The 57671-nt window shown below is 57.1% G+C and carries 45 protein-coding genes and 1 tRNA gene (1 of these 46 running past the window's edge); 16 read left to right on the top strand and 30 right to left on the bottom strand.

Annotated features, from left to right (window positions below):
• The 4 genes in view from CLV41_RS07165 to CLV41_RS07150 are tightly spaced (at most 53 nt apart) and all read right to left on the bottom strand, a layout consistent with a single transcriptional unit that may run on beyond the window.
• Positions 1-433, bottom strand: partial view of a DUF58 domain-containing protein gene (locus CLV41_RS07165; protein WP_103221647.1) — the beginning only. 809 nt of this gene lie to the left of the window's left edge; 433 of the gene's 1242 nt are visible here — the first part of the coding sequence; its start codon is at positions 431-433; its stop codon lies off the left edge, out of view.
• A gap of 53 nt (positions 434-486) precedes the next feature.
• Positions 487-1443, bottom strand: coding sequence for an AAA family ATPase (locus CLV41_RS07160; RefSeq protein ID WP_103221646.1), 957 nt, complete (start codon positions 1441-1443; stop codon positions 487-489).
• Positions 1433-2755 (bottom strand): hypothetical protein, encoded by a 1323-nt coding sequence (locus tag CLV41_RS07155; RefSeq protein WP_103221645.1) that lies wholly within the window; start codon positions 2753-2755, stop codon positions 1433-1435. The genes CLV41_RS07160 and CLV41_RS07155 overlap by 11 nt, the downstream gene beginning before the upstream one ends.
• Positions 2752-3462 (bottom strand): DUF4129 domain-containing protein, encoded by a 711-nt coding sequence (locus CLV41_RS07150; protein WP_103221644.1) that lies wholly within the window; start codon positions 3460-3462, stop codon positions 2752-2754. Before CLV41_RS07150 ends, CLV41_RS07155 begins: the two co-directional genes overlap by 4 nt.
• Between CLV41_RS07150 and CLV41_RS27490 the strand changes: the two genes are divergently transcribed.
• Positions 3461-3697 (top strand): hypothetical protein, encoded by a 237-nt coding sequence (locus CLV41_RS27490; protein ID WP_146048531.1) that lies wholly within the window; start codon positions 3461-3463, stop codon positions 3695-3697. The two genes, CLV41_RS07150 and CLV41_RS27490, sit on opposite strands and share 2 nt — an antisense overlap.
• Here the strand turns inward: CLV41_RS27490 and CLV41_RS07145 are convergent.
• Positions 3639-6431: a bifunctional aconitate hydratase 2/2-methylisocitrate dehydratase gene (locus CLV41_RS07145; protein WP_103221995.1), complete on the bottom strand. Its 2793-nt coding sequence runs from the start codon at positions 6429-6431 to the stop codon at positions 3639-3641. The two genes, CLV41_RS27490 and CLV41_RS07145, sit on opposite strands and share 59 nt — an antisense overlap.
• A gap of 511 nt (positions 6432-6942) precedes the next feature.
• On the opposite strand from CLV41_RS07145, the gene acnA reads away from it, so the two are divergent.
• The 4 genes from acnA to CLV41_RS07125 all read left to right on the top strand — a co-directional run bounded on the left by acnA (position 6943) and on the right by CLV41_RS07125 (position 13438).
• Positions 6943-9618 (top strand): aconitate hydratase AcnA, encoded by a 2676-nt coding sequence (gene acnA, locus CLV41_RS07140; protein WP_103221643.1) that lies wholly within the window; start codon positions 6943-6945, stop codon positions 9616-9618.
• Positions 9619-9742: 124 nt separating this feature from the next.
• The gene (locus CLV41_RS27485; protein ID WP_146048530.1) at positions 9743-10792 is read left to right on the top strand and encodes a peptidoglycan-binding domain-containing protein; all 1050 of its coding nucleotides are present in this window, start codon (positions 9743-9745) and stop codon (positions 10790-10792) included.
• A gap of 392 nt (positions 10793-11184) precedes the next feature.
• Positions 11185-11781 (top strand): hypothetical protein, encoded by a 597-nt coding sequence (locus tag CLV41_RS07130; RefSeq protein WP_103221641.1) that lies wholly within the window; start codon positions 11185-11187, stop codon positions 11779-11781.
• 109 nt (positions 11782-11890) lie between these two features.
• Positions 11891-13438, top strand: a complete 1548-nt coding sequence (locus CLV41_RS07125) for a DUF2235 domain-containing protein (RefSeq protein ID WP_103221640.1) — start codon at positions 11891-11893, stop codon at positions 13436-13438.
• Positions 13439-13500: 62 nt separating this feature from the next.
• Here the strand turns inward: CLV41_RS07125 and CLV41_RS07120 are convergent, their stop codons facing one another.
• The gene (locus tag CLV41_RS07120; protein WP_103221639.1) at positions 13501-13701 is read right to left on the bottom strand and encodes a hypothetical protein; all 201 of its coding nucleotides are present in this window, start codon (positions 13699-13701) and stop codon (positions 13501-13503) included.
• Positions 13702-13726: 25 nt separating this feature from the next.
• On the opposite strand from CLV41_RS07120, the gene CLV41_RS07115 reads away from it, so the two are divergent.
• A complete protein-coding gene (locus CLV41_RS07115; protein WP_146048529.1) occupies positions 13727-14005 on the top strand; it encodes a hypothetical protein in 279 nt (92 codons plus the stop codon).
• A 96-nt stretch (positions 14006-14101) separates the two neighbouring features.
• On the opposite strand, the gene CLV41_RS07110 is transcribed toward CLV41_RS07115, so the two are convergent.
• From CLV41_RS07110 to ispG, 5 genes are all read right to left on the bottom strand, one after another.
• Positions 14102-14593 (bottom strand): DUF6515 family protein, encoded by a 492-nt coding sequence (locus tag CLV41_RS07110; RefSeq protein ID WP_103221637.1) that lies wholly within the window; start codon positions 14591-14593, stop codon positions 14102-14104.
• Between the two features lie 19 nt (positions 14594-14612).
• The gene (locus CLV41_RS07105) at positions 14613-15386 is read right to left on the bottom strand and encodes a DUF2092 domain-containing protein (protein WP_103221636.1); all 774 of its coding nucleotides are present in this window, start codon (positions 15384-15386) and stop codon (positions 14613-14615) included.
• A gap of 331 nt (positions 15387-15717) precedes the next feature.
• On the bottom strand, positions 15718-16455 hold the full coding sequence (locus CLV41_RS07100) for a DUF429 domain-containing protein (protein WP_103221635.1): 738 nt from the start codon (positions 16453-16455) through the stop codon (positions 15718-15720).
• Positions 16448-17350 carry a pyridoxal kinase gene (gene pdxY, locus CLV41_RS07095; protein ID WP_103221634.1) on the bottom strand — a complete coding sequence of 301 codons (903 nt, stop codon included), beginning with the start codon at positions 17348-17350 and terminating at the stop codon, positions 16448-16450. Before pdxY ends, CLV41_RS07100 begins: the two co-directional genes overlap by 8 nt.
• A gap of 21 nt (positions 17351-17371) precedes the next feature.
• Positions 17372-18631 carry a flavodoxin-dependent (E)-4-hydroxy-3-methylbut-2-enyl-diphosphate synthase gene (ispG, locus tag CLV41_RS07090; protein WP_103221633.1) on the bottom strand — a complete coding sequence of 420 codons (1260 nt, stop codon included), beginning with the start codon at positions 18629-18631 and terminating at the stop codon, positions 17372-17374.
• A gap of 268 nt (positions 18632-18899) precedes the next feature.
• Here ispG and CLV41_RS07085 point away from each other — a divergent pair, with 268 nt between their 5' ends.
• The 4 genes from CLV41_RS07085 to CLV41_RS07070 all read left to right on the top strand — a co-directional run bounded on the left by CLV41_RS07085 (position 18900) and on the right by CLV41_RS07070 (position 23170).
• Positions 18900-19787, top strand: a complete 888-nt coding sequence (locus tag CLV41_RS07085) for a 4-hydroxy-3-methylbut-2-en-1-yl diphosphate synthase (protein ID WP_103221632.1) — start codon at positions 18900-18902, stop codon at positions 19785-19787.
• A 136-nt stretch (positions 19788-19923) separates the two neighbouring features.
• The gene (locus tag CLV41_RS07080) at positions 19924-20706 is read left to right on the top strand and encodes a 3-hydroxybutyrate dehydrogenase (protein WP_103221631.1); all 783 of its coding nucleotides are present in this window, start codon (positions 19924-19926) and stop codon (positions 20704-20706) included.
• A gap of 50 nt (positions 20707-20756) precedes the next feature.
• Positions 20757-21770, top strand: coding sequence for a patatin-like phospholipase family protein (locus tag CLV41_RS07075; protein ID WP_103221630.1), 1014 nt, complete (start codon positions 20757-20759; stop codon positions 21768-21770).
• A 554-nt stretch (positions 21771-22324) separates the two neighbouring features.
• The gene (locus tag CLV41_RS07070; protein ID WP_103221629.1) at positions 22325-23170 is read left to right on the top strand and encodes a pentapeptide repeat-containing protein; all 846 of its coding nucleotides are present in this window, start codon (positions 22325-22327) and stop codon (positions 23168-23170) included.
• Positions 23171-23490: 320 nt separating this feature from the next.
• Here the strand turns inward: CLV41_RS07070 and CLV41_RS07065 are convergent, their stop codons facing one another.
• The gene (locus CLV41_RS07065; RefSeq protein WP_208987358.1) at positions 23491-24306 is read right to left on the bottom strand and encodes a MipA/OmpV family protein; all 816 of its coding nucleotides are present in this window, start codon (positions 24304-24306) and stop codon (positions 23491-23493) included.
• Between the two features lie 216 nt (positions 24307-24522).
• On the opposite strand from CLV41_RS07065, the gene CLV41_RS07060 reads away from it, so the two are divergent.
• Positions 24523-24819 carry a YggT family protein gene (locus tag CLV41_RS07060; RefSeq protein WP_103221628.1) on the top strand — a complete coding sequence of 99 codons (297 nt, stop codon included), beginning with the start codon at positions 24523-24525 and terminating at the stop codon, positions 24817-24819.
• 77 nt (positions 24820-24896) lie between these two features.
• Here the strand turns inward: CLV41_RS07060 and CLV41_RS07055 are convergent, their stop codons facing one another.
• The 4 genes from CLV41_RS07055 to CLV41_RS07040 all read right to left on the bottom strand — a co-directional run bounded on the left by CLV41_RS07055 (position 24897) and on the right by CLV41_RS07040 (position 27591).
• Entirely contained in the window at positions 24897-25088 is a 192-nt protein-coding gene (locus CLV41_RS07055) for a Trm112 family protein (RefSeq protein WP_068408002.1), read from the bottom strand.
• A 79-nt stretch (positions 25089-25167) separates the two neighbouring features.
• Complete coding sequence (locus CLV41_RS07050) at positions 25168-25845, bottom strand: LON peptidase substrate-binding domain-containing protein (RefSeq protein ID WP_103221627.1); 678 nt, start codon at positions 25843-25845, stop codon at positions 25168-25170.
• 100 nt (positions 25846-25945) lie between these two features.
• A complete protein-coding gene (trxA, locus tag CLV41_RS07045; RefSeq protein WP_103221626.1) occupies positions 25946-26941 on the bottom strand; it encodes a thioredoxin in 996 nt (331 codons plus the stop codon).
• Between the two features lie 128 nt (positions 26942-27069).
• A complete protein-coding gene (locus tag CLV41_RS07040; protein ID WP_103221625.1) occupies positions 27070-27591 on the bottom strand; it encodes a prolyl-tRNA synthetase associated domain-containing protein in 522 nt (173 codons plus the stop codon).
• A 393-nt stretch (positions 27592-27984) separates the two neighbouring features.
• On the opposite strand from CLV41_RS07040, the gene CLV41_RS07035 reads away from it, so the two are divergent.
• The 5 genes from CLV41_RS07035 (at position 27985) to CLV41_RS07015 (ending at position 41119) form a co-directional block, all read left to right on the top strand.
• Positions 27985-28059, top strand: a tRNA-Gly gene (locus CLV41_RS07035).
• Between the two features lie 361 nt (positions 28060-28420).
• Positions 28421-29599: a Fic family protein gene (locus CLV41_RS07030; protein WP_103221624.1), complete on the top strand. Its 1179-nt coding sequence runs from the start codon at positions 28421-28423 to the stop codon at positions 29597-29599.
• A 178-nt stretch (positions 29600-29777) separates the two neighbouring features.
• Positions 29778-32024, top strand: coding sequence for a hypothetical protein (locus CLV41_RS07025; protein ID WP_208987357.1), 2247 nt, complete (start codon positions 29778-29780; stop codon positions 32022-32024).
• Positions 32025-32447: 423 nt separating this feature from the next.
• On the top strand, positions 32448-34763 hold the full coding sequence (locus CLV41_RS07020; protein WP_146048528.1) for a hypothetical protein: 2316 nt from the start codon (positions 32448-32450) through the stop codon (positions 34761-34763).
• 2 nt (positions 34764-34765) lie between these two features.
• Entirely contained in the window at positions 34766-41119 is a 6354-nt protein-coding gene (locus CLV41_RS07015; protein ID WP_103221621.1) for an AAA domain-containing protein, read from the top strand.
• Here CLV41_RS07015 and CLV41_RS07010 read toward each other — a convergent pair whose 3' ends face one another.
• The 14 genes from CLV41_RS07010 to CLV41_RS27475 form a co-directional block, all read right to left on the bottom strand.
• Positions 41120-41818 carry a hypothetical protein gene (locus tag CLV41_RS07010; RefSeq protein ID WP_103221620.1) on the bottom strand — a complete coding sequence of 233 codons (699 nt, stop codon included), beginning with the start codon at positions 41816-41818 and terminating at the stop codon, positions 41120-41122.
• On the bottom strand, positions 41815-45075 hold the full coding sequence (locus CLV41_RS07005; protein ID WP_146048527.1) for a hypothetical protein: 3261 nt from the start codon (positions 45073-45075) through the stop codon (positions 41815-41817). Before CLV41_RS07005 ends, CLV41_RS07010 begins: the two co-directional genes overlap by 4 nt.
• Positions 45075-45968: a hypothetical protein gene (locus CLV41_RS06995; RefSeq protein WP_146048526.1), complete on the bottom strand. Its 894-nt coding sequence runs from the start codon at positions 45966-45968 to the stop codon at positions 45075-45077. The genes CLV41_RS07005 and CLV41_RS06995 overlap by 1 nt, the downstream gene beginning before the upstream one ends.
• Complete coding sequence (locus CLV41_RS06990) at positions 45965-48448, bottom strand: DEAD/DEAH box helicase (RefSeq protein WP_170107134.1); 2484 nt, start codon at positions 48446-48448, stop codon at positions 45965-45967. The genes CLV41_RS06995 and CLV41_RS06990 overlap by 4 nt, the downstream gene beginning before the upstream one ends.
• 221 nt (positions 48449-48669) lie before the next feature.
• A complete protein-coding gene (locus CLV41_RS06985; RefSeq protein WP_103221615.1) occupies positions 48670-49431 on the bottom strand; it encodes an HAD family hydrolase in 762 nt (253 codons plus the stop codon).
• Positions 49428-50384 carry a hypothetical protein gene (locus tag CLV41_RS27480; protein ID WP_146048525.1) on the bottom strand — a complete coding sequence of 319 codons (957 nt, stop codon included), beginning with the start codon at positions 50382-50384 and terminating at the stop codon, positions 49428-49430. Before CLV41_RS27480 ends, CLV41_RS06985 begins: the two co-directional genes overlap by 4 nt.
• A gap of 97 nt (positions 50385-50481) precedes the next feature.
• The gene (locus tag CLV41_RS06980; RefSeq protein ID WP_103221614.1) at positions 50482-51048 is read right to left on the bottom strand and encodes a VUT family protein; all 567 of its coding nucleotides are present in this window, start codon (positions 51046-51048) and stop codon (positions 50482-50484) included.
• The gene (gene queC, locus CLV41_RS06975; protein WP_103221613.1) at positions 51045-51767 is read right to left on the bottom strand and encodes a 7-cyano-7-deazaguanine synthase QueC; all 723 of its coding nucleotides are present in this window, start codon (positions 51765-51767) and stop codon (positions 51045-51047) included. Before queC ends, CLV41_RS06980 begins: the two co-directional genes overlap by 4 nt.
• Before the next feature lie 12 nt (positions 51768-51779).
• Positions 51780-52133 (bottom strand): 6-carboxytetrahydropterin synthase QueD, encoded by a 354-nt coding sequence (queD, locus tag CLV41_RS06970; protein ID WP_103221612.1) that lies wholly within the window; start codon positions 52131-52133, stop codon positions 51780-51782.
• Positions 52130-52765 carry a 7-carboxy-7-deazaguanine synthase gene (gene queE / locus CLV41_RS06965; RefSeq protein WP_103221611.1) on the bottom strand — a complete coding sequence of 212 codons (636 nt, stop codon included), beginning with the start codon at positions 52763-52765 and terminating at the stop codon, positions 52130-52132. The genes queD and queE overlap by 4 nt, the downstream gene beginning before the upstream one ends.
• 4 nt (positions 52766-52769) lie before the next feature.
• The gene (gene dbpB / locus CLV41_RS06960) at positions 52770-53855 is read right to left on the bottom strand and encodes a DGQHR domain-containing protein DpdB (RefSeq protein WP_103221610.1); all 1086 of its coding nucleotides are present in this window, start codon (positions 53853-53855) and stop codon (positions 52770-52772) included.
• Positions 53852-55141 carry a tRNA-guanine transglycosylase DpdA gene (dpdA, locus tag CLV41_RS06955; protein WP_103221609.1) on the bottom strand — a complete coding sequence of 430 codons (1290 nt, stop codon included), beginning with the start codon at positions 55139-55141 and terminating at the stop codon, positions 53852-53854. Before dpdA ends, dbpB (CLV41_RS06960) begins: the two co-directional genes overlap by 4 nt.
• A complete protein-coding gene (dbpB, locus tag CLV41_RS06950; RefSeq protein ID WP_103221608.1) occupies positions 55141-56286 on the bottom strand; it encodes a DGQHR domain-containing protein DpdB in 1146 nt (381 codons plus the stop codon). The genes dpdA and dbpB (CLV41_RS06950) overlap by 1 nt, the downstream gene beginning before the upstream one ends.
• On the bottom strand, positions 56283-57239 hold the full coding sequence (locus tag CLV41_RS27475; protein WP_146048524.1) for a DUF6884 domain-containing protein: 957 nt from the start codon (positions 57237-57239) through the stop codon (positions 56283-56285). The genes dbpB (CLV41_RS06950) and CLV41_RS27475 overlap by 4 nt, the downstream gene beginning before the upstream one ends.
• Between the last annotated feature and the right edge of the window lie 432 nt (positions 57240-57671).

Below are 57671 nucleotides of genomic sequence, written 5' to 3'. Positions count from 1 at the left end.
ACTGGACGAGCCGGATGTTCGGGACCACACGGATCTCGGCACCGGCGTCCAGACGCGGCACGAATTCGAGCAGCTTCAGACGCGACTTCCAGAGCAGCCAGACATGCTCGAGGCGCCAGACACCGCGGCGTATCGCGCGGCAGCGAACTTCCGACGTGGCGCGGCCGCCCGAAGCGGGATGAAAGAGTGTTTCGCCGCTTCCGCCCAGCCCGGCCGGCCAGTCGAACCGGGCCCGCAGATCCCGGGGCGCCCTGTCGATTGCAAGGCGCAACGTGGCGGTTTCGCCGACAAAGATCTCGGGCGGCGTTTCGAAGGTCAGCGCCTTCGGGCGCCGGAAAGACAAGGCCAGGTCGCCGATCACCGCCACCGCCAGAAGGACCCACGGCACCACGGCGGCTTCGCGCACCGCGCCACCTGCCAGGACCGCGATCATCGAGAGGACGAGCGTAATCAGGGCGAGGGCAAGCAGTCTTTTTGACGGGCGGATCAGCGTGGGGCCTCGATCTGGTTGAGGATGTTTTCCAGAACCTGGGCGGGACTGCGGCCCTCGATTTCCGCGGCCGGGCCCAGGACAACCCGGTGGCGCAGGGTGGGCACGAAGAGCCGCTTGACGTCGTCGGGGATGGCATAATCCCGGCCGTTGATCGCAGCGGTGGCTCTGGCGGCGCTGGCAAGGGCGTCCGCCGCGCGGGTCGAGGCGCCGAAGGCGATTTCGGAGCTTTCCCGCGTCGCGCGGATGAGGCGGAGGATATAGGCGAGGATATCGTCCTTGAGAATGATCCCGTCGACCAGGGAGCGCGTTTCCGCCAGCGCCGCGGCGTCCAGAACCTTGGCAAGCGACGCCGTTTCCAGGCCCGCCTCCAGCGGTTCGGCGGCATGCTGGCGCAGGATGGCCATTTCGATGTCCTCGGGCGGAAAGTCGATCACCAGCTTGAACAGGAACCGGTCGAGCTGGGCCTCGGGAAGCGGGTAGGTGCCCTGTTGTTCGATGGGGTTCTGTGTTGCCACCACGATGAATTCCCGGCCGAGCGAATGATCGCTGCCGTCGATGCTGACAGTTCGCTCGCTCATCGCCTGCAGGAGGGCCGCCTGGGTTTTCGGGGGAGCGCGGTTGATTTCGTCGGCCAGCAGAACCTGGGAGAAGACCGGACCCTTGGTGAGAACGAAGGCATTGGTCCGGAAATCGAAGATCGAGGTTCCCAGAACGTCTCCGGGCATCAGGTCGGGGGTGAACTGGATGCGGCCGAAATCGAGCGCCAGTACGGCGGCGAAACTGCGGGCAAGCAGGGTCTTCGCCGTGCCGGGAGGGCCTTCGAGCAGCACATGACCGCGCGCGAACAGGGCGACCAGCAGCAGGTCGACAATGTCCTCCTGACCGAGGACGGTGCGTCCGATTTCCGCCCTCAAGGCGTCCGTGTGTTGCCGCAGGGCGTCAAGCGTCATGGTGTATTTGCTCCAGAACCTGTTCAAATTCGTCGATGAGCCGGATGGCTTCACTGGCCGGCAGATGGGCGGGAAGCCGCCGGATGTCGGCCAGAACCGTGCGCAGGCGGGCGGCTTCGGCCGGATGCCGGTGCTGGGCCGATTTGAGGAAGGCCTCTTCGCCGCCATAGTGGCGCGCATGGGCGGACCCGAAAAGGGCGGCGGCCGTTGCCGACATCCGCGCGGCGGCGTATTCGCGGGTCAGGGCGCCGTCCTGACCGGACAGCCGCATCAGCCGCGCCCTTGCGCGCACCGCAAGCAGCTTGCCGGCCCCCGGCGCCGCTGCTTCAAGGCGGATCGGCCCGGCGCGCAACGCCCCGCGCCAGAAAAACAGCAGGAAGGCCAGCGCGGCGCCAATCCACAGTGTCAGGAAGGGAGGGCCGAAAAAGCGGGCGAGATCCGCCCATGTCCGTTCGCGCTCGGGTTCGCTGACCGGATCGCGCAGCCAGGAATTAAGGCTGTAATCGATCATAACATTGCGGTCCGCCGCCTTGGAGCGCAGGAAATCCAGCGCGATTCGCGCGTTGTCTCCCAGGCGCAGACCGTGATTGTTGAGCAGATCCGGGTCGGACAGGACGAGAAGCCTCCGGCCCTGGTCATCGGCGGCTTTCTGGACGGGGCAGTCGGCCAGCAGCATGGCCTCCTCAGTGCCGATGATCGGGATGCAGTCGCGACCCTTGAACATCTGTGCCGCGTAAATCCGGGTGCGCAGGTCTTTTCCGTCGGTCGACCGGTACGGGAAATCCGTGAAGGGGGACTTCGCGTCGATCAGTTCGGGATTGATTTCATCGATAATCTTGCCGAGCGTTGACGCCAACCGGTCTCGATCCGCCTTCAGGACAGGATGGGCAAGTCCGGTCAGGCGCATCCCGCTGCGCCATTTCGGCAGGACGACCAGTGTCGGCACCGTTCGAGCCTTGATCGAGATGACGGACGTGTCGAGGTCGTATTCATCCTGTTGAAGCAACAGTTCCTGCTTGGTCGTCGCCGGAACGCGGTCGTCGTCAAGCGCGGTGTCATAGACCGGTACGACCAGAAGTCCGATCGATGTCTGGTCAATCGGCCAGCCGCCGGAGAAATTCTGCGCGCTCACGCCCTCTGAGGCCAGCCAGACCTGCAACCCGTCGAACCCGGCTGGAGAACTGCGCAGTGTCTGCTGCCGCTGCGAGAGAAGATACCACAGTCCGGCGATCCCTATGGCGCAGACGAGAACGATGACCACCGTTTCGATGCGCAGCGTGCCGGGCGTCCGGGCGGTCTCCGTTTCGCTCATGGTGTGCCCGGCCCCAGCAATTGTCTGCAGCCGGCAACATGTTGGCGAAACTCGTCTTCGCTCACATTTCGCCCACCGAACTGCACGCGCTCGCTGGCCATGACCAGAGAGCGGAGCGCGTCGAGCCGCGCCTGTCTGTCCGGAATATGGCGAAGCGCGTCGCGCGCGGTCCAGCTGCGCTGCATCAGAATGCCATTGGCGGCCACCGTCGCGGCGAGGGCCTTTCGCGCCAGTAGTACCAGCGCCCGCCGCCGGTCGTCGATGCGCAGGATTTCGTCCAGCGTGCCGAGCTTTTCGGCCCAGGCCGGGGCTTCTGGCCGGGCCTTGCGGCGTCCGCTGCCGGGATTGCGGGCGTCGCGCTTCAGGGAAACCGTCATGCGGCCGCCGAGACGCAGGAACAGATAGAGGATCGCGGCGAGTACGGCGCCGCTCACCACCAGGAAGGGCCAGTTGATATCGCCGGCCGGCCGGTCCGCCGCCGGTTGCCGCGGAGGCTCCGGTTGGAGCCCGGTGGTCAGCTCCGGTGCCGGAGCTGACGGGTCGTAATAGGCAACGTCCGCGGCGATGCGGCGCAGCCGGATCGATCGCAGGTAATCGCGTCCGGACTCACCGATCTCGACGGGTTCACGAACAGCGTCCTGCGCCAGCGATTGGGTCAGGGGAAAAAATACGATTGAAAGAACAAAAAAAACAAAAAAACAGCGCATGACTGTTTTTAACGTGCTTGCCCAACCCGGCGCAATAGAGCGTTTTGCCTTATCGGGACGTGCGGCCGGACGGGTGCTGGCGGTCCTGCTGAATCGCAAGATGACGTCCGGATCGACCGCCGCCGACGGGCATCTGTCCGTCGGCGGCGGTCATCAATCGATGCGGTTGGCGGTGCTCAAAAATGAACTGATTTTGGAGCAGCCGGTTTTTGCAGCGGCGGAGCGAACTTGGTGAGATCGATCCCTTCCACGGCAGCCTTGTATTCCTCAATACTCGGCGTTCTGCCAAGGACAGCGGAAAGCACGACAACGGGCGTCGAGGCGAGCAGGGATTCGCCTTTCTTCTCCGAGGAATCTTCAACGACACGACCTTTGAACAGACGCGTGGACGTCGCGAGAACCGTGTCGCCTTTCGCGGCTTTCTCCTGGTTCCCCATGCACAGGTTACAGCCTGGCCGCTCGAGGTAGAGGATGTTTTCGTAGTCGGTCCGGGCGGTGCTCTTCGGCGCGGCGTCGTCGAACTCGAAGCCGGAATACTTCTGGAGAATACTCCAGTCCCCTTCTTCCTTGAGTTCGTCGATGATGTTGTAGGTCGGAGCGGCGACCACCAGAGGCGCCTTGAACTCGACCTTGTCATTGGCCTTCTCAAGGTTCTTGAGCATCTGGGCAACGATCTTCATGTCGCCCTTGTGGACCATGCAGGAGCCGACAAATCCAAGATCCACCTTCTTCTCGCCCTTGTAGTAGGACACGGGCCGGATCGTGTCATGGGTGTATCTCTTGGAGACATCCGCATTGTTCACATCCGGGTCGGCGATCATCGGTTCGTCGATGAGATCGAGATCCACGACGACCTCGGCGAAATAGCTGGCGTTGTCATCCGGGGTCAGCGCCGGCTTCTCACCGGACCTGATCTGGGTAATCCGCTTGTCGGCAATGTCGATCAGTCCCTGAAGAACGCCGTTGCTGTTGTCCATTCCCTTGTCGATCATGATCTGAATGCGGCTCTTGGCGATCTCGAGCGAGCCGATCAGGGTGTCGTCGTTGGAAATGCAGATGGACGCCTTGGCCTTCATTTCGGCTGTCCAGTCGGTGAAGGTGAACGCCTGATCGGCGAGCAGCGTACCGATGTGGACCTCGATAATGCGTCCCTGGAAGACGTTGTCGCCGAATTGCTTCAGCATCTGGGCCTGTGTCGCATGGACCACGTCACGGAAATCCATGTAGTCCTTCATCTGGCCCTTGAAGGTCACTTTCACCGATTCGGGGATCGGCATTGTTGCCTCCCCCGTCGCCAGAGCCAGCGCAACGGTTCCCGAATCCGCTCCGAAGGCGACGCCCTTGGACATTCTGGTATGAGAATCGCCACCGATGATGATGGCCCAGTCGTCGACGGTGATGTCGTTCAGGACCTTGTGGATCACATCCGTCATCGGATGGTAGGCATCCTTCGGGTCCCGCGCCGTGATCAGGCCGAACTGGTTCATGAATTTCATCAGCTTGGGGATATTGGCCTGCGCCTTCAGGTCCCAGACCGACGCGGTGTGGCAGCCGGACTGGTAGGCACCGTCGACGGTGGGGGAAATCACCATCGCGGCCATGGATTCCAGCTCCTGGGCCGTCATCAGGCCGGTGGTGTCCTGCGAGCCGACGATATTCACCTTCACACGGACATCCGATCCCGCGTGCAGAACCTTGCCTTCGGTCACGCCGACAGCATTCGCGTTGAAGATCTTTTCGACGGCGGTCAGGCCCTGGCCCTCGTGAGACACTTCCTTCGACGGCGCGAACACCGGAGGCACATCGATGCCGAGGGTCTCGGCCGCGAGAGTCTGCAGTTTCTTTCCGAAGACGATCGCATAGGAGCCACCGGCCTTCATGAATTCAACCTTTTGGGGGTTCAGAGCCGAGGAGATATCGACAAGCTCTTCATCGCCGGCTTCATTGTAGAGCTTCCTGGTCTTCGTGTTGATGGTGAGGACGGTGCCCGTCTCGACAGAGTATTTCTGCTCAAGAACGGGGTTGTCATCATTGTTCAGAATTGGATTGCCGTCGTCGTCGAGTTTCTTGACCCAGTTCTTCAAGTCGATGCCGATGCCGCCGGTCACGCCGACGGTCGTCAGGAAAATGGGGGAAATGCCGTTCGTCCCGGCGACAACCGGGGCAATGTTCACAAAGGGAACATAGGGACTTGCCTGCTTGCCGGTCCACAGGGCGACGTTGTTGACGCCGGACATCCGGGAGGAGCCCACGCCCATCGTTCCTTTTTCGGCGATCAGCATCACGCGCTTGTCCGGGTGCCGCAGTTTCAGCGCCTCAATTTCCTTTTGTGCCGCCTCGGAAATCATGCACTTGCCGTGCAGCTCTCTGTCGGAGCGCGAATGGGCCTGGTTCCCGGGAGACAGCAGGTCGGTGGAGATATCCCCTTCGCCCGCGATATAGGTGACGACCTTTATTTCCTCGTCGAGGTCGGGAAGCTTGGTGAAAAACTCGGCCTGCGCGTAGCTTTCGAGGATGTCGCGGGCGATTTCATTGCCTGCTTTGTAGGAAAGCTTCAGCCGTTCCGTATCCGCTTCATAGAGATAAACCTGCGTTTTGAGGACTTCGGCCGCGTCCGTGGCGACGGACTGATCGTCCCCGAGGGCCAGATCGAGCAGAACCTCGACCGAGGGGCCGCCTTTCATGTGAGACAGGAGCTCAAAAGCGAAGGATTTCGGGATTTCTTCAACAACCGAGGTGCCGAGAATGATCTCTTTCAGGAATTTCGCCTTTTCACCGGCGGCGCTCGTCGTTCCGGGCAGGGTATTGTAAATGAAGAACTTGAGGGACTCTTGCCTGTGTTCGTGCCCGGGATCCTTGATCTGGGCGACGATCTCTTTGACGAGTGCGCCGTCTTCGATGGGCTTGGGATGCAGGCCCTGGCCTTTGCGAGTGTCGATCTCATTCAGGTAGTCTGTGTACAAGCTCATGATGATCCCGGCGTCCTGATGGTTTGATTGCAACATTTGCATCTGTGTACCGCGACTTCGATTGCAAATGTCTGAATCTCTGAATGAAGCTCGTCTACCGGGCCGCTGTCAGTCTGGCGAGCCGGGACAAGCTAGCTGAGCGCGGTCTTAGTTCAGTATACAATGGTATGCAATATGTTTATATATTCCGGATGCGGGATGCGGTTCGATTGCCGTATCAGCGGCCGGTGTGATGCCGGAGGCCGGAACACCCCTTTTCAAACAGCCGCGGCATCCAATTTATGGGTAAGGTGCGGCGAGGTGATGTCTGGTGAAGGCAGCCAAAGATTGCTATAGGGGCGGCGCATCGACTTGCGGCGGCGAATGAGGGAGAGGCTCTCTATCGCATACCCCGCGGAACTGCTTCGGATGGCAGAGCGTTTTGGTTATGCGTCCGGAGTGATGAGAGATTACGCCAGGTACCGGATCGGACGCGGCCCGGGCCTGCGGACACATTAGGAGATCGCGCGCAGTGACCCAGTCCCTCGATAGCTTCAAGTGTAAGAAAACACTGACCGCCGGCGGCAAGACCTACACCTATTTCTCGATTCCGGAAGCAGAGAAGAACGGCCTGGAAGGCGTTTCCAGACTGCCGTTTTCGCTGAAGGTCGTTCTGGAAAACCTGCTGCGCTTCGAAGACGGACGCACGGTCAAGAAGGAAGACATTCTTGCCTGCGCCGAGTGGCTGAAGACCCGCAAGTCCTCGCAGGAAATTTCCTACCGTCCGGCGCGCGTGCTGATGCAGGACTTCACCGGCGTTCCCGCCGTCGTCGATCTGGCCGCCATGCGCGACGCGGCCGTGAAGCTCGGCGGCGATCCGAAAAAGGTCAACCCGCTGGTGCCGGTCGACCTCGTCATTGACCACTCGGTGATGATCGACTATTTCGGCACCCAGGACGCCTTCAGGAAGAACGTCGAACTTGAATACCAGCGCAATCAGGAACGCTACGAGTTCCTGCGCTGGGGCCAGTCCGCGTTCGACAACTTCCGCGCCGTGCCCCCGGGAACCGGCATCTGCCACCAGGTGAATCTGGAATATCTCGCCCAGACCGTCTGGACGAAGGAAGAGGACGGCGAAACCCTCGCCTATCCCGACACGCTGGTCGGCACGGACAGCCATACCACGATGGTCAACGGCCTGGCGGTTCTGGGCTGGGGTGTGGGCGGCATCGAGGCGGAAGCGGCCATGCTCGGCCAGCCGATCTCCATGCTGATCCCGGAAGTCGTCGGTTTCAGACTGACCGGCAGGCTGAATGAAGGCATCACCGCGACCGACCTTGTGCTGCGCGTCGTCGAAATGCTGCGTAAAAAGGGCGTTGTCGGCAAGTTCGTCGAGTTCTACGGACCGGGCCTCGACAATCTCAGCCTGGAAGATTCCGCCACCATCGCCAACATGGCGCCGGAATACGGCGCGACCTGCGGCTTCTTCCCGGTCGATGCCGATACGCTGAAATATCTGCAAGCCACCGGCCGCGACAAGGACCGCGTCGCGCTGGTCGAGGAATATGCCAAGGTTCAGGGCATGTTCCGTTCGGGCAGCGAGGAGCCGGTCTTCACCGACACGCTGGACCTCGATATCTCCACGGTCGTTCCCGCCATCTCCGGACCGAAGCGTCCGCAGGACCGCATCAACCTGTCCGATGCCGCGGCCGGCTTCGCAACAACGATGGCTGAGGAGTTCAAGAAAGCGGACGAGCTGTCCAAGCGCATTGCCGTGGAAGGCAAGGGCTTCGATCTCGGCCATGGCGATGTGGTCATCGCTGCGATCACCTCCTGCACCAACACCTCCAACCCGTCTGTGCTGATCGGCGCGGGACTGGTTGCCCGCAACGCCTTGAAGAAGGGTCTCAAGGTCAAGCCGTGGGTGAAAACCTCGCTGGCACCGGGTTCCCAGGTGGTGACAGACTATCTGGAAAAGGCTGGCGTCCAGGACGATCTCGACGGTCTCGGTTTCACGCTGGCCGGCTACGGCTGCACCACCTGTATCGGCAACTCCGGACCTCTGGACCCGGCGATTTCCAAGGCGATCAACGATAACGACATGATCGCCTGCTCGGTGCTGTCCGGCAACCGCAACTTCGAAGGCCGGGTGAACCCGGATGTGCGCGCCAACTACCTGGCCTCGCCGCCGCTGGTCGTCGCCTACGCCATCGCCGGTAACCTGAACGTCAACATCACCGAGGATTCCCTTGGCGACGATCAGGACGGCAACCCGGTCTATCTGAAGGACATCTGGCCGACCACGGCGGAGATCACCGATCTGATCCGGTCCTCCATCAACGAGGAAATGTTCCGCGAACGTTATGGCGACGTCTTCAAGGGCGACGAGCACTGGCAGGCGATCAAGGTGGAAGGCGGCATGACCTACGGCTGGCCGGCTGCCTCGACCTATGTGCAGAACCCGCCCTATTTCGAGGGCATGACCATGGAGCCCAAGCCGCTTCAGGACATCGAGGGAGCCGCCGTCATGGGCCTGTTCCTCGACAGTATCACCACCGACCACATTTCTCCTGCCGGTAACATCAAGGCCGACAGCCCGGCCGGCACCTACCTTGCCGAGCACCAGGTCGCCCAGAAGGACTTCAACTCCTATGGCGCCCGCCGCGGCAACCACCAGGTGATGATGCGCGGCACCTTCGCCAACATCCGTATCAAGAACCAGATGGTTCCGGGTGTCGAAGGCGGCGTCACCATGAAGGACGGCGAGAAGAAGTGGATCTACGACGCCTGCATGGAATACCAGGAAGCCGGTATTCCGCTGGTCGTCTTCGCCGGCAAGGAATACGGCACGGGATCTTCCCGGGACTGGGCCGCGAAAGGCACCACGCTGCTTGGCGTCAGGGCCGTGATCGCCCAGTCGTTCGAGCGTATCCACCGCTCCAACCTGGTCGGCATGGGCGTCATCCCGCTCACCTTCAAGGAGGGCGAGAGCTGGCAGTCGCACAACATCACCGGCAAGGAACGCGTAACCATCCTGGGCATCGCCGACATCAAGCCGCGCCAGATGATGGATGTCGAAGTCACCTACGAGGACGGCACCACCAAGACCATCGAGTGTCTGTGCCGCGTCGATACGCTGGACGAACTGGAATACATCAAGGCCGGCGGCATCCTGCACTACGTGCTGCGCAACCTTGTGACGAGCTGATTGCTCTGACGATCGAATAGATGAAGAATTGAGCGGGCCCTTCGGGGCCCGTTTGCTAGCAGACGAATTTGTATTTACGGTGCAGAAGATTTGACTGCCTAGGTGGCATTATGAGGGTAGAGATTTGCGAAGGTTAAATGCGTTTGTCACATGGACGGTTTTTTTAAGCGCTTTGATAGTTTGTGATCCAGCCAGAGCAGAGCGTTTCGTTTCGTGCGTTCAAGAACAACTGACAGATGCTGGATATGATCCGGGGCCTATTGATGGTCTGTTGGGACGGAAAACAACCAATCAGCTTGAAAAGCTGAAAAAGGAATATCCGACGATTCAAGACCTTCCGAATATTTCTACTGCAAATGCCTCTGTTTATTGTCGCGCTATAGGATTGGCGCGAGCAAACAAAGTGGGATGGACGGAAGATCGTGAACTCATCAAACTGGTTCTGGGAAATGAGATCAGCCCTGAAGGAGTGCGTAAGTTAAAATCTGTTTTAGATGACGTACTGGAATTCTATGGCAATCAGTTGGGAGTGAATATTCCAGGTCAAATTACTATAGTAGCATCAGCAGATGTAGATGAAGCTGCAAAGCTCGCAAGTAACGAACTGAGAGCGCAGCGCGCGCATTATAAAATTGTAAAAGAATTTACAAATTGGTGCCGAGGTTATTCTTATTGTGGAAAGTCATACGCGGGTGTGATCGCGATAAGTTTTTCAGAGTTGTCTGGATTTCCAATTACAGACGTTCGCAGATTGCTTACGCATGAACTGGCGCACGAGATACAAGCTCAGTATGTGGGTAACTTTCGAGCCCGTGGAGAAGAGCGCCAGGTTCAAGCAAGGGGGCCTAAATGGTTGACGGAGGCGCTGGCGATCGCATTGGAAAACAAATTTATATTCCCAGATAAAGAAGCCGATTATCATGTTTCCAGATTTCGAAACCGAGCAACCTATAAGACTGAGAGGCTTAAAGAACTTTATTATCAGACATCTTCTGGAGATAGCGACTTCAGAGATTATAGCTCTTATGCGGGATTCTTATTGGTTGCTAGAAGTTCGAATAAAAAAATAATTGAATTCTGGCAAGAGACTCCTTACGTCGGTTGGGAGAAAGCATTTAGTACTTCGTTTGGGTTGTCAGTGGAAGAATTCTATAAGTACTTTGGTGAAAATTGAACTATAATAACTGTGAAATTAAAGATATTTTTACAGGATTATTTATTTAATAAGTTGAATGGAGCGCAGTGAGTGAAATGCGAAATAAGTTCCTGACGCTTCGAGTATATTCTACGCTCTAATATTTCGATGTCGTCGAAGTCCAGTCGTGTTGGCAAACATCAAGGCTGGCAGGCATCCTGCATTATTTGCTCCGGAACCCGGTGACGATCTGATTGTTCGGGCTTTCCGTCAGTCAATGATTTGAGCGGGCCCTTCGGGGCCCGTTTTTTCGTCAGGGGCCCCCGGTTTCACGTCAGTCCGTCGAACGTCCCGGCGAGGATTGCCAGCGGCGCGGAAACAATGTTCCATACTGCCGGTCATTTTCAGTTTGTTATTTTTGGGAGGATTTCATGAAACCGATTTTTACGGCAATGCTTTTCCTGGGTGTTTGCGGACGGGCCGCACTTGCGGATCCGTGCCAGGACAGGTTCACCGAACTCTACCTGCAACACGACCAGGGCATCCCGACGAAAACGGTGGCGACTACCGTGTTCAAGGGCGCGCCACCCTCGACCAACGAATTCCTCTATTCCAGTTCGGATCATTACATGACCGTGCCGATCGCTCCGCCCGGTCCGTGGGTGCTGGGCTATCAAAACGTGCTCTACCAGTCCGGGGACGAGGGCAAGACCTGGCAGAAGGTCAGGGAGATGGATTCCAGCCAGAATGCGGACAAGGCACGTGCCGGCAAGCTGGCCAATGCCGAAACCATCCGCAACGCGGCGTGCGGCGAAGCGGACCTGGGTGGTGAAGTTGTTGACGTTGCGGCAGCGGATATCACCGTAAGCCAGGGCATGGTCACGGAGAACCGCTATACCTACTGGGTCCGGCGCAGCGACGGTTTCATCGTCAAGGCGACCTATGACATCAAGGCGCCGGGGTTGGAGATGCTGACGATGCAGGTCATCGAAAAGGCACCCGGACTGACGTTGCCCGCACCGGAGTGAACCCGGGTTTTCCGGCGCTCTGCCGGCGGGTGTCCGCATTCGTCCTTGGTGATCCGGTAAAACCTGTGATTAATTTATATCTCCGGACAATCCAGACGGGAACGGGGACATGGTCAATCTAGTTGTGTGTTGCGATGGAACCTGGGCGACACCGGACAATATGGATGAAGGTATACCGGCCCCGACGAATGTGGTGAAAATTCACGCCTCTATCAGCGGAGCCGATGCTTCCGGCGGCAGGCAGGAGAAGTATTATCACGCAGGCGTCGGGACGGAGGGCGGCTGGTGGAAAAGGCTTCTTGGCGGCGGCATGGGCGACGGACTCGACCGCAATATCAAGAGTGCCTACAGATGGCTCGCGGGGATCTATCAGCCGGAAGACGCCCTCTTCCTGTTCGGCTTCAGCAGGGGCGCTTACACTGTCAGAAGCCTGGCGGGAATGATCTCCGCCTGCGGTCTGCTCGATTTGACTGAAGAGGGATTGTCCGACGAAGTGGTCTGGGCGCGGGTGGACGAAGTTTTCGCCAATTACCGCAGGAAAAAGGACGACCGGAGAAGCCTGAGGCACCTGCCGTTTCACAATAACGGGCCGGGACTGGACGGCGCGGGGAAGACGCCCGTTCACTTTCTCGGCGTGTGGGACACCGTCGGGTCCCTCGGCATTCCCGATGAACTTGCGCTGCTGAACCTCTTCGACGACCCTGCGAAGCATTCCTTTCACGATGCGGAGCTGAGTGACACCGTTGCATTCGCGCGGCACGCCATCGCAATCGATGAGCCCCGTTCGACCTTTTCTCCAACCTTGTGGACGAAGGCAGCGGCGGAGACGGACGTCAGGCAGATCTGGTTTCCCGGTGCGCATTCCGACGTGGGCGGAGGCTATGCCCGCATGGGGCTTTCAGACGGCGCTCTGAAGTGGATGATCGAAGAGGCAAAGGCTTGCGGTCTTGTCTTCCGGGCCGCGGCCGTGGCCCAGCTCGATCCGGACCCGCAGGACGTGCTGCATGATTCCGTCATCGGTTTCTACAAAAAGCTGAGGTCCCGGCCGCGAAGCGTGCCCTGTCTTACGGCCCCGAAATCAAAGACATTTTTTCATTCCTCCGCCCTGAAGCGGCACAAAAATCCGCCTTTGACCCAATCCGTCTACTGGCCGACGCAACGGCTGGACAAGGGACAGAAACTCACGTTGGATATCTTCGCGCGTGAAAAATGGAATGCGACCGGGCTGTTTCTGAAGGCCGACGAAGACTACCTGTTCACGGCGTCGGGCCAGTGGGTTGATGCCACCATCAAATGCGGCCCGGAGGGCACGAAGGACGGAAAATTCCAGGCGGGCGAAGTTATTCACCTGGCCGCTTCCGCCTGGGGGCAGGTGGAGAAACTGTTCAAGACCTTGTCCGGTAACCCGCAAACGGATTTCCGGCTGACCCGCCGGGAAGGAGACCTGCCCTGGTTTTCGCTCGTGGGTGTCGTCGCCAACGGCATCAGTACGGATGATACGGGAAACGCGGTCCCCCATGAAAGCATTCTGATCGGCAAAGGCGAGCGCTTTTCCCCGAAAGGGGACGGATATCTTTATGCCTTCGCCAACGATGCCTGGCAGGCTTATGGCAATAACCGCGGCAGCGTGAAACTGACGGTCGAGCGGGTCAGGTAGCCTCTTTCCTCAAGCAGGCGGCCGGGTGTCCCGACCGCCTGCTTGAGGTTTTCAGGGCTTTCCTACAGCTTCAAATTCAGGTCGATCACCGCCCGCTTGCCGATCCGGTTCGGGCCCCAAGAGGCTTCGATCTTCTTTTTCGGATTGGCGGGGTCGCGTGCCTGGACCTTGACCACATAGGGGCCGTCCACCGGCACTGAATAGCCGCCGCTTGGTGGAAAGCGGGATTTGTTCGGGAAAAACAGAGACTTCAAAGGGGTCATCTTGCCATCTCCGGCTATCGTGCCGATGATCGCTTTCCACCAGGACAGCGATGATGAAGAGCAAGAAAACCGCCTTGAAGGACTCGTTGTAGATCTCGTCGCTGCCGAAAGCGCCTGGTCCGTCGCGCATATCGATCTTTACGGTCACGGTCTCATCCGGCTTGCCGGTGAGTTTGTAGGTGACGGTGTCGGCGGAGACTTTCCCTTGCTTGGGCGGGAGGTATATCAGCGCCCTCATAACCGGCACGCAGGAACAGATGCATTCGGCCTATGGGATGCCTGCACAGGTCGAATGAACGCCTGAAATCCGTTTACGAGATACGCTGCTGACCGACCGACATAAGTTGGCAATGCCCGTCGGCAGCCGGTTCAGTGTCCGGCTGCCGACGCCCGCACTTGTTTAGCGTGGCGGGTTTACAACAATGTAATTTACGGTCGTACCCTGGTATTGCGGTGCATACCAGGCGTTGCCGCATTGTTGATAGACAATGCCGTTGACGACCACCTGGGAACAACCGGAGGGTAGCGACGCGACGATCGTGCCAACTGCGACAGCCGCCGCGGTAATTGCAGCTGCCGTTGCAACCGGATGGTGACGATTGTCATAGTAATGGCTGTCAACATTGATGTTGGTATTCCGGTTGATGTTTACGTCAACGTTCTTGCGGTTCACCACGGTATTGTTCCGGTTCACCACAGTGTTGTTGACCTGGCGGTGAACACCGCCACCGCCCGCACGGTTGTTCACCGTGTGGCGTCCGCCACCTCCACCGCCGCCACGATGACCACCTCCACGGGCTTCCGCGTGGTCGGTGCTTGCAAGATGGACCGTCGCCGGAACGAGGCCGTAAATCAGGAATGCCGAAAGGGCTGATATCAGGATTTTGCGCATGATCGGTTGTCCTCCCGGGTTATTGGTCAGCGGTTTTTGCAGTGTAGATGCTGATCTTTTCAGCCCCCTCCGGCGGGGCAAAACTGAAGACCGATGCATCGAACGTCGCTTCAGGTGTCATGTCGATGACAGCTGAATATTGAGGTCTGGCAGGTTGTGACAAGTCGACAATGGCCAGCTTGCAAGGAAGCTTCTTGTCTCCTTGCGTGATCCAGATCTGCCAGCTCACATCGTCCTGCGCGAAGACATACTGGTCGCACAGGCGGCCACCAATATTCGCAGGTCCGACCATGGTGGCAGACGTCACATCGGCGAGATTATCCTCATCGGTTCCCCAAAAGAACAGGTCTGCAAGCGGGAGCTGAAGATCATGCTGTTCGGCGGCCTTTTGCAGCGTTTCGCGGATTGTCGCGGGAGCCTCGAACTGGGCGTAGTAACCGAGTGTTTCGCCGTAGACCGTAACCGTCAGACCGTCGTAGGTGATGCTGCGATGAAGATCCGCGCCATCAATTTCGGCGCGCAAGCCGTCCGGAACACGCGCAGAAATCGTGACTTCCTCGTTTCTTTGAACGAGAATTCCGTCGCTGACGACGTCGTCATAGGCAACGTCGGCGTGGATGCCGAAACTTTTCAGTTCACGCAGCTGCCTGCCCATTTCGGATACGGCGGCAATGGCCGTTTGTGTTGCTTCGTCATGGGAACTATCTGCCGCCATTGCAGCGGGTGCCTGTCCAAGCGCAGCCAACAGACCGACAAGAACAGGGACGGAAGCATTCCTTCCGGTATTTGTCATTCCTACCTCCAAAAGCACGTTTGCTTTACATGTATCAGGAAAAACTAGTCGCGCCGTGACATTCGATCAGCAATGCCTTTGGGCCGCATAAAACGTGTGTCCTCTCCAGGGTCTGTTTTCATAAGAAATGCATATGACAAGGGGAAAACTGATTGATCTTGGAGTGGTGAAACATCCGATTTGCGTTCCGTACGCAGGATGCTCCGGTGAAATATGTCATCTGAACTTTGCGGACGGCCGGAACCCGCCACCATCCGAATAACACCCTGTAGCTTTTGCGAGTCTTGTGTCGACTTGATGCAGTGCCGGATTTTCGGTCCGGTCCGGCGCTTCAGGCCCAGATCGCCATCCTTAGTCCGCGCTCGTCTCGCCGATAGTCTTTCGGAAACGGTTCCGCCTGTCCAAGGAAAATCCGCTCCGCGATCAGGCTGTTGGCGGCTGCGTCCAGGAGATCGTCGCGGCCACAGCCGCGCGGCGGCTTTTGATCCAGGAAAGCCCGGTCTAGGCCTTTCGACACCATCAGATCGCGGCGCTGATCGAGACCTTCCGGATTGGGGCGGCTCTTGATTTTTTTCGGCAGGCTCATTTCCCGCTTTCCGTTCAGCCTCCAGAAGGCGAGTTCCGGGTGGACCTCGTAGACGCGGGCTTCAAGCTCCGCCGTCATCAGGGCGTCGATCTCGCGGATCTTCGGAAAAAGATGAAAGCACTGTTTGGAGACTTTTTTGGGCGGTTGCGACGTCTTCTGCGCCGTTTCACAGGCGGCCGGGTAATCGTCCTCGTAGACGGCGGCGCGCGAAGGCACGGTGAAGACAGAGGACTGCCGCAGTCCCAGATGGTTTCTTGCCGCTTTTTCCGGGCCGCGGCCCTCGGGGCCGATCCAGTCCGGCAGGCCGATGGGCATGTCGACCGCGATGATCCGCGCAACAGGTGCGACACCGAGCAGATCGGAGAAAGCCGGGAACAGCCGGAGCTGCAGCTCCCGAGGGTTATTCAGATTGCGCAGAACGGCGATCCAGCCGGCCTTGCAGCCGTCGACGCCGGCCACCCACAGGTCGGCGCTGTCAGGCACGGGCCCTGGATTCCAGGACCCGGCGCGAGGTCACAAGCGCCATGGCCCGGACGACCGATTGCTGTTCCTCGGCGAAGAGCAACTCGTCGGCGCCCTTCTTGACGCTTCTGGCAACCAGTTCGAAAACGGAAGCGGAGGCGTGCTTGAGCGCTTTCTCGTCGTCCTGTCCGGCGAGCAGATTAGCAAGAAACAGCCCGGCAATCAGATCGCCGGTTCCCTTGGGAGGATCGGTGATGACGGCATGTTCCGCGGCGACGGCGCCGCGCGGCCCGGCGAGCAGGTTGGCAATGGCATTGCGGCGGAGCGCCGGTGAGGAGGTGACCAGGACGCGCTCGTTGCCGAGATGGCGCGCGGCGGCCAGCGCCTGCAGCTCGCTCTCGATCTCCCGTCCGGTCAGCCAGCCGAGCTCGAAACAATTGGGCGTGACGATATCCGCCAGCGGGATCAACCGGTCCCGTATGGCCTCGGCGGTCGCCTCGGGCACATAAAGCCCGCTGCCCCCGGCTGGAGAATAATCGCCGATGACCGGATCGCAGAGATAGACTGCCTGCGGATTGGCCTTTCTGACCGCCTTCACGATGCCTTCAATGGCTTCGGCCTGCTCAGCATTGCCGAGATAACCGGAGATGACCGCGCCGAGTTCGCCAAGTCCGGGCGAGGCGGCAAGATCCCGCGCAATCGCGGCAAAAGCATCGGACGGCGGGACGATCCGCGTGCCGCTGCCCTGGCCCGGGTGCCAGGGCAGCAGAATGGTTGGCAGGAACCAGACGTCGTGACCGATCCGCTCCAGCGCGAAGGTCAGCCCGCGACCGCTGATGCCGCCACGCACGACTTGCGAGGTGATGACAAGGATCGGCTTTTTCTGCGGCACGGGGGCTCCCGGCGGTTGCGTCATCGTCGGCTACTTTCTGGAGGGTCAGGCGGCGTCGGAAGAGGATTTGCTGCCGGTGCCGTAGCGCTTTTCAATGTAGTCCAGCACCATTTTCTTGAATTCACCCGCGATGCCGGAGCCGCGCAGCGTGGTGACCTTCTCGCCATCCACGAAAACCGGCGCGGAGGGGGTTTCGCCGGTGCCGGGCAGTGAAATGCCGATATCGGCGTGTTTGGATTCACCCGGTCCGTTGACGATGCAGCCCATCACCGCGACATTGAGGCTTTCGACGCCGGGATACTCTTCGCGCCACTTCGGCATGGAAACGCGGATATGGTCCTCGATGTCGGACGCCAATTCCTGGAACACTGTCGATGTGGTGCGCCCGCAGCCGGGGCAGGCGGCGACGACCGGCACGAAGGCGCGGAAGCCCATCACCTGCAGCAGTTCCTGCGCGACCTGCACCTCGCGGGTGCGGTCGCCGCCCGGCTCCGGCGTCAGCGACACGCGGATCGTGTCTCCGATGCCCTGCTGCAGCAGGATGCCCATGGAGGCGGCCGAGGAAACAATGCCCTTGCTGCCCATGCCGGCTTCCGTCAGGCCGAGATGAAGCGCGTAGTCGCAGCGGCGGGCAAGGTCGGCATAGACGGCGATCAGGTCCTGAACCTGGCTGACCTTGGCGGACAGGATGATCTTGTCGCGGCCCATGCCGAGGGCTTCGGCGCGTTCGGCGGACAGGATGCCGGACTGGATGATCGCCTCACGCATCACGGCGGCGGCCGAAACCGGCCTGGCGCTTTCCGCGTTCTGGTCCATCAGCTTTGTCAGCAGTTCCTGGTCGAGCGACCCCCAATTGACGCCGATGCGGACCGGCTTGTCGTGTTTCAGGGCAATCTCGATGATCTGGGAGAACTGCGTGTCGCGCTTGGCCTTGAAGCCGACATTGCCCGGATTGATCCGGTATTTGTCGAGAGCCGTGGCGCAATCGGGATAGTCGCTCAGAAGCTTGTGGCCGATATAATGAAAATCGCCGACCAGCGGCACATCGATGCCGAGGCGGTCCAGCCGCTCGCGGATGCGCGGCACCTGGGCCGCGGCTTCCGGCCGGTCGACGGTGATGCGCACGATTTCCGAACCGGCCCGGGCGAGCGCCGAAACCTGGGCAACGGTTGCATCGGCGTCGGCGGTGTCGGTGTTGGTCATCGATTGCACGGCAACCGGCGCGCCGCCGCCAACCAGAACATTGCCAACCATCACGCCAATCGATTTGCGGCGGGGCAAGGCTTTTGCGAAGTCGTCGATCATGACAGGAACCAAAGGGTCATTGGGATTGAGCTCATGGACACATACATGAGGGAACTCGGTCCGCTTTTCCAGCGCATGATTAGGGGGTGAGGCGAAAAAGGGCAATGGGGACGGTCCGTACCTGGTGAATGCGGCTGTTTTTCGTCAGGAGACAGGCGGAGCGTCAGGCCAGGTGCGCGCGAGCGGAAAATGCCCGATGCGGTGCTGGCGCGGTCCGGCAAAACCGGTATCCTGCCGCAAGCTCGGTCAAACCCCCTGAGGACAGCTCATGTTCATCACGGTCCTGGAAAGGTCCCTTTCTCTGGCACAACACAATATGGGCACGCTGTTGCGCACCGGTTGGGCCTATATCGTGTTGCTCATTGCCCTCAATTTCGCCATCGGCGGTGTCCTGATGCCGGAAAGCGGGTTCAAGACAGTGTCCTACATGACCGAACCGGTGGCGGCCGTTGATGAGGGCGCACTGCGTCTGCTGGCGGCGGCCGCCAATCTGCTGGTCGGCTTTTCGATCGCCATCGCCTATGTCCGCAGGATCCTGATCGACGCAGGGGACTTTCCGCTCACGTTCGGCGGGCGCACCGCCCGGGTGATCCTCAACCAGATCATTCTTGCCCTGATTGGCCTCCTGTCGCTCATACCTCTGGCGATTGTCGCGCTGCTTCTTGCCGCCGTGACGGCGGGCGTGGGCCTGCTGCTTTTCTTTCTGGCGCCCTTCATCGCATTGATGGTGGTTCAGCGGTTCTCGGTCATCCTTCCGGCCGCGGCGCTCGACGACCCGCTCACCTTGAAGGAAAGCTGGCGGGCAACGTCCGGGCTCGGCTGGGCCATGGCGTTTTCCGCCCTGGTCATGAGCCTGCTCGCCGGGTTTCTGGTGTTTGCCTGGGCGTTGCTGCTGGGCATCAGCGACGGGCTGATGCCTGCGAGCGTGCTTTGGCAGCAGATCCGCTCTGCGGTGTTTCCAATGGGAACGATGCTGATCCTGGTCTGGGTATTCGCCAGTTTCCACGCGACTTTCTACGGGCTTATCCGGGAACGTTTCGCCGGCCGGCTCGGCCTGAAGCCCGCCGATTACACCAAGGCGGATGAACAGAAGACCGCCGCAAGCGCCCGAGCCCGCAAGGCGCTCGACGGTGTCCGGCGTCTGCGCCGCCGGTAGAAATCCATTCATCCCGAAGCGCGACAGGCTTCAGGGCGGTGGCGTGCTTGTCGCTTTTGTCATTGCTATGTTGCGGTGCGACACTAACTGGTGGAATGATGCACCGGAAAATTTATCAATCCTCGGGAGTTCCCTCATGCTTTCCAATAAAACTGCCGTTGTAACCGGATCCACTTCGGGAATCGGCCTTGGCTGCGCCCGTGCCTTTGCCGAAAAAGGCGCCAATGTCGTTATCAACGGCCTGGGCGATGCGGATGAAATCGAACGGACACGCGCTGCCATCGAGGCCGATTTCGGTGTCCGCTGCGTGTATTCTCCCGCCAACATGCTGAAGGGTGACGAGATCGCCGGCATGATTTCCGACGCGGAAAAGGAATTCGGGTCGGTCGATATCCTGGTCAACAATGCCGGCATTCAGTTCGTCTCACCGGTGGACGAGTTTCCGGTCGAAAAGTGGGACGCGATCATCGCGATCAACCTGACGTCGGCCTTTCACGGCATCCGGGCCGCCCTTCCGGGCATGAAAAAGAAGGGTTGGGGCAGGGTCATCAACACCGCTTCCGCGCATGCACTCGTCGCTTCGCCCTTCAAATCCGCCTATGTCGCCGCCAAACACGGCATCGCCGGCCTGACGAAAACGGTCGCGCTGGAAGTTGCCGAACAGGGGATCACCGTGAACGCGATTTGCCCCGGCTATGTCTGGACGCCGCTCGTGGAAGCGCAGATCCCCGACACGATGAAGGCGCGCGACATGACCGAGGAAGAGGTCAAGAAAGACGTGATGCTGGCCGCCCAGCCGACAAAGAAGTTCGTGACCATCGAACAGGTCGCCGGGTATGCGGTGTTCCTGTGCTCCGACACCGCCTCTTCGATCACCGGCTCTATCCTGCCGATCGACGGCGGATGGACCGCGCAATAAAGGTTCCTGGTAATTCGAGGTCCTTTTGAAGAGGGCACAAGGAGGCCGCGGTGGCAGCACCCAAAAAGATAAACCTCGCCCTTCAGGGCGGCGGTGCGCATGGCGCGTTTACCTGGGGTGTTCTGGACTGGTTTCTGGAAGACAACCGGTTTGTCATAGATGCGATTACCGGAACATCCGCAGGCGCGATGAATGCGGTTGTTCTGGTCAGCGGCATGGAGGCCGGCGGCGAGGCGGGTGCGCGGGAAAGCCTGGAAAATTTCTGGTACGAGGTCAGCAGGCAGGCCCAGTTCAGTCCGATCCAGCGCTCTCCCCTGGATGTCCTCCTTGGCCAGTGGAGCCTCGATTTTTCTCCGAGCTATCTTTATTTCGACGTGATGTCGCGGTTTGCCTCGCCCTATGAACTCAACCCGTTCAACGTCAATCCCCTGCGCGACGTGGTGGCGAATATCGTCGACTTCGACAGGGTTCATAATTGCGATGCGGTGAAGCTGTTCGTTTCCGCGACCAACGTGTTCACCGGCAAGATCAGGATCTTCACCCACAAGGAAGTGACGCTGGATGCGGTGATGGCCTCCGCCTGCCTGCCGCATCTCTATCAGGCGGTGGAAATTGACGGCGAACCCTATTGGGACGGTGGTTACATGGGCAATCCACCGCTTTATCCGCTGTTTTACGAGACCGGAACACCGGATGTGGTGCTGATCCAGATCAATCCGGTGGAGCGGCGGGAGGTGCCCAAGAGCGCGCGGGAAATCCTCAACCGTGTCAACGAGATCAGTTTCAATTCGACCCTTCTGCGGGAACTCAGGGCCATCAACTTTGTGACACGCCTGATCGAAGAAGGGAAACTGTCGCCGGAGGACTACATGAAGGTGCATATGCACCGGATTTCCGCGGTTGAACTGAAACCGCTCCAGGCCTCGTCGAAGCTGAATGCCGAATGGTCCTTCCTGACCGAGTTGCGCGACATCGGCCGCAAGACCGCCCGCGAATGGCTTGACCGTCACTACGACGATATCGGCAAACGCTCTACGATAGACCTGCAGGCCGAGTATTCGTGAGCCGGCGCAGCCCGCCGGGAGCGGCGGTGTTAACTTTCTCTTAGCCACGTTCGCAGGTAGCGTTGCAGAATGCGAGGCAGGGTGGAGGAGCATTCTCAAACGAAATCAGCATGTTGTGCATTGCGCGCCTGATAAAACCAGATCTGGGTATTTTCGGGAAAAAACAATTTGGCAAGGCTTTTGCGATTGGATTGGCACGCTGATTGTCAGGTAGTGCGTCGTCAGCGAAAGATGGACGGAAGAAGCGGGCAAATGCGACCCCGCCCGCTTCTTCCCTCCCGCGACGATCCGGCAGGTTCCGCTCACCGGAATTCGCCCTGACCCGCAATTTCCGCGACAGACCTCATGTCTTTTTCATATAAATTCGATTTTTCGGATGGTAACTGTTCTTAAATTGCCGTCTTGGCGACCTATTTCTAGAACACCTTGCCTGTGTTCATGCGAACGCAGGCAAGGTGTTCTAGACTCTTTAGGATCGGTCAACTTTCTGCTTTCGACGCACAATCAAATGAAGGCAGGCCGTTGTTTTCAGCTTACGGGAAAAGGGATTTGCGATGAGCGACAGGATGAGCCGGTTTCTGGCAAGTTGCCTCGGTGCGCTGACGGTCGTGGCCGGTTCGATGAGCGCCGTTGCGGTCGAGGCCATGGCTGCGAGCGACGAAACGCGCATCGCGGAGATCACGGCTCAAGGGGGATGCCCGCGCTGCGATCTTGAACTTGCCGAGCTCCGGGGGCTGTCTCTTGAGAAAGCCAATTTTAACCGGGCGATCCTGCGCGAAGTGGACCTGAAGGAAGTGGCGCTTCCGAACGCGGATTTCCGCTATGCTGATTTCCGGCGGACGGAGGCGGAGCGCGCGGACTTCTCCGGAGCCGATTTCTCAAATGCCAGCATGCGGTCCGTCGATCTGGAAAAGGCCAATCTGACGAACGCCAATTTTCAGGAAGTCGACCTGAGAGAATCGGACATGAATTCCAGCAACGTTTCGGGCGCGAATTTCGACGGGGCGGACCTCAGGAATGTCACTCTGGTCCGTTCCGTCGCGCTTGGAGCGTCGTTCAAGGACGCGAAAATGGATGGTATCAATCTTGAGCGTGTCGATCTGGGCGGGGCGAATTTGCAGAACGCTCGTCTCCGCCAGGCAAAACTCGACCGCATCAGCGCGCACAATGCGGACTTCTCAGGGGCGGATTTTTCCGGTGTCCGGCTGGTCAGTTCCGATCTGACCGGCGCAAACCTGACCGGCGTCGATTTTGACGGCGCCCTGTTGCGCCGGACCCGTCTGCCGGGGGCCGATCTGACGGGCGCTAAAAACCTGGACCCAAGCCGGATCCTGGGCGCCTGCGGCGACGCAACCACCAAACTTCCAAGCGGCATAGAGCTGATTGAATGCACGTATTGAAAGCTGCGGCACCTGACGTGAATTGAGGCGCGGTTCTGCCGCGGTCGATTTGGCGCCGAAGCCCGGCAATATCCCGCTTCCTCTCTCAGAGAGGGGGCGTGCAAACCGCTATACCCGAGAAATTGTCAAACGCCTTCGCTGACCGAACCTGTTGACCTTTGTCCGGAAGCTCTCAGAACATTTGCGGAAAAGCGCGGCCTGAAGCGTATCGCGTTAAATTGAATTCAGGAAATCGCCCGAACGCATTTGCAATGCAAACGCTGCCTCGGGCGGTCCTCCTGAAACCATGAATCCATGAATCCGCTTAAACGCGACGCGTTCTAGAACAGGTCGAAGGCGAAGCGGTAGCTGACACCGACGCCGACACTGAACTGGTCCTTGCTGCCGCCTTCGGCAATCGGGCTGTTCGCGGCGTCGCCGACCAGACGATCGTAGCCCCCCTGAAGGTGAAGGCGGACATCGTCGTTCCAGTCGTAGCTGGCGCGGGCCGCCACGCCGAGGCTCTTGAAACCGGCGCTGGGGCTGTAGGCGGTCAGGCGTCCACCGCTATTGGCGGCTTCGGAAGCGCTGACGCCGAAATAGGTGTCCATGTATTCCTCGGAAGCAAAATCGGCGCGCGGACCGAAGCTGACTTCCCATTTTTCATGCGGATAGATGATGCCGTCGAGGCCGAGCTGCCCGACCTGGCCGGTATGGCCGTTGATCCCCTGACGCAATTCCGCGAAGGCGCGGAAGTGCTGGGTGCGATACCCGCCGCCAAGCCCGAGCTCAAGCGCCCAGTCGACGGTTTTGGTTCCCCGCAGATCCGCGCTGTCGCTGGCCTTGCGTTCGCCGATGAAATTGAAGGCCGGATACAAAAAAGGACCGGTCCTGCGCGCGCCGTCGGTCACCTGGCCGAAAACCGGAAGGTAGAACCGTCCCACCGAGATAATCGGGAAGGGGTAGACCAGATAGCTGTCCGCGGCTTCGTAACGCGGTTTGACGATTGCGCCAATGCCGAGATCGACCACAAACTGCTTGCTTGCATCCTGTGTGGAGAGCTGGCCGCTTTCAGCCAGGGCAGCCCCGGAGATGGCAGTCAAGGAAAGGGCCAGTGCGGCGCGCGACAACAGCTTCATCATTCTGATCACATCCATTGGAAACTCGTTGGGCGAAAGATAGCACGAGTGGGGGTTATAGAAAGCCTAAGGAATCAAGGTTGTGTGGAACTGTTGCATTTGCGCATCTGCGGCCTCTTTCAGCGAAGCCGCGCGGCAAACAAATCCACGTTAAAAGATGCCGCGCCTTGCAGCTTTTCCGTCTTGCGGCTACATGAGGATCAAGACAGATCCTGAACGGCAACGGACGAGACCATGACAGCCCTTTTCAACGTCATTCTTATCGCACTGGAACTCTACACCTACGTGATCATTGCCTCTGCGATCTTCTCGTGGCTCTTTGCCTTTAATATTGTCAATTCGAACAATCAGGTCATCAACGCCATCGGCCGTGTCCTTTACAATCTGACCGAGCCCGCCCTTCGGCCCATCCGCCGGTTCCTGCCGGATCTGGGCGGCGTCGATATTTCCCCGGTGATCCTGCTGCTGCTCATCATTTTCATCCGCCAGATCATCATCATCAACGTGATGCCGCTGTTCGCCGGATACTGATGTCCTGAAACTTCCCGCATGAAAAAAGCCCGGGCCATCTGGTCCGGGCTTTTCACGTTCTTTGTACGAAAAGCGCTTTAGTCTTCCAGCTTGCGGGCCTCGTCCGGCAGCATGATGGGGATGCCGTTGCGGATCGGATAAGCGAGCCTGGCGGAGCGGGAAACCAGTTCCTGCTTCTGTGCGTCATATTCCAGCGTCGACTTCGTAAGCGGGCAGACAAGGAGTTCAAGAAGCTTCCGGTCAACGGGGCGTTCCGCGGGTTCGGTCATGGGATCGGTCTTTCTGTCCTTTGTCCTCACTGTATCCTGCCTTGTTGCGAAACCGCATCGCGGCAGGATGCCTTGAGGCTTACTGCAATGTCGTTCCGCCATCGTTCTGGGATTTGGCGAGATCCATCTCGGTGATGGCGATAAGCGTTTCGGCGCGGGTTTTCAGGTCGCGGGCTTCCAGAAGGGCCTGTTTTTCCTGGGGTCCGTACGGGCACATCATGCAAAGCGCGTTCACCAGAACTTCCGTTTCGGCTTCCGAAACGCTGCTCCAGTCGGCTTCCAGGTTGTTGGAGTCCAGATAGGCGCGCAAGGTCTTCAAAAGGCCATGCCGGTCGACGTCCTCTTCGCCTTCGCCGCATTTAAGATCGTTCGCGAAGGGCGCGAAGTCGCATTCCACCTGACGGAACCCGGAGTAGGAACTCTTCTCCTTGCCAAGAGCGAAGCGGGTGATGCCCTGAAGGGTGATCAGATATCGGCCATCGCCGGTCTCCTGAAAGCTCGTCAGGCGGCCGACGCAGCCGACGCTTGCCAGCACCGGGTTGTCCGGATCGTCGGTATCGCGGTCCGGCGAAGGCTGCACCATGCCGATCAGCCTGTTGCCCCCCAGAGCCGCATCCACCATGTCGATATAGCGCTGTTCAAAAATGTTCAGCGGCAACTGGGTCCTGGGGAGAAGCAGGGCACCGGACAAGGGAAATACGGGCAGGATCGGCGGCAGATCCGCGATGGTTTCGTAAATGGCATTTCCCGCCTGCATATCCCCGCCTTCTTTGTTGTCTTTACAAGGACCCGGACCCTGGGCACCGCCGGGTGAGCCGGACCTTCCATGACCTAATGTGTGTCTTGATCGGCAATCGTCAAGAAAACAGCACCGCGGAAAGCTTGCGCCGTCCATAGGCGCTTGCCGGGTCCTTGAAGCCCCAGGCTTCGAAGAACTGCAGAAGCTGCGCGCGCGCACCGTCCTCGTTCCATTCCCTGTCACGGCGGACAATCTCGATGAGCTGGTCGACGGCGCCGTTCTTGTCGCCCTTGCCGTTCAGCCCCAGGGCCAGATCGAACCGGGCCTGAAGATCGAGCGGATCTTTTTCGATCCGGTCCTGAAGGTCGGCAAGATCGCCGAGAGACGCTGCCTGTTCGGCCAGATCCAGCGCCGTCTTCGCGGCGATATAAGCTTCCTCGGAGCGCTTTTCCTCCGGCACGAGTTCGAGGGCCTGTTTGGCGCGCTCCGGCTCGCCGGCGGCCAGATAACACTGGGCGAGGCCCGCGATGGCCCTGGCGTTGTCCGGGTCCATCTGCATGACGGCCCCGAAGTGCTGGGCGGCCTGGGCGAAGTCCCCGGCGGCGAGCAGTTCTTCCGCCTGTTCAAGATGCACGTCCGCCTGGTTCACGGGGGCCGGGCCGGCGACCTTCTCGATGAAAGCCTTGACCTGGCTTTCCTGCTGCGCGCCCATGAAACCGTCGACCGGCTGGCCATCCTTGAAGGCGACAACCGCCGGAATGGACTGGATGCCCATCTGGCCGGGGATCTCGGGATGGTCGTCGATATTCATCTTGGCAAGCTTGACCCTGCCGCCGGCGGCCTTCACCTCGGCCTCGATGATCGGCGTCAACTGCTTGCAGGGGCCGCACCAGGGCGCCCAGAAGTCCACCAGCACGACCTGATGACGGGAGGCTTCCATGACGTCCGCCATGAAGGTCTCCGTGGTGACGTCGAAAACAAGGTCGCCGCCAGCGGGAGCGCCGCCGCCGCCGGAGCCGCCCTGTCCGTCCGTCTGTCCCCCGTAGCCGCCGCCCATGCTGCCACCGAAACCGCCGCCGATCTGGCCGCCCATGGTGTAATTGCCGTTGCTCATCTGTCCGCCTCGTTTTCTTCGATCCGCGTCTGCCGCGCCCGGACCTCAAGTGGTAACCGTTCAAGGGTCGATTTGGCTCATAACATGGAGCCGAAGCACCCGAATTACAAACGCCCGGTGCGGGCGCTTCAAAGTCCGGCCGCCGCGGCCTCTTCGCTGACCGCGAGAATGCGGGCGGAGTGGCCGCAGGCGCCGGCGAATTTCATCAGATCGTCCGCGCGAACGGATGTCGTCGCATCATTCTTGAGCGGATGAAAGTTCAAGACATTGTGCTGCATCATTGCGGCGTCGAATACCGGTGTGACCCGCAGCATTTCCCGGTCGTTGATCAGCGAGAAGGGCGTCACCGACCCGGGCTCCACGCCCAGCACCTCCATGAGAAGGTCCGCGTTGCCGAAAGACACCCGTCCCTGCGCCCCAATGATCTGGTGGATCTTCTTCAGGTCGATCCGCGCGTCGTGCAGCGCCACGATCAGAAACAGGCGGCCCTTCTTGTCCTTCACGAACAGGTTCTTGGTATGGCCGCCGGCAATGCGCTCATGCAGTCCGCCGGATTCCGCCACGGTGAAGACCGGTTCGTGATCGACCGTGGTCACATCGATATCGAGATCCCTCAAAAAGCCCATCAGGTCGTCGCGGCTTGCCGGCATGCTGTCTTCCCAGGTCCTGGTAAATGCGGAAGCTTGCCCGTTCGGCTCCAGGCCTGCGGGATGCTTCGGCTTTATAAAATCGAACAGGGTTCCGTTTTCAATGGCATTGCATGAAAACAGCCTGATCCAGGTGACGAAGTCATAAATGAAGATGCAATTTCATCCCCATTTATGGGTTTGTGACCTAACGCGTTTCCGCATAGCCCCACAAGGGTGAATTTGCAGACTATAGTGCTGAATTCCGTGGTTTTTCCGAGGGGGCCGGTACAGGAAATCCACAAAAAGACGGCCCGGAAAAATTCTGCAGATTCGGTGTTGCAATCCGTCCCGGCTTGGTTCATATACAGCGCCACCGACGCCGGGGCCGAACTGCCCAGGCGCTCAGGTCGCTGTGCGGGCGTAGCTCAGGGGTAGAGCACAACCTTGCCAAGGTTGGGGTCGTGGGTTCGAATCCCATCGCCCGCTCCAGTTTTCCTCAGTGATTTCTGAGGCTTAGAAAACGCCCTTCGGGGCGTTTTTTGCTTCCCCGGCCCCTTTTTCGTAAGCGGGGAAGCAGGGGGGAAGCAACCGAAGGCATTTTGCCTTGTGTGCGGCGCAGTATTTTTTTCACCTACAGGCAACTTGCAGCCCTTTGATTCAGGTCCGCCAAACGCATTGCTTGAGCACACTTCCTTCATTTTAAATGGCTCTCGTAAAGCCATTGTCGTGCTCACGTGCGTAGCTCCCTTGTCACCTTCGTATCGCTAATTAAGCCGACTTACCTTAGCATGATCTCTATTTAATCCAAGCGGCAATTGCTTAAATAAGGTGCGCCGTCCATATTGAAAAGATGGCAGAGAAACACACAATAGATTCGCGGCTGGGCCGTTTTGTCGAGACAAGCGTCGGGGGGGAGACGGTACGAGCCTTTGTGCCTCCACCACTCCCTCCAAACCCGCCAATTGACATTCTGCCACTTCTCCCGCACCTGACCAGCGCCGAAAGGGCTCTCGGCCGTCTCGATGGCATCACGACGATTTTGCCACGCCAGGAATTGTTCCTGTACATGTACGTCCGAAAAGAGGCCGTGCTCTCATCTCAGATTGAGGGGACCCAGTCGACATTAACCGACCTTTTGCGCTTCGAGACGGACGCCAAGGCTGGCCAACCGGTTGATGACGTTCGCGAGGTCTCGAATTACGTCGATGCGATGATGTATGGCTTGGAACGGCTGGACGATCTGCCGCTTTCGCTTCGGCTCATCCGCGAGATGCACGCCCGCCTGCTCGAAAGCGGTCGCGGAGGAACCAAGAACCCAGGAGAGTTCCGGCGCTCTCAGAACTGGATCGGCGGCAGTCGTCCGGGCAATGCGCTGTTTGTCCCTCCGCCGGTCAATGAAGTCGACAATTGCCTCGAAGCGTTTGAAGTTTTTATGCATGAGGATCGATCTCAGCTGCCTGCGCTCATCAAAGCGGGCTTGCTCCATGTTCAATTCGAGACCATTCACCCCTTTCTGGACGGCAATGGCCGTATCGGTCGGCTATTGGTGACGCTTTACCTCTGCGTCCACGGGGTGCTGAAAAGGCCGCTTCTCTACCTCAGTCTCTATCTGAAATCGAACAGGTCCGACTATTACCGTCTTCTGCAGGAGGTGCGCGAGCAAGGAGCCTGGGAGGCCTGGCTCGAATTTTTCCTTCAAGGCATTACGGAAACGGCGAACCAGGCGTTCGACGCTTCAACCCGCATTGTCGAACTGTTCAAAGAGGATCGGGAATTAATAACTGCTCAGAGCGATCGGGCGGGCTCGGCTTTGCGTCTTCATGACCTTCTTCAACAACATCCTTTCTTGACTGCCGGACAACTCGTCGAGCAAACAGGGCTCACCATGCCAACCGTAAATGCGGCACTCGCGGATTTGGAGCGGCTAGGTATCGTCGAAGAGGTGACCGGGCGTAAGCGGGGACGTGTGTTTGGCTATCGGCGATATCTCGTGATTCTTAATGAAGGAACTGATCCTTTGTCCGCGTAATTTGGTGAGGTTATACTCTTGACCATAGAAGGATTTATTCGAAGCGTCCTCAGTTGAGTGTCACTACCTGTTCAAGCTCCATCTCAGGCGTTGTGCACAGAGTTCACAGACTTCGCCCTTCCATAACTGCTCCCCTTCCTGTAGTTCGGCGTCCCCTCCGATCGTTGGAAGACGCCCAATGAAATCAAGACGATCCTCTCTTTCCTCACATTTGATCGAAGCCTACTGCGAAAAGCGTCTCTTGCCCGTGTTTTCCTCGCAGGTGGTAGAGGTCCTAAGAAGGCATTTGGTCGACCTGCTGGAGAGGAAAGAATATCCAGCTTACAGAGGCAGCCGTCTGGACGTCCGCGCACTGGCGGAAGGCCTGGGCCTGGATTCTCGCCATCTTATGGCTGAGAGATCGAACCTCCAGCCGATATTCGACGCGGTTACACGATCCATTACCGAAAATGCACTGCGCCCTGAAGCACATGAACGAGATAGTCAACTCAGGGAACAGGTTCATCAGACGACTTCAGAGCGCCATTCCAGCGGCCATAAGCGCCGAGGCAAACCACCACGGCCGGTTGTCGAGTTTCCGGATCCGCTGGAGCCAACCTGGAGCGAGCCCTCAAACTTCGGCGCGGCTCTTCGCCTGCATTCCAAGCGGCATGGGGAGTCTATATACCACCTCTTCAACGCCGTTGTCCGCACCGAAGACGGGGTTAAGCGCAGCACGTTTGTTGGGTGGGGGCGGAGGACTACCGCACCGAGATCTCCGATCAGTCTGGAAATCCTGCGCCGCATCGAACGCCGCTACCGTCTACAGGAAGGATATTTCTCTAGAGTTTCGGAAGCCATAACAGGAAGCCCGGCGTCTTGCGAACTGGATGAAATGACGCCGGCCGAACGGCGCCGATTTGTCTGGCACCTGCCGGACGATTTCAGACGGCGATCTCGGGCCGAACAGGCGGAGATTCTCTCGTGGGTGCGAAACGTGATCATCAGCGGTTCGACGGAATATCGTCGTTATCAGGCCGCAGCCATGAGACAGCGATACGCTGTGCGTTTCAATTGTGCCTTAGGCCCCCAACGGAAACACTCTGGAACTCGATCTTCTGATCCTTCAGGTGTCGTGGACGCACCCAAACGATTGAACGAGGAAATGGCCGAAATCCTTCGGTTCAAAACCTCAACTTTTGCGGCATTCGGCCAACAGCGAAATGGCGTCTGGGGTTCAGAGACCGCGTCCCAGAAAGTCGAACATTTCGGACTGTGGTTCGGCGCCTTCACGGCGGCTTCTGAAGGTGAGGTTCAAGGGTATGGCATCGATCCGGGAGTTCTGACCTTCGCGATGATGGTTTTCCCGCAAGTTTGGGACTGGTATCTGCACTGGCGCGAAAGACGGCGTGGTTTTTATACCCGATGGGAAATCGACCTGCTGTCCGTCGCCGCCGCTTTGTGCCGGGAGGAAACCGGTTGGCTGCGTCAGACACCACGCATTGCATCAAGCCTTCAGGCGATCGAAGGCCTGATCTCGGAGCAGGACATCGCCGACGCACAAAGCGACTGGGCGTCCGCCTGTGACCGGATGTTTAAGCACGCTCGGCGCCGCATCAAGGAGATCGAGCGTGTCGCGAAAATTCACCGTGATCCATTTGAGCCAATCATGCCGGTTCTCGAGGCTCCCAGTCCGGTCGGCGAGTATCGGAAGATCACAGAAGAAATCCTTCGCCGCATGCCAGACGAAAGGCGTCATCCACGCGCGACGGCTGAGGCAGTCCGCTCCTTCTTACTCCTTCGGATTGGTCTGCATACAGGGCTTCGCCAGAAAAATCTGAGAGAACTCCTGCTTTGCAGGCCCGGCGACCTGCCAACGTCCGAGAGGAAACTGGAGGATACGAAACGAGGAGAACTACGCTGGAGCACCCGCGAACGAGGATGGGAAATACTGATCCCTTCCGTCGCCTTCAAGAATGCGAACTCCTCGTTTTTCGGATCGAAACCGTTCCGTTTGATCCTTCCTGATCTCGGCCGGCTTTACGAGTTGATCGACGCTTGGGTCGACAGGCATCGCTCTCGCCTCATTGGACCGGCAGCCGATCCCGGCACGTTCTTCGTCAAGACGGCGAAAATCACCAGCACCAATGCTGCCTATTCCCAGAACACATTTTTTGAGGCCTGGCGAACCGCGATCCAGCGCTACGGTATCTATAATCCCTGGACCGGGCGTGGTGCGATCAAAGGTCTCTTGCCACACGGACCGCACAATGTCCGCGACGTACTCGCGACACACATTCTCAAGCAGACTGGATCGTACGAGCAGGCCAGTTATGCGATTCAGGACACGCCCGATATGGTGGCGAAACACTACGGACGCTTTCTACCGCAGGACAAGGCGGAAATTGCGGCACGCATTCTCAATCGTGTATGGGACGCAGCTTAGCCGGAAAGTACCGTTTCCAGGAATAAAACGGCCACTAACACGACAACGGATCGCAGTGTCTTTTGTCACATTTTGCTAGCTGTTTGATTCCAGATTCCGGCCCTGCAATTTTCCAAAACCCCCCTGTCCTCTGCAGCAAAGGTCTTACGTCTGGCTTGCATGATCGTAAGTTTACACTGACACTGAATTTCTGGCTCGAGCGTGATTCTGCATCACGGTAGTAAAGCCGACAAAAAACGGAACTGCTTTTCGGCTTGAGCGAATTTTTAATTTTAACATCTGTTGGGCAACATTAACCATGGAATTCTACGCAAATAAGTTAGGTATTTGCAGCACAAGTATAAAAATATATGCGCCAAATACTAATGCGCAGAAAATGAAGTTTATCATAATCAAAATTCAGCGTGTTGTCTGAGAATTGACGTGAGCAAAGGCTTCAGCGCATCAACAATAAAGTCATGGTTTCAATATAGTTGTGAACGAAAGGTTCGCTACGAGTTGTCTACAGATGCTGAGTTGGCTTCAGTGCCGATAGCTAAAGACGTGCGAGAACAACCTTGGGCATTGTTGGGTAACGAGTTCGAACGTCGCGTAGTTGATCGATTGAATCGTGAAGCTGGTGTGCTCAGACCAGCAACAGGTGAGTATACACTGGCCGAAAGATTGACTGGCGCCTTCCTTCGCGGTCAGCGTAGCGAACGCTTTGCAGCCCAAGTAAACTTGAGGCCTGGCATAACGCCTCCATTCCTTCAAGGCACAGGATTGCATTTAAACCGGAATATAGCGGACCTGCTTCGAAGGTCGCCACCCGCTAAAATTGGAGAAGTGGCGTCCTTAACTCTGATCGATGTGAAGGCGACTCGAAAAGCTACAGCTTTTCACAAAACGCAAGTAGCCTTCTATGCGCGAGTGCTTGCCGAACTGCTCAGTGAGATGGATCCAGCGTCGCGCGCTGCGACTAGTATCTCTCCTTTTGGGGAAATATGGCGAATTCCAGATCATGGCACCGCAGAGGGGGATGAATGGCAGGTCGAGCAATTTTCCCTTTCGCCGTATCTGCGCCTGGTGGACGAATTCTGCCGCGACATTCTTCCTGACATTGCCGCCAAGCAGGTGAGACCCGGATTCGACGAGACCTTTTTCCATGTCTATTTCAAATGTGAGCAATGCAGTTTTCTCGAGCACTGTTCTACTGCAATTGCACCAAAGCGCGGCGCAAAACACCGTGACGTGTCAGCGGTGCCTGGCTTAACTCATCAAGGTAAGCGCGCGCTCTGGCGACTGGGTATTGTCAGCGTTGCCGAACTTGCTGAGGCGCGAGGACTGGCTAAGGCGCCAGGCGTAGGTTGGTCGCTCGCCCGACGGGCGCCGCACTTGATTGTGCGGGCTAGGGCACTCGCCTCCGGCACCATTTTACGAACTGAGGAAGAGCATACCTTCTTAATGCCACCGCGTGTGGACGCCATGTTAATCCTTTCGGTCGACCACGACCCTATAGACGACCGGATTGCGGCGATCGGCTACCGTCGTGTGGACGATGGCATTGCTGTGACTGAGCATATTGCGATTCCGAAATCCGGTTCGATTGCCGACGAAGCGGAGGCTATGGTGGCCACACTTTCCGCTTTGATCCTCGATTTGACCGAAATTGATGCACACAACGCAGCTTTGGCCACTCGGGGGCAGGAAGCCGCTGGAATTCACGCACACATCTTCTTCTATGAACCCACTGAGGCAACCAATTTGCAACGCGCCGTTGGACGCCATTTGGAGGATGATCGTGTTCGCAACGGACTGCTCCATCTAGTGCGGCTTTTCCCGCCGGAGGATGTCGTTCCAGAACCTGAATTTCGTGGCGTGCACCACCTCCCCGCCACCGCCATAAAGAGCGTTATTGAGCAACTGTGGGCGCTACCGGTTAGCGTGACCTATGATCTGCGGCAGGTGAGCCAAGCAATCGTGGCAGCGGGCGGTGGACTTGCCTACGTGCCGGACCAGGTATTCGAGCGTCCATTCTCCTCGCTTTTGTCGATTGACGTCATACGCGCCCAGCGAGAAGGACACCGTTCCGCCGTGCCGGTATCTGCGATCCGGCGCGACGTCATTGCCCGACTCGATGCCGTGCAGGGTTTGATTGGTTGGCTCTTCGATGAGAATCGCAATGCCGTTGCCGAGGGAAGCCCGTTGCTGCGCCTTGCGAAAAAGCCTTTCCGGTTCCAGGCAACCTTCGATCCGCTGAACGCTGCTGATCTTGACATCTTGTTGGCCTGTGAATTGCTGGAAAACCGTGCCGGTCTACTCGACGCGCTGATCGGGCTGGCTCAACCAGCGGCGCGCCGGCGCGACTCCGCTCGCTGTCTTGCCGGCCTGACGCTTAGGAAGCACTGGGCCTTGGGCGGACGCCGCATCCTTCAGTTCCACGTACCCGAGGACAGTCGGGAGACCGAACTTGGGCCGAACGACTTCGACCTGATCCTCACGAACGATTCACCTGATCTCAGGCTCAACCCAAGCCTGTGGTCGTCGCTGACGTGCCGTATCAGGCCAGACGAGGATGGATGGGAAGACCGCCGCGACTTGGTGCAGGTGCAAATCGACGGCCGTGTCTTTACTGGCACAGTCTTTCAAGAACTGTTACAGAGCACCGGGCCGGGAGGCTGGTACCTGGATCGGGCATTCAGTGACGTTAACACTGCGAAGGCCGCCGCCTTCCTTGCTAACCTAGCGCGCGTGAGCTAGACATGAGCGTACGGCAGGAGATACTCACCTTTCTGCGCGATCCAACCGCCTTTTCTCTCGAGGCCACTGATCCAGAAATTTGGCGTGCAGCTCTTGAGGAGTTCGCCGAGCCAAGCCTGACTCACCACGGAGAGCATCCACTGAGGCCGGCTCAGCGTGAGGCATGGTCTGGGTTGGCCAGCGCGCGGGCGGGCCTCGTGCTTGGTCCACCAGGTACTGGCAAGACTCACTTACTCTCGTGGATGATTCTCGGCTATGTCCACTCGCGCCGGGCCGCCGGCCTGCCAGCGCGCGTCTACGTCACTGCCTTCACCCGCAATGCCGTGGGTAATCTACTCGACGCTGTTGCCGAGCGCGCGCGTGTACATTGGCCGGGAGGATTCGGCCTCCACTTCTTTGGCAACGCGCCGCCTGCCGGTTTGTCGCAGCATATCCACCATCGGCCACGCCTCGACGGCAGCCACGGCACTGATGCCTTCGCAGACCTCTCCGACGAAGCCGTAGTGGTCGGTTCCTCGATCTGGTCACTCTACCGACTACTGCAGCACCCTGAGAGCGGAAGCGACGATGCATATACGGCAGGGCTCTTCGACCTCGTTTGCATCGACGAGGCATCGCAAATGGTGCTCAGTCACGGGCTTATGGCGATTGCCGGACTTAGGTCTAGTGGCCGCGTCGTGGTGGCGGGTGACGACCGTCAACTCCCACCGATCCGCGCTGCGCGCGAAGTGACACTGGGCGAGCGTCAAATCGGTGGCTCGCTCTATGGCTTCCTCAAGTCAGCCGAGGTGCCCGAATTTGCGCTCGACGAGACCTTTCGTCTCAATGCGCCGTTGACGGCGTTTCCCGAGCGAAAGTTCTATCCAGGTGTCTATCGCTCGGCTGTCCAAACTAGGCGGCTGGAACTAGCGCCAGACTGGAAGTTGGGCCTTGAACCTTGGGAGGCAGCAGTACTCGATCCCGATTGGCCAGTGGCAGTTTTGCTCCACGATGGGCCGCCGGCAGCCACCAGCAATGACTTCGAAGCGGGACTGGCCGCACAATTGGCAGGACGCTTAGCTGAGCGAATGGTCGGCGTGGATGCTGTTGCGGACGGAGCCCTCGCTGCCGATTTCTGGGTACAGCGCCTCGCAATGGTCAGCCCCCACCGCTCCCAGAACGCCAAAATCCGCAACGCCCTTCCGGATAGACTGCGAGCCGGTGCCTTCGTCGAGACTGTCGACCGCATCCAAGGTAAGGAACGCGATGCAGTTGTTCTCTCTTATTGCGTCGCCGACGCCGAGTTCGCTTTGGCTGAGGCCGACTTCATATTCGCCCCGGAGCGACTCAACGTGGCGATCACGCGCGCTCGCGCTAAGCTAATTGTATTGGTTAGCCGCCGTCTGCTCGAAGCCGTACCAGCCGATCAGGAGCAGATGGACAAAGCGGAACTGCTGCGCGAGTTTGTCTTCAGCGCCGAAGCGACAGGCGAGATCGATCTGCGCGGACCTTCGGGCAGTCGTGTCAAGGTGCAGATAAGGTTGTCTGGCTTTGGCGGGGCGCCCGAATTCGAGGAAATTGCTGTAGTAGCCGAAGCGACTCAAGAGGTTCCTGTCGGTGAACTAGAGGAACTTCTAGGGGCAGTGCGGGCAATTGCGTTGACGTCACGATACGGCACCGCGACGATACGCGATCTGCAGCGTCATCTCGCCACTAGGGACGACCTGCTCCCGGGGCTAGCGCAACTGCACTCGCGTGGGCGGCTTTCGCTCGAGCCGAAGCTTAGCCGAGATGGCCAATTCTGGACGGCACGCCCCCTTGATCCCGCTCGAAGCGTGTTCTCTGCCGATCCTGATACCGTCAGGCGTCACACAGAGGAAGCAATCAGCCAAGCCCGCAGCGGTCGACTATCACCTTTCTACGAGAGGGTTCGAGGCTATTTCGCCTGGATGGACGGAACTGGAGAAGACGTGCTGAAGCCCGTCTTCGATACGCTCAAAGACGAGGGACGACTAAGATACGGCATGGCGCGGGGCCGTCTCACCGTAGACTGGGTTGAGGAAGAGCCGCAAGCAATTGAAGTTCCGTCTGATACTGCGCCCGAACTCTCCGATGACGACTTCGCCGTGCTGAACGCGCTGGAGGATCTGGAGGCCGGGCGCATCAATTTCGGTATATTCGAGGCCTGGGCATCTGCAGCGGGGCTTGCTGATCAAACTCGGTTCTCTCGGGAGGTGGTGACCGCGGCACTTGCTAGGCTCGCCGCCACCGGTTGGATCATGCTAGCCTCCGATGGCCGCGTACGCAGCCGTATGGCCGAACTTGCGCGCGAGATCCGCTATGTGAAGCAGCGATTCCGGCACGACGACGCCGATCGCCGGCCCTATCTCGTGCGCGGCCTAAAGATCGAATTGCGCGATCGCAATAAACCCGAGCGCAGCGAGCCTGTCGCGGCGACATTCACACGAGTGGCCAGCCAACTGTCGGGTTCCCATGCTTTGGCGCTGCAGGGCTTATCAAACGCATTGACACGCCTGTGGGGACAGGGGAGTTCCATGGCGAGTTTCCAGGTGAGAAGCCTCGAAGCATTGTCGTTCGGCTGGAACGGTGGCGGCGGCGACACCTTCGTGGTGGCTGCGGATACCGGCTCGGGTAAGACGGAAGCTGCGGCTCTGCCGCTAATCGCGGGGGCAGCCGCCGACAAAATCGCTGGGATCGCAGGCGTTCGTGCGGTTCTTGCCTATCCGAGAATCCGCCTGGCCACCAACCAGGCGCAGCGTCTGGCCCGTTATCTGGCCGCACTGGCGGGGGAGCCAGGCATGCCGGTGGTCACGCTAGGGCTTCAGACTGGCCAGGTACCGGAGCGCTTCGACAACCTCAACGAACGGGAACGCCAGGCGGGATGGTCGCCGCTCGGTTCGGGAGAATTCACCTTTCCTTTCTTCGCCTGTCCGTCCTGTGCAGGCGACCTTATACTGGCGGCTGGAGGCGGAACAGCAGGTGCCGACCGACTGGCTTGTGTCAAGTGTGATTGGAGTTATGCCGGCTGGGTGGGTTCCAAGGTTGCGCTGCGCGAGGAACCGCCTGCATTCTTTCTGCCGACAACAGATTCACTTCACCAGTGGTTGCATGATACCCGTTGCGGGCGGCTGTTTGGCGACGATCCCGATTATGCGGCACCTCGTGCGATGCTCGCCGACGAGATTCATCTCTACTCTCATGTTCATGGGGCGCAGGTCGGTTACACGTTGCGAAGACTGGCTGCTCGCGCCCAAAGCAACACCTCCCTCGCACACCCGATATTGGCCGTCGGCATGAGTGCGACACTTGGCGACCCTGTCACCGCTTGGGGGCGCCTCGTAGACCGTGAACAAGTCGGCTTGCTCGCACCGACCGATGACGAGAAAAGGCCAAACCCACGAGGGCGCGAGTATTTCTACTTCGTCCAGCCGGAGGTCGAATCGCGGGGCCACGACATCGCGGGCGCGTCCACCACCATCCAGAGTCTTATGTGCCTTGCCCACGGCATGCGACGTCGAACCGGTGGCGAAGGTGGTTTTCGCGCGATTGCATTCCTCGATTCCATCGACAGAATACGGCGACTTCACGCGGCCTATGATGACGCTGAAATGGCCAAGAGGCTTGCCGCCTATCGCACGCGCAGCTACCCAGATGACCCACTGACTGGCCGGCCGCGCACTACCTGCTGCGGTGAGCCGCACGGCTGCGATACCTTCAGGGAAGGCGAGTGCTGGTTCTTTGCAGCTACCGACGCGGTCCAGCGCGGCGCTCGTGGACTACGTCGGCCCGGCAACCCACTGCGGGTAGCTGACCAACCGATCTTCTCTGGGGCTACCGGCCGAGTCGAGGCGTTGATTAAAGATTCTGACATCGTCTTCGCCACCTCTTCATTGGAAGTCGGCTATGATGACCCTGACATTACGCTGGTTTATCAACACTACGCACCTCTCAACCTCGCCAGCTTCATCCAGAGGAAGGGGCGCGGCGGCCGCGGGGCCGACGACCGACCGATCACTGCCGCCACCCTTTCTATTTATTCCAGCCGGGACAGTTGGTGGTTCCGCCGGCCGCACGAGATGATTGAGCCGGCCACGTTTGAGACGCCGCTCAATCCCGGCAATCATTTTGTGCGACGTGGGCAGGTGCTGGCGATCATGCTCGACGCCTTCGCCCGCTGGCAGTGGCGCCAAGGTGCCTCCTTCGAACTGGCATCGCCGCCCCAGCAGGCGCTGAACGAAGCAGAAGAACTCGCCGCCCGCGTATTCGGCCCCGAGGCATGGCGGGAGTTCGATAAGGCAAGTCTATTGGATCTGTGGTTGCAAGCGCTCTCCACCGCCAGCAACAACAAGCGCTTGACCTACCTCTCCGATTTCCGGTCGGCCGTCGAATGGGTTCCAAATGTGCTGTTCGACACGATCAACTTGCCGCGCCTTGCGGTGCATGCCGGTACCAGCGAACCTCGCCCTGAGGACATAGCCCTAGCGGTGGCTGCCGCTGCGCCCGGCAACGCCAGCCGGCGTTATGACGGCGTGGAGGTGCATTGGCGGCCGCCAATTAACGGCAAGGGTCCCTGGCTCGCCACGGAGGACTATGCAGCCCAAGAAACTCGACGGCCACTGGGCGACGACCCGGAGGCGTGGCTGGCTCGGTTGCCCGATGACGCGCGGCCGCTTCTTAGTCGCCTGTCGCCCGACTACTTCCGGCCGAAGCGGATCACTCTGGAGCCGCTCGGTCGGATGCACGGCACCGGCTGGCAGTCAGATTGGGTGGTTCCTGACCCTGCTGCACCAGTAGTCGCGCGTGCGCAGATTGGGGCTGGAGCGATCCGCGCCGTACGCCACGATTCGCGTGGGGCCCTTCGTGGCTTCCCCGTCGTGAAGGCGGCATCGGAACGGGCGCGCGGCCTCGAATCCTCTGGACTGGCGCCTTTGGTGGAGCGCGTAGAGTATTTCGTCGGCGATGGCGTCGGCGGCAAGGAAACCGGATTGGCGCTAGCACGTGTTTTCTGGGGCGCGGATGCCGAGCTGAACCTGGACGGCCAGCAATCTGAGACGGCCACTTTCTCACAAGTATTCACGGCACCAGACGACGATAGGCCGCTCCTTCACGGCTATCACGTGCAAACCGAGGGAGTCCGGTTTAGACTGGATGCCACGCACCTCGACACCTTCGTTGCCGAAGAGGCGGCACGCCTGAAAGAGGATGCACCAACTCGCCGCTGGCACACCGGGCAGATGCTCCGCTTCCTCGTTGAAAGCAAGTCCCAGGCGCAGGGGGTCAATGCCTATGAGGCACGGCGCGGCGCGGAACTGATCGTCAGCGCCGCAGGGGAGCCAGAGTTCAGGAAACGGCTGGTCCGTCTCCTCAATTTCTGGAGCCCGCAAAATTTGGCGGAACTGTTCGAGGACACCCGAGCGGGTATGCTCTCGCAGCATCCACTGCTGAGTAGGGCACGAGTCGCGCGGGTTGCCGACACCCTATCCGATCAGCGCTTCCAGGCGATATTCAAAGCTTCTGTTGATGCGACCACCAACGAAGACGACTTCGGCCGTTACTTAAAAAGTGCGGTGCTGCACAGCCTTGCCGTACGATTAAAGGAATCCTTCGTCCAAATAGGACGTGGCGACGAGCGCCGGGTAGCAATGCATGTGCAACTGCCGATCCAGTTCGCAGATCCCGGTGATCCCGTGATCACCATTTGCGAGACTGGCGCATTTGGTGATGGCACCGCGCGCTGCTTTGTGGAAGATTTCGAGGCATGCGTGCGCCACTGGACCGACGGCTTCATCGGAGACTGCCCCAACGCGCGCGAAGACATCATTCTAAGGCGCTTTTTTGAGCAGGAACGCCTGCACGAGCACTGGCGTCAACTAGATCCCAACGATCCAACCGCGCTCTCGGTGTTAGCGGCTCCGCTTGGCCTAGAGGCCGATAGCCCTGTACCATCCACCATCTTACGTATCCTCTTCGGCTCTGAACAGGTCGGTTTCGAGCAGTTCGATCTTTACGATCTCGCCTGTTCAATCCGGGCTACTGACGAACTACTTTTGTCTCGTTTAGGGCGGATGCCTTCGGCATGGGAATTAACTAGCGTCATGGTTGAGCACGGGCGGGAGAACAGTAGCTCGCCATCTGGCCAACTTCTCGCCGCTTATTCGTCACTCGAAGATGCAGCACAGGAAGAATCACTGTCGCCTAGTGGACGACTTGCGGACCAGATCTTTCGCTTACATGCGCGTTTGTGTGTGGATGGTTGCCGTGCCTGTACGCATCAAAGTAGTGACATGATGACAGACGGTATGGTCGAAGCCTCGACGAGCAGGTCCCTTCTGAATCGCTTTCTCAGCAACAGCTAATCAACTCGTTGGAAGAATATCGAAGCTGTCGAGGGCGTCATTTTCCTCAAGCCAGGAACGGACAGAGGCAGTAACCAGACGTAGCGTAGCACGCCCTTCTGCCAGGGCGATGAGGAACTCATCTACTTCCGCGTCACTGGTGAACGCGACGCGCTCCTCATCTAGTTCATGCCGTTTATTGCGAACTCGGATGACCGTATCCCTCAGAGCCTCTGCAGAAATGCTGTCTCTCACCTCTGTGGCCTCCCGGCCGCATTCCATTAAGCGCCGTCCGAGATCGGCCTCAACGTCAAGTTGCGTGAGTAGGTTTCCTATCGCGATAAGTGGCTTGAAGTCACGACTGGCGAGTGCACGCCAGTGTGTACGCAATTGTCTGTCGACACGAGCCAGTGAGTTGACGAAGTCCGAGTAGCTGTCGGCAATGTCGTGCAAGTTGTCTGCTGTCCGCGCATTCTCCAAACCATTGGCCAGGTACCTAGCTTCCTCTACGAGTTCCTCTAGCGCTTCCGCTTGACCAGTGTCCAAATTGAAGTTCGTGTCCCGCGCGATATCCAGGACGGCCTTCAGGCGACCGATCAACTTGTCGGAATCTTTGAGTCGATCCGCAGCCCTGCCTAGATTGTCGCCAATCTGCCGCTGTTCGACTGCCGCGCCCAGTTTCGGCAGCAGAGTCTCGAGTTCGACGAGTTGATCGCTCATGACGACTCAGTCCCCGATTCGCCAATGGCGGCTTTGAAGGCTCTGCCAACCTCGTGAATCTCCTCAAGCGATGCTGAGGAAGCGCCGGCCCGCACGCAGTCTCGGACATGGTCCAGTAGGGTCGCGACAACCTGTTCGCCCCGCTGCGAAAGGTCGCGAAATGCTTCGAGATCACGGGCTGGTGCACGCGCAAGCGAGCCGAGAACAGCCGCATTCCCACCTGGCATTCCGTCGCTATCCGATGAAAAGTTCAACATAAAGTCTTCGACACGCGTGTCAGCGGCCGCTTCAAGTCGCTGCTCGGCGCGGTGTAGGTCTTCCTTCCAGCCCTTTACCTTTGCTGGGTCGGCGTTTGATAGCTGATTAGACACGGCCTCTATCGCGCCGTCTACACGGGCAAGATGGGCGCGTATAGATCGCCCGCGCAGATTTACGCGCAAGATCTCAACTCGATCACGCACTTGCCTCGCTTCGATGTTGACGATGCGCGCAAGGCCTCCTTCTACGTTGCCAATGAGGTCGCGTATTTTATCGATCTCCCTTACTTGCGTTTCAACCGCCGTATCTGGCAATGAATCGAAACGGAGGGTGGTGCGCAACCGCCGGATTGCGCCCGCGGCCAGTGAGACGTCTGCAAGGCCGAAACCTTGAGATCCCCCCTGAGGTGTTCCGAGCATCTCGCGCAGTCCCTTGCGAAGCCTTTCATGCCAGTCCTTCGTGCTAGCGAGGTAATCTCGCCAGGGTTGGGAGCGCGCAGTTGGATCGCTTTCAGCTTCCGTCTCGTCCGACAAGATCGCTCGCAACTGCTCGTGCAGCGGGTCATCTGCGAACACAGCGCCACGCAGCCAAGCGCGCGCCAACAATACCTGAGTGAACGCTGGAACCGGGCTCCAGCGCGATCCATCCTGCCAAAGCGACAACCTTTGATCGGCATAGTCGCTGGCTAGTTCCTCGAGGCGGTGCATCATTACGGCAAGCGCACGCCGATGAAACTCCAAAGCGCGTATGCTCATGTCCTTGTCGAGCCGCAACGCGATATCAGCTTCCAGCCCTTCTTGAACCCATTTTTCCAGCGGGACAATGAAATAGCTTCGATGGGCCGGGCCAGTGCCTTCGATCTTTACTTGCTCTTGGGTCAGCAGACGCCGGAACGTGTACGGATCGAGTTCGATTCGGCGCGAGTCGATCGTCTGGACGAGATCGTGAACTCTCTTGTTCCATTCAGAAGGAGTGTCGAGATGTCCTGAGTCGATCCAGTTCCGCAACTGAGAGCGCAAGCGCTCCAACTCCGAGCGGGTCGGAGCCTTCCGTTTCGAAGGGGGAAGTCTCCGCTCAGGCGCAGGAGTTGGTCTCGAAGCGGATGGTACAGGTTGCTTCACTTCTGATGAGGACGACTCCGCAAGAGCCGGATACGCCAACGGAGAACGCGGCAGAGAATCTGTCGATTCTGCCGCCTGCCCTCCGAGCCAAGGAAGACAGAAGGTGGAGAAAACACCCGCTGGCACTTCGGCAAACGCTAACTCGCCACTGCTCAACTCAGTCGTATCTGCCCGCTCACGGTTGCCCCAGTAAGCGAGCACCCGTCGCATCCGTATTCGCTCGTCCATATCCTCCGGAAACGCTACTTCTAAGGTGCGCTCCAGCAGGGGCGACAAGTTGCGACTGTCCTGGACAAGGCCTCGGCTTTCGAGTAGCGCTGTCGGGAACTTGCCGTCTATAAGCGCTGGTGCTTGGCCAAGGACGGGCGTTAGGACGGCTTGGAGCATGCCGCGCGGTGTCCTCCACGTCATGCCACCGTCACGGTCATTCAGCGCTAAAAAGAACCGATCGAGCGCGTCCGCCGTAAACGGAAACAAGCCGATTCCGTCGACTTTACCGAATGTATGGTGACATCCCTCGCGTACGCTGCAATGATCGCATCGATTGGGTGGTGGGTGCGTAGGCTCCTCCCGACGTCGCTCGCGCCACTTGCCCAGTGCGCCAGTCCCAGCCCTGACGGCAGTCAAATAGCGCGCAACAAACGACAGCCGCGATTCTCTATGCCTAAGTGTCACCACGTCTTGAAATTCGCCCTCAGCACTGGCTTCGCCGAGGCTCAACTCATGCGTGATGCGACCCCGATAATTGCCGTGTAGCTTCTGATAGTAGGCCGGAGTGACACCCACAACGGAAATGAGCGGGCACATATCTCGCGCACTATCCGCACCGCGAGTCTCGGCATTGGTTACCAAAGCATCGATCAGGCTGTCGTCTATGCCTTCCCAACTCGTAATGTCTTCGAGCAGGAGCACGAGTCGCGCACCCCTTTTGCCCAGTTCTTCGCGAACCTGCCGGAACAGTGTCTTTAGCCCCTCTGCTGAAACACCCAGCAAGTTTTGCACCGCATCGTTCCGGCGCCGATTCAGAGCACTCATCAATGGGATGCTGTAGGGTAGTTGATCGGCGTGTTCACGTTCGATTTCCTCAGCCGTCCACCCCTCAGTTCGAAATTCAGCGACACTCCGAGCTTCGTTCATCAACTTGTGGGCAAGCTTCTCTGTTGCCGGGAGCACGCCACTGCCTCGTATGCACGCACAGCAGGCGGCTAAATCTTCGATGTCAAACAGGTCGAAACTTGCCGATTGCGAGTTCCGTTCGTCGCTGGTTCCCGGTCCTCCTCCTTCCATAAGCCGCAAAATCCGAGCCGGCCCTTTCCACTCGCGTTTGACGTTTAAATGACCAACTAATTCTCCTGGCCGGTTTGCTCGACACCATTCGTCATCTTCTAATGGTGGGTCGAAATGTCCTGGATCGAGCGCGGTGGCGAGATGGCTGAGAAGGATGTTTGCTCGCCCTTGTTCGCTTGCTCGGTGCCGGCGTCCGAGTTTGTCAAAGAGATCATGGAACTCAGATGGGAGTCGCTCCCGCAACTGACGCAGGGCCCCTTCGAGACTGCCGTCAGCACGCTGTATCAGCAGCTTTACATCAGTACCTTCAGGCCAATTAACTGAAAGCCAGCGGATTAGGTGGGACTTTCCTGATCCAGGCTCTCCCTGAACAACACAGAAGGCATGTTCTCGCGAAGGTACCGAGAGTGCAGCAAGTACGGCCTCTTCGTCTTGCCCGTTAATATCGCCTGCGTGGCTACCAGAAACCGCGATGCCTGCTATCGGAGTATGTGTTGCTAAGAAAACGCCTTCGTGATCTTCCAGCGCTTCGTTCCTGATCACGCTTGAGACATCGACGACATCCCAACACGGCTTTGCAGGGAGTTCCATCACGACGTCCCGTTGTAGATCACGGACTGAAACGCCTCAAATCGGTGAGGCTGATCTGCTGATAGGTGCACGAGGTCTCCGGAGTCACCTGGCCTTTGGAATTCGATAAGGCCCTCATCATGCAAATTTCGCAGTGCGGAACTTAGGATAGGCGACAATCGGCGAGCCCCCCTTTCATGCCCAATCCGCCGCATGGTTTGCAGATACATACGACCGCGGTCCAGGTAGGGCATGCGCGCCGATAAGATGTTGATGAAATCATCGGCCGACACTCTCTTACCCTGTTCTATCCCGGCTTTCGCCAATTCACGAACCAAACGTCCTTCAATTAGTGGATGGAATGGATTTGTCGACAATGGCAATGGCACCATAAGACCAAGACTAATCAGCCACCGTCGCCAAGTCGGTAGTTTGGTTGCGTTTATCCGCCGCTCGCCGTCATCATCCTTACCTTCTGGTAGGGCTTCATCAGCAGCATCAGCAAAGCTACTGTTGGTTTCCTCGCTAATCCAGCCTGTGCCGCCCTTGCGGTCGCTCTCCACCGCAAGCCAGGCGAACGTCTCTAGCACCACTGCATCCTTTTCAAGACTGTCGAGCTTTGCTAGATGTTCATGCACCCAATCGCCAAAACCAGCATAGTTTTCCGTGGTGCAGGACGGTACCAGTCTTAATTCATCGCCGTCAGCCTCAACGACGCCGAGACTCGTAGCCGCGCCGAGCACTTGAGAAAACGCCGTCGATTTCTCGCTTACCACCGCGCCGTCGCTCAGAAATGTAGGGTTCAACCAACCTTCCGCTTCGGCACGCGTTATTTGTCCCTCCTGGGTAGCCAGCAGAGAAACGAGCGACCAGACGCGCTCTGGTGTGCCTTGTGTAGATGAAAGCAGACTCACTTCGTCGCTCCCCTGTTTGAACCTAGTGAATCTAGGACTTCTTCCGGGTAAGGTGCGCGTCTTGAAAGTATCTGGTCAAGACGGCGCTCCCTTATTCGCAGATCCGGACGCGCCGCAACAACGAGTGGCATGAAATGCGCTTCTTCGATCCACTGCCAGAGACGCGATAATATCCTAGCAGCCATTTCGCCATTGAACGGCAATAGGATCGCTGTCGGCACTAAGGCGAGTGCGGCGAGAGGATCGTTCCGTAGTTCAGCGTGACTGAGGACGAAGCCGTATCTAACCGGTAATTTTGAAAGGAGCCGCGCGACACTGCCAGCATGGTCATCCGGGGCAACGAATTGCTCCATACCAGTTGTCGCCAAACGCCGGATAAGCTGCTCAAGCCCGGTCTCATAAGTTGGATCGACTGGGTTAATGAGGGTGGCTCCCGGTGGAAGGTCCGTAGCAACGTCTCCGATTTGGTACTCGGGCCACGTGCGCTCCAATCCGCTCGAGTGAATTGTGTGCGGCGGTTCCACGTTACTCGATCGGCATGCCGGACATCGGCCACATGGCGCGATGTATTTGACTGTTCGTTCGCCAAGCATCTCGAAAACCGCCCGTATGATGCATTGCTTTTCAGGCCGCCTCATCAGACGCACAAAATCGTCAAGTTCCGCTTTGGCGACCTGTTGCTCGGCGTTTCGCAGTTCAAAGATTTGATCCCAAACGCCGCTCGCTGATTTGTCGAAAATCGTTGGCTCCTTGATCTCTACATCCCAAAAGGCTTTGCCGCCTACTTTCTCGTCAATCGCCAATACTTCCAGAACGTGGGCTCGCTGCATCAGATTCAGCAGGCTCATATTCCAGTTCCGGTTAAGGTCACTGCCTACCCGCGTTCGCAGATCTTCGCGAACCGAATCGAGGTCCAACCTCATTTGTTGGTTCGGTCCGCTCCAGCGAACTTTCGAACGGCGTTGGAAAAGGGCATTCCAGCGCGCCTCCGCTACGTCCCGTGTCAGCCAAGAACTCGTCGCCTGGGAGTAGGCAGTTCTCACGTCGTCGCGAGCCTGCCGATGTTCGCTCGATGTAAACAGGCAAATAGCGAGGCCTTGATGTCCATCCCTCGCTGCTCGGCCGATCTCCTGATACCAACGCGCGGGACCTTCCGGGAGGCAAGCATGCACAACCGTCCGAACATTAGGCTTATCCACGCCCATGCCGAAGGCCGAAGTGGCAACGACGATGTCAATCCGCTCTGCGGCCCAGTCTGCGACGATCTGTTGCCGTTCTCTTGAATCGGTAACTTGTCCGGTGAATAGCGCAATTCGGTCATATCCGCGCATTCGCAGACGGCGAAACAGAGACTCCGCCGATACCCGGTCGTCGCCGCTACCACCGGGATCCACCGCCAGTGACGTATAGACGATCATTGGACGTGGCGCTCGATCGATCACGAAGTCTAATGCGAGGTCACGCTCTGCAGAACTTCCATATGCCTGAATGACTAGGTCATGCTCATAGCGCGGGATTGCAGCGTCGATTTCAAGCCAAGGGCCTGAATGGCCATAGGCGCTACGCAGAATACAGCGCGCTGCCGGGGGTAAAGTTGCAGACAAAAGCACAACGTTGAGTGCTGGATTGCGTTCTCGCAATTCAGCAACCAAAGCCGGCAGACGCTGAAAGTCGGGTCGAAATGAGCGCCCCCAACTTTCAATGATATGGGCTTCGTCAATAAATAGCGTGCGCAGTTGAGCACGCAGGCTTTGTGGCTTTTCCTCTGGGTCCGTTGCTGCCTCCAATAATGCCTGCCGTGCAGAACCAAGTGCGATCTCCGGTGAAAGCAGCAGAATTGGAGTTTCACCGCGACGAAAGGCGTTCAGGTCTGCGTCCCTCTCCGTACCCTTTAGATCGCCCGTCAAGGCCGCGCTCTTCTCCAACCCAGACATCGTCCGGAGCGCACGAACATGATCCAACGCGAGGGATACTGTCGGTGTGATTACGGCCACACAACTCGAAGGATTACGACTTCTGGAGCCCAATGCATCCAATTGAAAGATCATGCTCTTGCCGGACCCCGTCGGCATGCACACCATGAGTCCGCCACCAGACGGCATGGTGAGAAGTGCCCGCAGACTGGACTTCTGCGCTGCAGCTCGATAACTTCCAAATGCCGTATGGCGCAAAAGCGTCGCATCTGGTGTGTGGTCGGAGAAGGTTCGTCGCAAATTCACGTCGAGCCTTTCTGCTGCCCAGAAGCCGGCAGGCGCTCGATCATCTCGCCGTTCGTCTACAAGTCGTAGGATACCGAATTCATGTATGAGGCCGTGTCGAGGAAGAGCAACGAGTTCCTCGGAATTCAGATGTAGCGCCTCGTTATTGAGTTTAAGTCGTCCGCCGTTCAGCCTTACCAGTGAACGAAGTAACGCGAGACGATCATTGACCGAATAGGCGTGAGATAACGCTGTTTTCTGGCGTTCGAATTCAGTTTGCAACCATATTTCAGCATTTCTAGAGGCATCAGACACAAGGGTCATAACGATCAATTACATCGAAATCTTATTAACCTTTTTGCCCAAATCGACTGCTTTCGTCATTAAATCGCACTCTATTTTGTTCGAGTGGGCACCTAGATAAAGTCGTCGAATCTGGAACTACAGATAGCATAGGCGAGAAGAGGAAATAGTGCATCGTAATTTTAACGAGATTAAAAATCTCATTTGCACTTGATGACAATATCAGCCGCTTCCGAAAAGCTATTCACGGTGTAATCAGGAATTATGGGGCCATTTGTTTGCTCCCAAAGTGGCTTAAATCCGCTTGGGAAGAAGATTGTTGTCAACCCAGCCTCTTTGGCAGGACGAATGTCGCGTTCAAGTTGATCGCCCACCATGAAACCTGGCGAAGACTGACCAACAAGTCTCTGAACTCGACGATATAGGCGCGCATGCTTTGGAGCTTCGATGATCTTGTCAAAGTATTGATCGACACAATGAATGCCCGCCGTCCGTCGGGTCCTGCCTCGTGCCGCTTCGGTAACGACGATAATAATTCGCCCTGACGACTGAAGACGCCTGAGTCCTTCTAACACGCCCGTGCGTAATTCTGGTGTTCGACTTATTTCTTCATAGAATTTCCTCGCCAGGCGTTCCGTATCTTCCTCTCCGATTGCGTTGTGGTGTCCCGATAAGGTTCGCCCAAGGCGGGAGGCCCTGGTAGGATCAATGCCCGAAATGGCAAGAGTCAACACCCCAACTAGCAACTGGGGCGGATACTTAAGGCCTTGATGGTGATGTTCAGCGATCTTTTGGTCAAGTATACGCACGAAGCGCAGCCTGTCGTCTGTCTTCGCGTTCATGGCAAGAAGGGATTCAACTTGCTCTAACATTTGCAGTTGAGCATTGGCGAAAATCTTGTCCGTATCCCAAAGGGTATTATCAGCATCAACAAAAACACTGGAGTGTGAGTCTCGGATCACTGGTCTCCCTCAAGGGTTTCAGCAGAGTCGCTGCCATTTACATTGTGATCGAGCGTAGCAGTGGGAAGTTTAGGTAATGTATTTTCTGAAGCTTGAATGGGCACTGCACGCTCCGAAACAGGTGATTGCGAAGATAAATGTGATGTCGGCGCGATAAAAGCATGAATAAATCCAAGTAAGATCAACCAAACAAGTAGGCAACGAAGCGAAAAAGCTAAGATGTTTTGTGCCGGTTCGAGATAGCGAACTTTATCCGCAGTTTTTGCCGCGACTAGATACGTTTCTGCAATGTAATTTCTTAGGTATTTAGCGCCAATATTTTCAGTCAAGCTCGTGTCCAAAGATTTTGGCGACGGGTCGAAAAACGATTCGGCCCATGCGGATGGACGGACGCTGATGATTGCAGGAAAGAACAATTGAGACCTTGGGGCCTGCAGTTGCGTTTCGGGTTTGCTTGGATCAGCATTTGGAAACTTGAAACGCGTACGCGTAGCATGGAAAATCACTAGCGCACCGCTGATTGCACTTAGAACGAACAATAAAAAAATTAGATATCCAGAAGCAATGAGCAGTGCTGAAATATCAAAAACATAGATTGAATTAGGTACTTGGTAAGCTTGGGCAAAGCGACTGAATAGCATGCCCGAGAGCGCACTTAAAAAAGAAGTAATAATCAAGAGTCTTGTTGCTTTTTGATCTTGATACTCTGTTATCTCCTTCACTTCATCGAGAGATTCTCTTCCAAGTTTTAGCGCTTCATCCAGCCTGTTCCCCGAGAACTCTTGGGGTAGGTTTTTCGTTTTTTGTTGAATTTCTTCGATAATCTTATCACTTGCGAGCGTTTGCACACCTTTATCCGACGATAGGCGTGGAAAATACTCGATATCTCGTGCCACGAACGCGTAATATATTGCCCTTAAACCGGATAGATTTTGTTTTGTTGTCCTGGTCAATGTCGAACTCCCTAAATACGATGTCTTTTTGTAATAATGCATTCAGTTCGTGATGCTTTTGAAACTCTAATTTTTGTCACTGTTGTCTGAGAATTGTTTAGACGGGCAGAATTCCAAGGCGACGATCGCGGGACCTTAGCCATACCAAAACTGGTAACGAGGCTAGTATCAACCACGTTTTGCCAACAACCTGCCCTCCCAGGAAGTCCAGACTACCGAACGCGACCCAAAGAAAAACTATGCTATCGACGATGAGACCCACTATGCCACTGGCGATGACAGCGCTTACAAACCGTCTCCGCTGCAAAGGCGTATAGACTGCTAAATCGGCGAACTCAGATAGAAGAAACGCAACTGTCGATGCGATCACGAGTGCTGGAGGTGCGAAACTTGCCGATAGCAACGCCCCTACAGCAATTGCTGCAACGGACCAGTTAAGGCCGAGCCTACGTTGCACAAGATCACGTAAAGTCAGGGCGAGACCAACTGTCAACACTCCGCTCGGAGCTTCCAGTCCGGGCGCGACCGGTATCAAACATGGACCGTCGGGGATACAAGTTGTTCCGACATTGCCAATCAACCAATTGGAGAGCGGGATCGATCCTGCGAAACCTAGAAAGAAGGCGAATCCTTCCAATTTGCGTTTGCGTTCCAACTCAGTCATTTCGGATCCCTCGCTTCCGATGATGGTTCGCCCTTAAATCGCAGATATCCTTTGGCGCGCAGATCACAGGCTGGACATGTGCCGCATCCGCGTCCCCACTCGTGTGGAGTCCGATCGCCCTGGTAGCAAGTATGGCTCTCCTCACGGATCAGATCGACAAGTGCGTCACCACCAAGGTCGCGAGAAAGGCGCCACGTCTCGGCTTTGTCGATCCACATCAGTGGTGTGTGGATTACGAAACGCGTATCCATTCCAAGGTTGAGGGCCAGTTGTAGGGCTTTCATCGTGTCGTCACGGCAGTCTGGATAGCCTGAAAAGTCAGTTTCGCAGACTCCAGTGACAATATGTTTTGCGCCTCTTCGATATGCGATGGTTGCCGCGAAAGTCATAAAAAGAAGATTTCGGCCAGGTACGAAGGTGTTTGGCAACCCGTTTTGCTGCATTGATATCTCTACGTCACGCGTTAGAGATGTCTCGCTTACCTGTCCAAGTACAGAGAGATCGATCATATGATCAACTCCCAGTTTGCTGGCCCAGCGAGGAAAGCCGTTTCGAACGGCCTCTAGGATAACTGGACGCGTATCAAGTTCTATGCGATGGCGCTGGCCATAATCGAAACCGACCGTTTCAATCCGTTCGAAACGTTCAAGCGCCCAAGCTAGACAGGTGGTCGAATCTTGACCGCCCGAAAAGAGTACGATCGCATCTCCTTCGTTCATTGGTCCACCCGATTATCCTTCGTATTCGGCCCAGCAGTGAGGCGTTTCAAAGACTTTTACCGAACTGGTCTGAGGTAAGTTTGGCTTGATTCGTTCCCAAATCCAGACTGCAATGTTCTCCGCTGTCGGGTTTTCAAGCCCTTCAATTTCGTTGAGGCAATGATGATCAAGTTGTGTGAGCAACGGGCCAAATATGGCCTCTACTTCGAAGAAGTCGATAACAAAGCCAGTGTGGGGGTCAACTGGTCCTTCAAGTTGCAATTCAACCCTATACGAATGTCCGTGCATTCGATGGCATTTGTGAGTCTCGGGCACATGAGGCAGGCGGTGAGCTGACTCAAAAGTGAATGCTTGAGTAATTTTCATGGGATTCCTATCTGCTTATGTGTCTGAAGGCTGAGTTGCCATCTTGGATTTGCCAGACAATAGGCAATCGCGGCCTGGGTGTTCTCACTGAGATTTGGACCGTCCATAGGTTGGAGAAGGAAATTCTCGAAGGATAGCGCCTCAAACAACTCAGGTTCGACACCCGTCTGAGGAAAAACGAGTTTGAGTTCATTGCCGTAATTCAGTGTTAAGGACGTTCCCGCTTTTGGGCTTACGCAGATCCAATCGATACCTTCCGGCGGGTTTACTGTACCGTTTGTTTCTACCGCGATTTCAAACCCTTCTTCATGCAAGGCTGCGATCAGTAGCGCATCCACCTGGAGCAAGGGTTCTCCCCCGGTCAACACCACAAAACGTCGGCAATTCTGTGTGGGAACCCATTTTGCGGCAATCGAAGCGGCAAGTTGGTTCGCGGTGGCAAAACGCCCCCCTCCATCGCCATCGACACCGACAAAGTCGGTGTCGCAGAACTGGCAGATGGCGCTCGCTCGGTCAGCCTCTCGTCCTGACCACAAATTGCAGCCTGCAAACCGGCAAAAAACGGCTGCTCGACCAGCGTTGGAGCCTTCGCCCTGTAGGGTGTAAAAGATTTCTTTTACCGAATAGGTCACTGCTTCACAGGACCTCCGGATTTCGTGGCAACGCTCGTCTCAGTTCTTGAACCAGGTGCAAAGATAACTGTCTCACGTCAGCAGGAACATTCTGCAAGCCATTCCAGCGACGACGTTCGTTCCCAAAGACCCATTCTCCGGAACTCCAAGCAGTGCGACCTTTCAGGTGCCGCAAGCCTTGAGCGAATGAGTCTCGATCTTCTGCACCTGTGGAAATATGCAAGGCTTCCATGACGTAGCCCATTGCGATAATTCCTGCTCCATGTAGCAAGCGCGAAGACTTCGGTGTCTTATCTTCCCAGTCTTCAGCAAAGACATACCTCACAGCATGAAAGTATTCGCTGATGAGATTGACGCCTCGCTCCAAGAGCAAATTGTTATCATCGGCGTAGAGGCGCAGTGCCCCGTCACTTAACGAATTCATCAGCACACGTTGCAAAACTGTATCGCGAATTACTCCCTTGGGATTTGTTTGCTGGCGGATCATACCGCGCAAGGCGGAGCCTTCTCGATAGTTCAACGCTTCAGTCATCAACGCAGCTTGGCTGCGGTTTGACATTCGTGGTGGCAGGTCGCTCACCTGCGGTAGCAACTCATACACCAGCGCTTTTGGAAGTGGTCTCGTGTTGTTTATGAGAATGAATTGTTTTTGAAGTTCCTCGAGACAGTCGCAGATGAAACCGGATACAAGAACTTCAAAATCTCGATCCGGTATCTCGTTCAGTGCGGTAAATCTTTGCTGTCCATCGACAATCCACCCTGGTGCTCCGTTCGACACGTCGACAGTCAAATGACCATGCCGACCTTCTTTGTTGGTCATTTCCAGAGTTGCTGACTTTGTGAAGGCAACGATAATCGGATTGGGCAAGATTGCATTCGGCTTTTCAAGATAGTCACGAATTTCTCGAATATGACTTGCAATCTGAGGACGTTGAAAACCACGCAATGTTCCAGCATCGTCACGGCCGGCGCGTTCTATCCGAGCAAAGCGTTCAACGTCTTTAGCACGTGCAGCGAATGTAAAAACCGGCAACCCGTCGCTTTGGCGCGGGACCAATACATCAAAGCGCAATAACTGGGGTGTATTCATGCTAGACTCGCTTTAAAATGCTGCAAATGACGATGAAAGACATGCAAATTGTGCATGCCGCGCCTTTTGTTTCGATTTGAATTTCTGAAAATCAGTGCTTCAACACCGCCCTCTCGGCATACTCGGCAATCACATGACTCCCACGGACGATCTTCAAGTGTGCGCTGATAGATTTTGCGCTGACGCTCGAGTACCTGAGCGCGCCTTGTTGGAGAAGTCTCATCGTCCCAGTTGAGCTTGTCCCAATACACCATCACGGCATCTAGCGCTTGGTCGATATCAATCTCCCCACTATCGAGTCGCCGGACACCATCAAGTGCGGTGGCCTCAAGCAGACGAATTTCTTCTTGGTTTAGGAGACCTTGTTGAGCCTTGTTTTTAAGTTTGTTGTTTTCGGTGGCTTGAGGAATTCTAATTGCGGTGTAGTAGGAAAGTTCTCCATCGGCGTTTCTCATCCAATAATTCTTCCGCGCATCTTTAAACGCACGAACTAGTGGTGAGGTTGTGTCGAAGCTACTGACGCCGTATTTCTCCAAGTCGGCTAAGTTTTCAATTTTGCCGAATCCAAGTAAATGTAGACGAATATTGGAAGGAATAACTTCTCGAATAGCCGCAAGCACACGCCTTATTTGCTCGATTTTGAGTGGGACGGTGCCGCCTATTGCAAGATAATCATAACCCATTTTAACTAGGTTATCTGCCGCCTTGGCCATACTTGGACCGGACCAGCCTTGAACAACACCCATTGGGACGAAGTTTTTGCCAAGTTTTTTTGACTCTATTTTGAATTCCGCGGCGTTTTGTAGGGTAATTGCGAACCGCGAGCGTATGTCTTCAGGAACTTCATCTTCCAGCCGTTCCTTATCTGGTTGGTCAAAATCGAAAATAAGGTGATCTGGTGAACAGCCATGCGTAAAACCACCGTCTCCATAAAATTCCACAGTGTCTGAAGCTTGGTACGGCGGTTCTGTCATATTGCGATACGTAAACGCTCCGCAATCTCCCATCATCATGCTGTCTGGAAACCGCTCTACAGGGAAGCGAAGAAATTGTCTGGCTCCTTCCCGCCTGAACCGCATCAGTTGGGCTTCGGTGTACTTTCCAGTGATCAGTGCATCCCCAACGATGCCGCGAGAGACAAGGATGCCGTCATATGGTGCTTGGCTCAAAAATTCATGAGGAAACTGATCGTCGCGATAAATAGCACGTCCTGCACCGTTGCGATCGGCAATGAAGTCGTAAGTCGGATCCACGAAATCTAGACTATCGGCGAACACAAACTTCATTATACGACCTTTGACATTGAATGCGTGTGATCGAGACGCGCCAATTGTTCGGATAGCAGTTTGATGTCTCGATTAATGTTTTGTATGTCGCTCCACTGGCGATCTATGTCGGGCCAACGTCCACTGGTCCAGCAGCAATATGGTGCAATTTTTGTCAGTGATTCGACGGCGTGGTGGTGCAGATCGCCATCTGTTGGTGCGCGCGCCATAACGCGATCCATCAAATATCCCATCGCCTCAATTCCGGCGGAATGCATAAGCCTGCTTTGCGTCGGCGATTTTCCCCAAGCCTCTGGAAATACTCGTGCGACCGCTCTCCAGAACGCCAGCAGCACCTCTATCATCGCAGCGCAATCTGCCTCTTGTGCGGAAGAGGCTTTGTAAGGGGCTAGTGCTCCGAGTGGGCTATTGATGCTATTGCGAACTGCCTTTAGGAGGGCAGTGTCAACGACTACGGCAGTCCCAGTATACTCATCAGATATTCTGCTGATTAATCCGCGGAATGGGGACTCCTCAACGGTCGCCAACAGGTGGACAATCGCACTCGGAATGCGACGAGGAGCAAGGTCACGTGGAAGGCGTGTCTCGACCTCCGGAAGCAGTTCGTTGATCAACCGGGATGGTAATGGGCGGGCCTTATTTACTAGAATGAACTGCTCGCGATGTGTGGCCAGATCTTCCGAAACAAATGCAACCACCGGGACTGGAAAACTCTTATTCTTTGCCTCAGCCAAGGCGATTGATCGCTGTTGACCATCAACGATCCAAGCGGCTTTCGCACCATTTGACGAAATGGGGATGCGCAGCGTTCCAGCTTGCGATGTGCCTACGTCACCATCGGGCTTACTGCCGCGACTTTGGGTAAAAACTACCTGCGGAGAGATCGCCAAGATAATGGCATTCGGAAAAAGGACGCTTCCTTGATCCAGAAATTCGACGATCGAACGAACATGGTTACGGATGTGCTTGCGCTGAAATCCATGTAATGAGCCGTCTGAACTCCGGTGTATCCGACTAATTTCGGCAAACCGCAATAAGTCTGCCCCTGGCACAAAAAAGGCGTAGATGTCTATCCCATCAGCCTGTTGCGTACGTAGTGCGCGTATTGTCAGCACCGCAACCGACGACTTTCGCTGCCGACTCATCCAGAAGTCCTTTCATTTATCACCTTTTGATAAAGGCGTGAGAAACGAGTCTGTTCGCAGGCAACCCCCTCTTCGTCTCGAAGGATGCGTAGCAACCTTCCAACACCGGTTTTTGTCGGTAAGTGCTGACAGATAAGTTTCAGGATTTCTTCGTCGGCAAGTCGATTTCGGGACTTCCGTATAGGTGTCTTCTTTCCTGATAAGATTGAAGAAACCCATTCTCGATGTGCGTTCAAGTCGCCGTAGGGCACATCTGACAAACCTATAGAGACGAAGTGCAATAATGCACGTTGTGCAAAATCGCTACGCGTGCCTGGAAATATAGCCTCTAAGCGTTCGTCGTAAGGCATTACACACTCTGCAAGGCGCGGTGGCAGTAGCCGAGACAGGTTGGAGCCCAGAATTCGTAGTCGACTAATACCGGAAGCAGACAGGGAGAGGAGACTTGGCGCCAACATCTGCGCGTAAGGCTGACTCAGGGCAATCACGACATGGCCATGATCTGTGCTTCGAATTACTTTGGAAATCTCCGTAGAGTACGGTCCTTTGCTAACCGATGACCACCAATTTTCAGGGTTTAATTGACCAGTTATGCAATTACCTAGGCTGTCATCCCCTTTTCCGCTCACCGTAATTCCATATGTGGGTACAGTTGCTTCCGCCGAGACCAGACCAAGGCCGGCAGATACAATATAGAGAGGAGCGCCCGATATGTGGGCCGCGCGAAGGCCCAATTGGAAACCGCGGCCGCAATAAAGTTCACGTGCCTCACATTTCTCAGGCAGTTTCTCCAACCGCTTTATCCAAGCAGTTTCAAGGTCAGACTGTTCGGATTTGTTCAGGGAAACTGCACGAGAAAATTGGTCTGGAATTACCTTTTTGCGACTGGTGCAAGGTACCAGTAGAGCAGAAACGGCTTTTGCCGGAAGTTTATTTTCGTGCAATTTGAACATGAAAATATCCTTGTGCCGCAACACTGGCTACCGGTTAGATACATTGCTTCGTGCGGCAAGGCGCCAAGTGCCGCGAATTTTCTGCGGTTTTTGTCGAAGAGCTACGCTGATATGCCCGCATTGTCAATATTTTATGTGAAATATTTTGGTAAACCAACAACCTTTTAGAGAGCAGTTAATGTGAGGCTTGGAAATTCTCTGGTGCAATAACTGCGGCTGACTGGGTGGAAAATATAGAACATGCGCCCGCAGTTTTGGGTAGATTTGAGCCGTATTTCAGTTCCAAATTACATCATCCTAGATCAGTTTTTGTTGCCAGAAAGAGTTGGCTCGGTTTGTCTGAACAGTTTCGGGCGTTTCGCTAAGTGGATTTTCGCCTCGATTAAGCCGCCACCATCATCGGCGTCAGAGCGTTGAAGTAAGCCTGATCCG

This window comes from Roseibium marinum, from assembly GCF_002906165.1.
GTDB lineage: Bacteria > Pseudomonadota > Alphaproteobacteria > Rhizobiales > Stappiaceae > Roseibium > Roseibium marinum.
The sequence above is the reverse complement of the archived record's forward strand: the minus strand, read 5'-3'. Positions and strand labels throughout refer to the sequence as shown.

Excerpts from the sequence above, each read along its gene's own strand:
- CLV41_RS07160 (WP_103221646.1), bottom strand. The coding sequence starts at position 1,443 with ATGACGCTTGACGCCCTGCGGCAACACACGGACGCCTTGAGGGCGGAA.
- CLV41_RS07155 (WP_103221645.1), bottom strand. The coding sequence starts at position 2,755 with ATGAGCGAAACGGAGACCGCCCGGACGCCCGGCACGCTGCGCATCGAA.
- CLV41_RS27490 (WP_146048531.1), top strand. The coding sequence starts at position 3,461 with ATGACTGTTTTTAACGTGCTTGCCCAACCCGGCGCAATAGAGCGTTTT.
- CLV41_RS07150 (WP_103221644.1), bottom strand. The coding sequence starts at position 3,462 with ATGCGCTGTTTTTTTGTTTTTTTTGTTCTTTCAATCGTATTTTTTCCC.
- CLV41_RS07145 (WP_103221995.1), bottom strand. The coding sequence starts at position 6,431 with ATGAGCTTGTACACAGACTACCTGAATGAGATCGACACTCGCAAAGGC.
- CLV41_RS07130 (WP_103221641.1), top strand. The coding sequence starts at position 11,185 with ATGAAACCGATTTTTACGGCAATGCTTTTCCTGGGTGTTTGCGGACGG.
- CLV41_RS07125 (WP_103221640.1), top strand. The coding sequence starts at position 11,891 with ATGGTCAATCTAGTTGTGTGTTGCGATGGAACCTGGGCGACACCGGAC.
- CLV41_RS07120 (WP_103221639.1), bottom strand. The coding sequence starts at position 13,701 with ATGACCCCTTTGAAGTCTCTGTTTTTCCCGAACAAATCCCGCTTTCCA.
- CLV41_RS07115 (WP_146048529.1), top strand. The coding sequence starts at position 13,727 with ATGATCGCTTTCCACCAGGACAGCGATGATGAAGAGCAAGAAAACCGC.
- CLV41_RS07110 (WP_103221637.1), bottom strand. The coding sequence starts at position 14,593 with ATGCGCAAAATCCTGATATCAGCCCTTTCGGCATTCCTGATTTACGGC.
- CLV41_RS07105 (WP_103221636.1), bottom strand. The coding sequence starts at position 15,386 with ATGACAAATACCGGAAGGAATGCTTCCGTCCCTGTTCTTGTCGGTCTG.
- pdxY (WP_103221634.1), bottom strand. The coding sequence starts at position 17,350 with ATGACGCAACCGCCGGGAGCCCCCGTGCCGCAGAAAAAGCCGATCCTT.
- ispG (WP_103221633.1), bottom strand. The coding sequence starts at position 18,631 with ATGATCGACGACTTCGCAAAAGCCTTGCCCCGCCGCAAATCGATTGGC.
- CLV41_RS07085 (WP_103221632.1), top strand. The coding sequence starts at position 18,900 with ATGTTCATCACGGTCCTGGAAAGGTCCCTTTCTCTGGCACAACACAAT.
- CLV41_RS07080 (WP_103221631.1), top strand. The coding sequence starts at position 19,924 with ATGCTTTCCAATAAAACTGCCGTTGTAACCGGATCCACTTCGGGAATC.
- CLV41_RS07070 (WP_103221629.1), top strand. The coding sequence starts at position 22,325 with ATGAGCGACAGGATGAGCCGGTTTCTGGCAAGTTGCCTCGGTGCGCTG.
- CLV41_RS07065 (WP_208987358.1), bottom strand. The coding sequence starts at position 24,306 with ATGGATGTGATCAGAATGATGAAGCTGTTGTCGCGCGCCGCACTGGCC.
- CLV41_RS07060 (WP_103221628.1), top strand. The coding sequence starts at position 24,523 with ATGACAGCCCTTTTCAACGTCATTCTTATCGCACTGGAACTCTACACC.
- CLV41_RS07055 (WP_068408002.1), bottom strand. The coding sequence starts at position 25,088 with ATGACCGAACCCGCGGAACGCCCCGTTGACCGGAAGCTTCTTGAACTC.
- CLV41_RS07050 (WP_103221627.1), bottom strand. The coding sequence starts at position 25,845 with ATGCAGGCGGGAAATGCCATTTACGAAACCATCGCGGATCTGCCGCCG.
- trxA (WP_103221626.1), bottom strand. The coding sequence starts at position 26,941 with ATGAGCAACGGCAATTACACCATGGGCGGCCAGATCGGCGGCGGTTTC.
- CLV41_RS07040 (WP_103221625.1), bottom strand. The coding sequence starts at position 27,591 with ATGCCGGCAAGCCGCGACGACCTGATGGGCTTTTTGAGGGATCTCGAT.
- CLV41_RS07030 (WP_103221624.1), top strand. The coding sequence starts at position 28,421 with ATGGCAGAGAAACACACAATAGATTCGCGGCTGGGCCGTTTTGTCGAG.
- CLV41_RS07025 (WP_208987357.1), top strand. The coding sequence starts at position 29,778 with ATGAAATCAAGACGATCCTCTCTTTCCTCACATTTGATCGAAGCCTAC.
- CLV41_RS07015 (WP_103221621.1), top strand. The coding sequence starts at position 34,766 with ATGAGCGTACGGCAGGAGATACTCACCTTTCTGCGCGATCCAACCGCC.
- CLV41_RS07010 (WP_103221620.1), bottom strand. The coding sequence starts at position 41,818 with ATGAGCGATCAACTCGTCGAACTCGAGACTCTGCTGCCGAAACTGGGC.
- CLV41_RS07005 (WP_146048527.1), bottom strand. The coding sequence starts at position 45,075 with ATGGAACTCCCTGCAAAGCCGTGTTGGGATGTCGTCGATGTCTCAAGC.
- CLV41_RS06980 (WP_103221614.1), bottom strand. The coding sequence starts at position 51,048 with ATGACTGAGTTGGAACGCAAACGCAAATTGGAAGGATTCGCCTTCTTT.
- queC (WP_103221613.1), bottom strand. The coding sequence starts at position 51,767 with ATGAACGAAGGAGATGCGATCGTACTCTTTTCGGGCGGTCAAGATTCG.
- queD (WP_103221612.1), bottom strand. The coding sequence starts at position 52,133 with ATGAAAATTACTCAAGCATTCACTTTTGAGTCAGCTCACCGCCTGCCT.
- dbpB (WP_103221610.1), bottom strand. The coding sequence starts at position 53,855 with ATGAATACACCCCAGTTATTGCGCTTTGATGTATTGGTCCCGCGCCAA.
- dpdA (WP_103221609.1), bottom strand. The coding sequence starts at position 55,141 with ATGAAGTTTGTGTTCGCCGATAGTCTAGATTTCGTGGATCCGACTTAC.
- dbpB (WP_103221608.1), bottom strand. The coding sequence starts at position 56,286 with ATGAGTCGGCAGCGAAAGTCGTCGGTTGCGGTGCTGACAATACGCGCA.
- CLV41_RS27475 (WP_146048524.1), bottom strand. The coding sequence starts at position 57,239 with ATGTTCAAATTGCACGAAAATAAACTTCCGGCAAAAGCCGTTTCTGCT.